This window comes from Haemophilus sp. HMSC066D02 (assembly GCF_001810545.1).
Classification (GTDB): Bacteria; Pseudomonadota; Gammaproteobacteria; order Enterobacterales; family Pasteurellaceae; genus Haemophilus_D.
This window is the reverse complement of the sequence record NZ_KV801824.1, coordinates 167,054-220,022: the sequence shown is the minus strand read 5'-3', so window position 1 is coordinate 220,022 and position 52,969 is coordinate 167,054. Positions and strand designations below refer to the sequence as shown.

General features: G+C 37.7%; 74 protein-coding genes and 1 pseudogene (1 of these 75 only partly in view). 26 read left to right on the top strand and 49 right to left on the bottom strand.

The window, feature by feature from the left end:
* A protein-coding gene (locus tag HMPREF2750_RS08360; RefSeq protein WP_070583405.1) for a phosphoribosyltransferase crosses the window boundary here: on the top strand, positions 1 to 168 show its 3' portion. Its footprint begins 537 nt before the window's first position; the window shows 168 of its 705 coding nt (coding positions 538-705); its start codon lies off the left edge, out of view; its stop codon occupies positions 166 to 168.
* A gap of 276 nt (positions 169 to 444) precedes the next feature.
* Here the strand turns inward: HMPREF2750_RS08360 and HMPREF2750_RS08355 are convergent, their stop codons facing one another.
* Positions 445 to 873, bottom strand: a complete 429-nt coding sequence (locus tag HMPREF2750_RS08355) for a hypothetical protein (protein WP_227411470.1) — start codon at positions 871 to 873, stop codon at positions 445 to 447.
* Between the two features lie 240 nt (positions 874 to 1,113).
* Between HMPREF2750_RS08355 and HMPREF2750_RS09905 the strand changes: the two genes are divergently transcribed.
* The 6 genes and pseudogenes from HMPREF2750_RS09905 (at position 1,114) to HMPREF2750_RS08325 (ending at position 4,772) form a co-directional block, all read left to right on the top strand.
* Positions 1,114 to 1,230 carry a tetracycline resistance determinant leader peptide gene (locus tag HMPREF2750_RS09905; protein WP_001791010.1) on the top strand — a complete coding sequence of 39 codons (117 nt, stop codon included), beginning with the start codon at positions 1,114 to 1,116 and terminating at the stop codon, positions 1,228 to 1,230.
* 15 nt (positions 1,231 to 1,245) lie between these two features.
* Entirely contained in the window at positions 1,246 to 3,165 is a 1,920-nt protein-coding gene (gene tet(M), locus HMPREF2750_RS08350; protein WP_070583403.1) for a tetracycline resistance ribosomal protection protein Tet(M), read from the top strand.
* A 363-nt stretch (positions 3,166 to 3,528) separates the two neighbouring features.
* Positions 3,529 to 3,774 carry a hypothetical protein gene (locus tag HMPREF2750_RS08340; RefSeq protein WP_001813542.1) on the top strand — a complete coding sequence of 82 codons (246 nt, stop codon included), beginning with the start codon at positions 3,529 to 3,531 and terminating at the stop codon, positions 3,772 to 3,774.
* On the top strand, positions 3,771 to 4,106 hold the full coding sequence (locus HMPREF2750_RS08335) for a DinB/UmuC family translesion DNA polymerase (protein ID WP_000806926.1): 336 nt from the start codon (positions 3,771 to 3,773) through the stop codon (positions 4,104 to 4,106). The genes HMPREF2750_RS08340 and HMPREF2750_RS08335 overlap by 4 nt, the downstream gene beginning before the upstream one ends.
* A 12-nt stretch (positions 4,107 to 4,118) precedes the next feature.
* Positions 4,119 to 4,486, top strand: a pseudogene (locus tag HMPREF2750_RS09900) (hypothetical protein).
* On the top strand, positions 4,473 to 4,772 hold the full coding sequence (locus HMPREF2750_RS08325) for a DUF5960 family protein (protein WP_001072467.1): 300 nt from the start codon (positions 4,473 to 4,475) through the stop codon (positions 4,770 to 4,772). The pseudogene HMPREF2750_RS09900 and the gene HMPREF2750_RS08325 overlap by 14 nt, the downstream one beginning before the upstream one ends.
* Positions 4,773 to 4,889: 117 nt before the next feature.
* Here HMPREF2750_RS08325 and msr(D) read toward each other — a convergent pair whose 3' ends face one another.
* From msr(D) to HMPREF2750_RS08310, 3 genes are all read right to left on the bottom strand, one after another.
* A complete protein-coding gene (gene msr(D), locus HMPREF2750_RS08320; RefSeq protein ID WP_000420313.1) occupies positions 4,890 to 6,353 on the bottom strand; it encodes an ABC-F type ribosomal protection protein Msr(D) in 1,464 nt (487 codons plus the stop codon).
* Positions 6,354 to 6,472: 119 nt separating this feature from the next.
* Complete coding sequence (gene mef(A), locus HMPREF2750_RS08315) at positions 6,473 to 7,690, bottom strand: macrolide efflux MFS transporter Mef(A) (protein WP_000417519.1); 1,218 nt, start codon at positions 7,688 to 7,690, stop codon at positions 6,473 to 6,475.
* A 385-nt stretch (positions 7,691 to 8,075) separates the two neighbouring features.
* Entirely contained in the window at positions 8,076 to 8,246 is a 171-nt protein-coding gene (locus tag HMPREF2750_RS08310; protein WP_000873143.1) for a hypothetical protein, read from the bottom strand.
* 521 nt (positions 8,247 to 8,767) lie between these two features.
* On the opposite strand from HMPREF2750_RS08310, the gene HMPREF2750_RS09895 reads away from it, so the two are divergent.
* On the top strand, positions 8,768 to 8,959 hold the full coding sequence (locus tag HMPREF2750_RS09895) for a cysteine-rich KTR domain-containing protein (protein ID WP_001860868.1): 192 nt from the start codon (positions 8,768 to 8,770) through the stop codon (positions 8,957 to 8,959).
* Between the two features lie 59 nt (positions 8,960 to 9,018).
* Here the strand turns inward: HMPREF2750_RS09895 and HMPREF2750_RS08305 are convergent, their stop codons facing one another.
* Entirely contained in the window at positions 9,019 to 9,372 is a 354-nt protein-coding gene (locus tag HMPREF2750_RS08305) for a helix-turn-helix transcriptional regulator (protein WP_001227347.1), read from the bottom strand.
* 504 nt (positions 9,373 to 9,876) lie between these two features.
* Between HMPREF2750_RS08305 and HMPREF2750_RS08300 the strand changes: the two genes are divergently transcribed.
* Complete coding sequence (locus tag HMPREF2750_RS08300) at positions 9,877 to 10,299, top strand: sigma-70 family RNA polymerase sigma factor (RefSeq protein WP_000804885.1); 423 nt, start codon at positions 9,877 to 9,879, stop codon at positions 10,297 to 10,299.
* Positions 10,296 to 10,526: a helix-turn-helix domain-containing protein gene (locus HMPREF2750_RS08295; RefSeq protein WP_000857133.1), complete on the top strand. Its 231-nt coding sequence runs from the start codon at positions 10,296 to 10,298 to the stop codon at positions 10,524 to 10,526. The genes HMPREF2750_RS08300 and HMPREF2750_RS08295 overlap by 4 nt, the downstream gene beginning before the upstream one ends.
* A 225-nt stretch (positions 10,527 to 10,751) precedes the next feature.
* Here HMPREF2750_RS08295 and HMPREF2750_RS10160 read toward each other — a convergent pair whose 3' ends face one another.
* Entirely contained in the window at positions 10,752 to 11,003 is a 252-nt protein-coding gene (locus tag HMPREF2750_RS10160; protein ID WP_001845478.1) for a hypothetical protein, read from the bottom strand.
* Here HMPREF2750_RS10160 and HMPREF2750_RS08290 point away from each other — a divergent pair.
* The gene (locus tag HMPREF2750_RS08290) at positions 10,987 to 11,190 is read left to right on the top strand and encodes an excisionase (protein WP_000814511.1); all 204 of its coding nucleotides are present in this window, start codon (positions 10,987 to 10,989) and stop codon (positions 11,188 to 11,190) included. The two genes, HMPREF2750_RS10160 and HMPREF2750_RS08290, sit on opposite strands and share 17 nt — an antisense overlap.
* A gap of 81 nt (positions 11,191 to 11,271) precedes the next feature.
* Entirely contained in the window at positions 11,272 to 12,489 is a 1,218-nt protein-coding gene (locus HMPREF2750_RS08285; RefSeq protein ID WP_001291561.1) for a tyrosine-type recombinase/integrase, read from the top strand.
* A gap of 172 nt (positions 12,490 to 12,661) precedes the next feature.
* Here HMPREF2750_RS08285 and HMPREF2750_RS08280 read toward each other — a convergent pair whose 3' ends face one another.
* Positions 12,662 to 12,871 (bottom strand): hypothetical protein, encoded by a 210-nt coding sequence (locus HMPREF2750_RS08280; RefSeq protein WP_070583401.1) that lies wholly within the window; start codon positions 12,869 to 12,871, stop codon positions 12,662 to 12,664.
* Positions 12,872 to 13,177: 306 nt separating this feature from the next.
* A complete protein-coding gene (locus tag HMPREF2750_RS08275) occupies positions 13,178 to 13,465 on the bottom strand; it encodes a hypothetical protein (RefSeq protein WP_070583400.1) in 288 nt (95 codons plus the stop codon).
* A gap of 246 nt (positions 13,466 to 13,711) precedes the next feature.
* On the opposite strand from HMPREF2750_RS08275, the gene HMPREF2750_RS08270 reads away from it, so the two are divergent.
* From HMPREF2750_RS08270 to HMPREF2750_RS08235, 8 genes are all read left to right on the top strand, one after another.
* Positions 13,712 to 13,948: a hypothetical protein gene (locus HMPREF2750_RS08270; protein WP_070583398.1), complete on the top strand. Its 237-nt coding sequence runs from the start codon at positions 13,712 to 13,714 to the stop codon at positions 13,946 to 13,948.
* A gap of 25 nt (positions 13,949 to 13,973) precedes the next feature.
* The gene (locus HMPREF2750_RS08265; protein WP_070583396.1) at positions 13,974 to 14,234 is read left to right on the top strand and encodes a hypothetical protein; all 261 of its coding nucleotides are present in this window, start codon (positions 13,974 to 13,976) and stop codon (positions 14,232 to 14,234) included.
* A gap of 24 nt (positions 14,235 to 14,258) precedes the next feature.
* Positions 14,259 to 14,462, top strand: coding sequence for a hypothetical protein (locus HMPREF2750_RS08260; protein ID WP_070583394.1), 204 nt, complete (start codon positions 14,259 to 14,261; stop codon positions 14,460 to 14,462).
* A gap of 26 nt (positions 14,463 to 14,488) precedes the next feature.
* A complete protein-coding gene (locus HMPREF2750_RS08255) occupies positions 14,489 to 14,965 on the top strand; it encodes a hypothetical protein (protein WP_070583392.1) in 477 nt (158 codons plus the stop codon).
* 66 nt (positions 14,966 to 15,031) lie between these two features.
* On the top strand, positions 15,032 to 15,319 hold the full coding sequence (locus tag HMPREF2750_RS08250; RefSeq protein ID WP_015701377.1) for a hypothetical protein: 288 nt from the start codon (positions 15,032 to 15,034) through the stop codon (positions 15,317 to 15,319).
* Between the two features lie 22 nt (positions 15,320 to 15,341).
* Positions 15,342 to 15,629, top strand: coding sequence for a hypothetical protein (locus HMPREF2750_RS08245; RefSeq protein ID WP_070583390.1), 288 nt, complete (start codon positions 15,342 to 15,344; stop codon positions 15,627 to 15,629).
* Between the two features lie 14 nt (positions 15,630 to 15,643).
* On the top strand, positions 15,644 to 15,835 hold the full coding sequence (locus HMPREF2750_RS08240; RefSeq protein ID WP_005653495.1) for a hypothetical protein: 192 nt from the start codon (positions 15,644 to 15,646) through the stop codon (positions 15,833 to 15,835).
* Positions 15,836 to 15,849: 14 nt separating this feature from the next.
* Complete coding sequence (locus tag HMPREF2750_RS08235) at positions 15,850 to 16,449, top strand: recombinase family protein (RefSeq protein ID WP_070583389.1); 600 nt, start codon at positions 15,850 to 15,852, stop codon at positions 16,447 to 16,449.
* A 356-nt stretch (positions 16,450 to 16,805) separates the two neighbouring features.
* Here HMPREF2750_RS08235 and HMPREF2750_RS08225 read toward each other — a convergent pair whose 3' ends face one another.
* The 10 genes from HMPREF2750_RS08225 to HMPREF2750_RS08185 all read right to left on the bottom strand — a co-directional run bounded on the left by HMPREF2750_RS08225 (position 16,806) and on the right by HMPREF2750_RS08185 (position 22,016).
* Positions 16,806 to 17,423 carry a hypothetical protein gene (locus tag HMPREF2750_RS08225; RefSeq protein WP_070583387.1) on the bottom strand — a complete coding sequence of 206 codons (618 nt, stop codon included), beginning with the start codon at positions 17,421 to 17,423 and terminating at the stop codon, positions 16,806 to 16,808.
* A complete protein-coding gene (locus tag HMPREF2750_RS08220) occupies positions 17,401 to 18,078 on the bottom strand; it encodes a flotillin family protein (RefSeq protein WP_070583385.1) in 678 nt (225 codons plus the stop codon). The genes HMPREF2750_RS08225 and HMPREF2750_RS08220 overlap by 23 nt, the downstream gene beginning before the upstream one ends.
* Positions 18,068 to 18,442 (bottom strand): hypothetical protein, encoded by a 375-nt coding sequence (locus HMPREF2750_RS08215; protein WP_070583384.1) that lies wholly within the window; start codon positions 18,440 to 18,442, stop codon positions 18,068 to 18,070. Before HMPREF2750_RS08215 ends, HMPREF2750_RS08220 begins: the two co-directional genes overlap by 11 nt.
* 40 nt (positions 18,443 to 18,482) lie before the next feature.
* A complete protein-coding gene (locus HMPREF2750_RS08210) occupies positions 18,483 to 18,752 on the bottom strand; it encodes a hypothetical protein (protein ID WP_046949694.1) in 270 nt (89 codons plus the stop codon).
* Between the two features lie 226 nt (positions 18,753 to 18,978).
* Positions 18,979 to 19,740 carry an N-6 DNA methylase gene (locus HMPREF2750_RS08205; RefSeq protein WP_070583381.1) on the bottom strand — a complete coding sequence of 254 codons (762 nt, stop codon included), beginning with the start codon at positions 19,738 to 19,740 and terminating at the stop codon, positions 18,979 to 18,981.
* 103 nt (positions 19,741 to 19,843) lie between these two features.
* A complete protein-coding gene (locus tag HMPREF2750_RS08200; protein ID WP_070583380.1) occupies positions 19,844 to 20,797 on the bottom strand; it encodes an ArdC family protein in 954 nt (317 codons plus the stop codon).
* A 131-nt stretch (positions 20,798 to 20,928) separates the two neighbouring features.
* Positions 20,929 to 21,087, bottom strand: coding sequence for a hypothetical protein (locus HMPREF2750_RS10075; RefSeq protein WP_005667862.1), 159 nt, complete (start codon positions 21,085 to 21,087; stop codon positions 20,929 to 20,931).
* Positions 21,088 to 21,090: 3 nt separating this feature from the next.
* A complete protein-coding gene (locus HMPREF2750_RS08195) occupies positions 21,091 to 21,339 on the bottom strand; it encodes a hypothetical protein (RefSeq protein WP_005687602.1) in 249 nt (82 codons plus the stop codon).
* Positions 21,340 to 21,341: 2 nt separating this feature from the next.
* Positions 21,342 to 21,575, bottom strand: coding sequence for a hypothetical protein (locus HMPREF2750_RS08190; protein ID WP_005653503.1), 234 nt, complete (start codon positions 21,573 to 21,575; stop codon positions 21,342 to 21,344).
* Between the two features lie 84 nt (positions 21,576 to 21,659).
* Entirely contained in the window at positions 21,660 to 22,016 is a 357-nt protein-coding gene (locus HMPREF2750_RS08185; protein ID WP_044509376.1) for a hypothetical protein, read from the bottom strand.
* A gap of 380 nt (positions 22,017 to 22,396) precedes the next feature.
* Between HMPREF2750_RS08185 and HMPREF2750_RS08180 the strand changes: the two genes are divergently transcribed.
* The 4 genes from HMPREF2750_RS08180 to HMPREF2750_RS08165 are packed head-to-tail and all read left to right on the top strand — an operon-like array spanning position 22,397 to position 26,210.
* Complete coding sequence (locus HMPREF2750_RS08180; protein WP_186821582.1) at positions 22,397 to 22,834, top strand: TIGR03757 family integrating conjugative element protein; 438 nt, start codon at positions 22,397 to 22,399, stop codon at positions 22,832 to 22,834.
* Entirely contained in the window at positions 22,831 to 23,772 is a 942-nt protein-coding gene (locus HMPREF2750_RS08175; protein WP_005687598.1) for a TIGR03756 family integrating conjugative element protein, read from the top strand. Before HMPREF2750_RS08180 ends, HMPREF2750_RS08175 begins: the two co-directional genes overlap by 4 nt.
* A gap of 14 nt (positions 23,773 to 23,786) precedes the next feature.
* Positions 23,787 to 25,787: an integrating conjugative element protein gene (locus HMPREF2750_RS08170; RefSeq protein ID WP_070583378.1), complete on the top strand. Its 2,001-nt coding sequence runs from the start codon at positions 23,787 to 23,789 to the stop codon at positions 25,785 to 25,787.
* A 15-nt stretch (positions 25,788 to 25,802) separates the two neighbouring features.
* On the top strand, positions 25,803 to 26,210 hold the full coding sequence (locus HMPREF2750_RS08165) for a hypothetical protein (protein WP_005667853.1): 408 nt from the start codon (positions 25,803 to 25,805) through the stop codon (positions 26,208 to 26,210).
* Positions 26,211 to 26,254: 44 nt separating this feature from the next.
* On the opposite strand, the gene HMPREF2750_RS08160 is transcribed toward HMPREF2750_RS08165, so the two are convergent.
* Positions 26,255 to 26,434: a hypothetical protein gene (locus tag HMPREF2750_RS08160; RefSeq protein WP_047922037.1), complete on the bottom strand. Its 180-nt coding sequence runs from the start codon at positions 26,432 to 26,434 to the stop codon at positions 26,255 to 26,257.
* A gap of 194 nt (positions 26,435 to 26,628) precedes the next feature.
* On the opposite strand from HMPREF2750_RS08160, the gene HMPREF2750_RS08155 reads away from it, so the two are divergent.
* On the top strand, positions 26,629 to 26,985 hold the full coding sequence (locus HMPREF2750_RS08155; protein ID WP_047922052.1) for a hypothetical protein: 357 nt from the start codon (positions 26,629 to 26,631) through the stop codon (positions 26,983 to 26,985).
* A gap of 26 nt (positions 26,986 to 27,011) precedes the next feature.
* On the opposite strand, the gene HMPREF2750_RS08150 is transcribed toward HMPREF2750_RS08155, so the two are convergent.
* The 26 genes from HMPREF2750_RS08150 to HMPREF2750_RS08025 all read right to left on the bottom strand — a co-directional run bounded on the left by HMPREF2750_RS08150 (position 27,012) and on the right by HMPREF2750_RS08025 (position 49,549).
* On the bottom strand, positions 27,012 to 28,508 hold the full coding sequence (locus HMPREF2750_RS08150; RefSeq protein WP_040975703.1) for a conjugal transfer protein TraG N-terminal domain-containing protein: 1,497 nt from the start codon (positions 28,506 to 28,508) through the stop codon (positions 27,012 to 27,014).
* Positions 28,509 to 28,516: 8 nt separating this feature from the next.
* The gene (locus HMPREF2750_RS08145; RefSeq protein ID WP_005667837.1) at positions 28,517 to 28,840 is read right to left on the bottom strand and encodes a hypothetical protein; all 324 of its coding nucleotides are present in this window, start codon (positions 28,838 to 28,840) and stop codon (positions 28,517 to 28,519) included.
* Between the two features lie 9 nt (positions 28,841 to 28,849).
* On the bottom strand, positions 28,850 to 29,293 hold the full coding sequence (locus tag HMPREF2750_RS08140; RefSeq protein ID WP_070583376.1) for a hypothetical protein: 444 nt from the start codon (positions 29,291 to 29,293) through the stop codon (positions 28,850 to 28,852).
* The gene (locus HMPREF2750_RS08135; RefSeq protein ID WP_070583374.1) at positions 29,265 to 32,135 is read right to left on the bottom strand and encodes a conjugative transfer ATPase; all 2,871 of its coding nucleotides are present in this window, start codon (positions 32,133 to 32,135) and stop codon (positions 29,265 to 29,267) included. Before HMPREF2750_RS08135 ends, HMPREF2750_RS08140 begins: the two co-directional genes overlap by 29 nt.
* Before the next feature lie 15 nt (positions 32,136 to 32,150).
* Entirely contained in the window at positions 32,151 to 32,558 is a 408-nt protein-coding gene (locus HMPREF2750_RS08130; RefSeq protein WP_070583372.1) for a TIGR03751 family conjugal transfer lipoprotein, read from the bottom strand.
* Between the two features lie 9 nt (positions 32,559 to 32,567).
* Positions 32,568 to 33,968, bottom strand: coding sequence for a TIGR03752 family integrating conjugative element protein (locus HMPREF2750_RS08125; RefSeq protein WP_083304589.1), 1,401 nt, complete (start codon positions 33,966 to 33,968; stop codon positions 32,568 to 32,570).
* Positions 33,969 to 33,978: 10 nt separating this feature from the next.
* The gene (locus HMPREF2750_RS08120) at positions 33,979 to 34,848 is read right to left on the bottom strand and encodes a TIGR03749 family integrating conjugative element protein (RefSeq protein WP_070583370.1); all 870 of its coding nucleotides are present in this window, start codon (positions 34,846 to 34,848) and stop codon (positions 33,979 to 33,981) included.
* Positions 34,848 to 35,492: a PFL_4703 family integrating conjugative element protein gene (locus HMPREF2750_RS08115; protein WP_070583368.1), complete on the bottom strand. Its 645-nt coding sequence runs from the start codon at positions 35,490 to 35,492 to the stop codon at positions 34,848 to 34,850. Before HMPREF2750_RS08115 ends, HMPREF2750_RS08120 begins: the two co-directional genes overlap by 1 nt.
* Positions 35,493 to 35,503: 11 nt before the next feature.
* Positions 35,504 to 35,875: a TIGR03750 family conjugal transfer protein gene (locus HMPREF2750_RS08110; protein WP_070583366.1), complete on the bottom strand. Its 372-nt coding sequence runs from the start codon at positions 35,873 to 35,875 to the stop codon at positions 35,504 to 35,506.
* 19 nt (positions 35,876 to 35,894) lie between these two features.
* Positions 35,895 to 36,296 carry a DUF2976 domain-containing protein gene (locus tag HMPREF2750_RS08105; protein WP_070583364.1) on the bottom strand — a complete coding sequence of 134 codons (402 nt, stop codon included), beginning with the start codon at positions 36,294 to 36,296 and terminating at the stop codon, positions 35,895 to 35,897.
* 19 nt (positions 36,297 to 36,315) lie between these two features.
* Complete coding sequence (locus HMPREF2750_RS08100) at positions 36,316 to 36,561, bottom strand: DUF3262 family protein (protein WP_070583362.1); 246 nt, start codon at positions 36,559 to 36,561, stop codon at positions 36,316 to 36,318.
* A 3-nt stretch (positions 36,562 to 36,564) separates the two neighbouring features.
* Positions 36,565 to 36,885: an integrative conjugative element protein, RAQPRD family gene (locus tag HMPREF2750_RS08095; RefSeq protein WP_041918234.1), complete on the bottom strand. Its 321-nt coding sequence runs from the start codon at positions 36,883 to 36,885 to the stop codon at positions 36,565 to 36,567.
* Positions 36,886 to 37,045: 160 nt separating this feature from the next.
* Positions 37,046 to 37,732, bottom strand: coding sequence for a TIGR03747 family integrating conjugative element membrane protein (locus tag HMPREF2750_RS08090; RefSeq protein ID WP_070583360.1), 687 nt, complete (start codon positions 37,730 to 37,732; stop codon positions 37,046 to 37,048).
* On the bottom strand, positions 37,732 to 38,067 hold the full coding sequence (locus tag HMPREF2750_RS08085) for a hypothetical protein (RefSeq protein ID WP_070583359.1): 336 nt from the start codon (positions 38,065 to 38,067) through the stop codon (positions 37,732 to 37,734). Before HMPREF2750_RS08085 ends, HMPREF2750_RS08090 begins: the two co-directional genes overlap by 1 nt.
* Complete coding sequence (gene traD / locus HMPREF2750_RS08080; protein ID WP_070583357.1) at positions 38,051 to 40,300, bottom strand: type IV conjugative transfer system coupling protein TraD; 2,250 nt, start codon at positions 40,298 to 40,300, stop codon at positions 38,051 to 38,053. Before traD ends, HMPREF2750_RS08085 begins: the two co-directional genes overlap by 17 nt.
* On the bottom strand, positions 40,297 to 40,803 hold the full coding sequence (locus HMPREF2750_RS08075) for an integrating conjugative element protein (protein WP_070583355.1): 507 nt from the start codon (positions 40,801 to 40,803) through the stop codon (positions 40,297 to 40,299). Before HMPREF2750_RS08075 ends, traD begins: the two co-directional genes overlap by 4 nt.
* A 15-nt stretch (positions 40,804 to 40,818) precedes the next feature.
* A complete protein-coding gene (locus tag HMPREF2750_RS08070; RefSeq protein WP_049370068.1) occupies positions 40,819 to 41,577 on the bottom strand; it encodes a transglycosylase SLT domain-containing protein in 759 nt (252 codons plus the stop codon).
* The gene (locus HMPREF2750_RS08065; RefSeq protein ID WP_049370069.1) at positions 41,556 to 42,296 is read right to left on the bottom strand and encodes a TIGR03759 family integrating conjugative element protein; all 741 of its coding nucleotides are present in this window, start codon (positions 42,294 to 42,296) and stop codon (positions 41,556 to 41,558) included. Before HMPREF2750_RS08065 ends, HMPREF2750_RS08070 begins: the two co-directional genes overlap by 22 nt.
* Positions 42,297 to 42,299: 3 nt before the next feature.
* Complete coding sequence (locus tag HMPREF2750_RS08060; protein ID WP_012564935.1) at positions 42,300 to 42,929, bottom strand: PFGI-1 class ICE element type IV pilus protein PilL2; 630 nt, start codon at positions 42,927 to 42,929, stop codon at positions 42,300 to 42,302.
* Between the two features lie 98 nt (positions 42,930 to 43,027).
* Positions 43,028 to 43,759 carry a TraX family protein gene (locus HMPREF2750_RS08055; protein WP_070583353.1) on the bottom strand — a complete coding sequence of 244 codons (732 nt, stop codon included), beginning with the start codon at positions 43,757 to 43,759 and terminating at the stop codon, positions 43,028 to 43,030.
* A gap of 90 nt (positions 43,760 to 43,849) precedes the next feature.
* A complete protein-coding gene (locus HMPREF2750_RS08050; protein WP_070583351.1) occupies positions 43,850 to 44,446 on the bottom strand; it encodes a hypothetical protein in 597 nt (198 codons plus the stop codon).
* 92 nt (positions 44,447 to 44,538) lie between these two features.
* Positions 44,539 to 45,009 (bottom strand): RadC family protein, encoded by a 471-nt coding sequence (gene radC / locus HMPREF2750_RS08045; protein WP_070583350.1) that lies wholly within the window; start codon positions 45,007 to 45,009, stop codon positions 44,539 to 44,541.
* Between the two features lie 84 nt (positions 45,010 to 45,093).
* A complete protein-coding gene (locus HMPREF2750_RS08040) occupies positions 45,094 to 45,432 on the bottom strand; it encodes a hypothetical protein (protein WP_070583348.1) in 339 nt (112 codons plus the stop codon).
* A gap of 2 nt (positions 45,433 to 45,434) precedes the next feature.
* Positions 45,435 to 46,076, bottom strand: coding sequence for a DUF3560 domain-containing protein (locus HMPREF2750_RS08035; RefSeq protein WP_070583346.1), 642 nt, complete (start codon positions 46,074 to 46,076; stop codon positions 45,435 to 45,437).
* 114 nt (positions 46,077 to 46,190) lie between these two features.
* Positions 46,191 to 46,619 carry an STY4534 family ICE replication protein gene (locus HMPREF2750_RS08030; RefSeq protein WP_014326562.1) on the bottom strand — a complete coding sequence of 143 codons (429 nt, stop codon included), beginning with the start codon at positions 46,617 to 46,619 and terminating at the stop codon, positions 46,191 to 46,193.
* Between the two features lie 884 nt (positions 46,620 to 47,503).
* Positions 47,504 to 49,549: a DNA topoisomerase III gene (locus HMPREF2750_RS08025; RefSeq protein ID WP_070583344.1), complete on the bottom strand. Its 2,046-nt coding sequence runs from the start codon at positions 49,547 to 49,549 to the stop codon at positions 47,504 to 47,506.
* 90 nt (positions 49,550 to 49,639) lie between these two features.
* Between HMPREF2750_RS08025 and HMPREF2750_RS08020 the strand changes: the two genes are divergently transcribed.
* Positions 49,640 to 50,197, top strand: a complete 558-nt coding sequence (locus tag HMPREF2750_RS08020; protein ID WP_070583343.1) for a plasmid fertility inhibition factor family protein — start codon at positions 49,640 to 49,642, stop codon at positions 50,195 to 50,197.
* 216 nt (positions 50,198 to 50,413) lie between these two features.
* On the opposite strand, the gene HMPREF2750_RS08015 is transcribed toward HMPREF2750_RS08020, so the two are convergent.
* The 4 genes from HMPREF2750_RS08015 to HMPREF2750_RS08000 form a co-directional block, all read right to left on the bottom strand.
* A complete protein-coding gene (locus HMPREF2750_RS08015; RefSeq protein WP_070583341.1) occupies positions 50,414 to 50,932 on the bottom strand; it encodes a lipoprotein in 519 nt (172 codons plus the stop codon).
* A gap of 29 nt (positions 50,933 to 50,961) precedes the next feature.
* Entirely contained in the window at positions 50,962 to 51,393 is a 432-nt protein-coding gene (ssb, locus tag HMPREF2750_RS08010) for a single-stranded DNA-binding protein (RefSeq protein ID WP_070583339.1), read from the bottom strand.
* 245 nt (positions 51,394 to 51,638) lie between these two features.
* On the bottom strand, positions 51,639 to 52,112 hold the full coding sequence (locus tag HMPREF2750_RS08005; protein ID WP_005653583.1) for a DUF3158 family protein: 474 nt from the start codon (positions 52,110 to 52,112) through the stop codon (positions 51,639 to 51,641).
* A 14-nt stretch (positions 52,113 to 52,126) separates the two neighbouring features.
* Positions 52,127 to 52,882 carry a PFL_4669 family integrating conjugative element protein gene (locus tag HMPREF2750_RS08000; RefSeq protein WP_005667775.1) on the bottom strand — a complete coding sequence of 252 codons (756 nt, stop codon included), beginning with the start codon at positions 52,880 to 52,882 and terminating at the stop codon, positions 52,127 to 52,129.
* Positions 52,883 to 52,969: the final 87 nt, after the last annotated feature.

The window sequence follows — 52,969 nt, the reverse complement described above, 5'->3', positions numbered from 1 at the left end:
TTTTGTGGTGATCATGTAAAATTACCAGCTGATGCTAAACATGTATTACTCGTTGACGATATATCTTCTTCAGGAACAACATTTGAAAGCGCGGCAGCAGTGATTAGACAATATTGCAAACAAGTTGAAATGATCTCAGCAGTTACATTATTTGCACCGATTAAATGAGTTTTAAGTAACGATTAGCTATTGTCATTAATCATAAGAATTAATCATAAGAATTAATCATAAGAGTTAAAATTAGATTGACATTTAATTAGTAAATACTTAACATTAAGCACATCTAAGAGATTAGATTGACAGGGTAAATGTCCCCTCGGTCATAAAACATAGCAGGGACCCGCAGAGTGCAACTTCGGCCAGCTTATAATGAGCAAGTAGAAGGAGTTCTAGGCAGCGGCTAGAAAAATAATGAAACAATGGGGAGCTTGGCTCCCCATCATTTTATCTATTAGGATATACCAGTTCATTATAATCTTTTAGGTAATATTGGTTAGGTAAATTAACCTTCTCTCCATTAACCTTATCGTATCCTCTATCAACTCTGCTGAGTAATTCATTTACCAGCATGAATGATAATGTCTTTTTTATAAACCCTTTTGGAATTCCTGTTTTTTCAGTTATCTTGAGATAAGATGCCATTGAATACTTAAACTTTTTATCTCTTATTGCAGAAAAATAAATGAATAATTTTAGTGCATACAATTCAATTTGTGAACGCAACGAGAAGCTTCTACAAAATATGCCTTCTAGCTCATGAATTGGGACTTTACACCACGTTTTATCTTCATTTTGATTCACTATATATTGGTTTGTTCTTCCAATTCTCTTAATTGAAATAATATTATTGGATTCCAATACTTTTAACCCCATGCTTATAGATTGCCTACTAATACCTAGACTCTCTGAAAATTCTTTGTAATAAAATTGGAGATTCCTTTACAAATATGCTCTTACGTGCTATTATTTAAGTGACTATTTAAAAGGAGTTAATAAATATGCGGCAAGGTATTCTTAAATAAACTGTCAATTTGATAGCGGGAACAAATAATTAGATGTCCTTTTTTAGGAGGGCTTAGTTTTTTGTACCCAGTTTAAGAATACCTTTATCATGTGATTCTAAAGTATCCAGAGAATATCTGTATGCTTTGTATACCTATGGTTATGCATAAAAATCCCAGTGATAAAAGTATTTATCACTGGGATTTTTATGCCCTTTTGGGTTTTTGAATGGAGGAAAAACACATGAAAATTATTAATATTGGAGTTTTAGCTCATGTTGATGCAGGAAAAACTACCTTAACAGAAAGCTTATTATATAACAGTGGAGCGATTACAGAATTAGGAAGCGTGGACAAAGGTACAACGAGGACGGATAATACGCTTTTAGAACGTCAGAGAGGAATTACAATTCAGACAGGAATAACCTCTTTTCAGTGGGAAAATACGAAGGTGAACATCATAGACACGCCAGGACATATGGATTTCTTAGCAGAAGTATATCGTTCATTATCAGTTTTAGATGGGGCAATTCTACTGATTTCTGCAAAAGATGGCGTACAAGCACAAACTCGTATATTATTTCATGCACTTAGGAAAATGGGGATTCCCACAATCTTTTTTATCAATAAGATTGACCAAAATGGAATTGATTTATCAACGGTTTATCAGGATATTAAAGAGAAACTTTCTGCCGAAATTGTAATCAAACAGAAGGTAGAACTGCATCCTAATATGCGTGTAATGAACTTTACCGAATCTGAACAATGGGATATGGTAATAGAAGGAAATGATTACCTTTTGGAGAAATATACGTCTGGGAAATTATTGGAAGCATTAGAACTCGAACAAGAGGAAAGCATAAGATTTCATAATTGTTCCCTGTTCCCTGTTTATCACGGAAGTGCAAAAAACAATATAGGGATTGATAACCTTATAGAAGTGATTACGAATAAATTTTATTCATCAACACATCGAGGTCAGTCTGAACTTTGCGGAAAAGTTTTCAAAATTGAGTATTCGGAAAAAAGACAGCGTCTTGCATATATACGTCTTTATAGTGGCGTACTGCATTTGCGAGATTCGGTTAGAATATCGGAAAAGGAAAAAATAAAAATTACAGAAATGTATACTTCAATAAATGGTGAATTATGTAAGATTGATAGAGCTTATTCTGGAGAAATTGTTATTTTGCAAAATGAGTTTTTGAAGTTAAATAGTGTTCTTGGAGATACAAAACTATTGCCACAGAGAAAAAAGATTGAAAATCCGCACCCTCTACTACAAACAACTGTTGAACCGAGTAAACCTGAACAGAGAGAAATGTTGCTTGATGCCCTTTTGGAAATCTCAGATAGTGATCCGCTTCTACGATATTACGTGGATTCTACGACACATGAAATTATACTTTCTTTCTTAGGGAAAGTACAAATGGAAGTGATTAGTGCACTGTTGCAAGAAAAGTATCATGTGGAGATAGAACTAAAAGAGCCTACAGTCATTTATATGGAGAGACCGTTAAAAAATGCAGAATATACCATTCACATCGAAGTGCCGCCAAATCCTTTCTGGGCTTCCATTGGTTTATCTGTATCACCGCTTCCGTTGGGAAGTGGAATGCAGTATGAGAGCTCGGTTTCTCTTGGATACTTAAATCAATCATTTCAAAATGCAGTTATGGAAGGGATACGCTATGGTTGCGAACAAGGATTATATGGTTGGAATGTGACGGATTGTAAAATCTGTTTTAAGTATGGCTTATACTATAGCCCTGTTAGTACCCCAGCAGATTTTCGGATGCTTGCTCCTATTGTATTGGAACAAGTCTTAAAAAAAGCTGGAACAGAATTGTTAGAGCCATATCTTAGTTTTAAAATTTATGCGCCACAGGAATATCTTTCACGAGCATACAACGATGCTCCTAAATATTGTGCGAACATCGTAGACACTCAATTGAAAAATAATGAGGTCATTCTTAGTGGAGAAATCCCTGCTCGGTGTATTCAAGAATATCGTAGTGATTTAACTTTCTTTACAAATGGACGTAGTGTTTGTTTAACAGAGTTAAAAGGGTACCATGTTACTACCGGTGAACCTGTTTGCCAGCCCCGTCGTCCAAATAGTCGGATAGATAAAGTACGATATATGTTCAATAAAATAACTTAGTGTATTTTATGTTGTTATATAAATATGGTTTCTTGTTAAATAAGATGAAATATTTTTTAATAAAGATTTGAATTAAAGTGTAAAGGAGGAGATAGTTATTATAAACTACAAGTGGATATTGTGTGCTGAGAGCTTTCTTCTATACTAATAGACGAAAGGGTGTGAAAATGATTTTTAAATGATACTGTGGAACGGAACAGTAGCCCTAGTATTGACTACTGTCGTTTCTATTCATATTGGCTATTCTAGGACTGAGATGAAAAAATCTATAAATGCTCAGAATAAAATTGAACCCGCAAATCTCCCCAAAACAATGGTGAGTCATGTACTTGTATTATTCCGAAAAAATACACCTCTGGTGCAGTGAGACAAATTGGTGTATCTTATAGTGGCTTCGTAGATGAAAGCTATACTCTACTATCACTCTTTGATGATGTAGAACAAATTGAAAAAGATAATAGACTTCAGACAGCTATTGATGTTGTCAGAGAACAGTTTGGTTTTTTAGCCATACAAAAAGGAACCGTCCTAACTGAAGGTTCCAGAAATATTGAACGCAGTAAACTTATCGGTGGTCATTCCGCGGGTGGATTGGAGGGATTAAAATGAAACAAGAAAAAAATACAGTACAATTTTCAGAAATCCGTAGCAAAGGATGTAATGATATTGAAATGCTTGAAAGATTTTTACATGGAATCGTTGAAACAGCAACTTCAAAACTTCGTCAGAGAAAACTCAAAACAACTGAAATATCGATACGACTAGTACATGCTAAATCTGAAAACCGATTACCATTGGAATTTACATTTAGCATTAAGCCAACAAGCTCATCTGTGATAATCTATACTGAGGTAATCAATCGCTTTAAAGAATGTTACACAGGTGGGGGAATTCAAGGTTTTACGATTCAATTTGATAAAAATACCCTTGCCTCTGCATAGAAAGGATTTGATATGATTGACCGTTCATATTTACCATTTCAATCAGCAAGAGAGTACCAGGATACAAAGATGCAAAAATGGATGGGCTTTTTCCTATCTGAACATGCATCAGCACTCTCTGATGATACAAACAAAGTAACGTACATGTCTGACTTATCACTAGAGAAGAAATTATTACTCCTCAGTCAAGTATACGCCGGGCAGCTACGCACACGCATTCAAGTGATTGAAAAAACAAGCGTGTTTCCTACACTGGAACAATACCAAGTCTGACCAAAGATTTCATTTTGATAAAAACTACAACAGGTCACATCAATTTGAAATTAAAAGACATTATTAGTATTGAACTTGTCGAGGAGGTGCTCTATGAATCAGCTTGAGTTTCAGCGTAATCACCTACAAATGGACTATTATAGCGAGAGCTACCAAGATTTTGAACGTGACTTCTACCGCTACTCTAACATGAATATTCCATTGACCTTCCTAACTGATGATATCCTAAAAACAATGGCGACTTCACGTAAGAATTACTTTGTCCTCAATAAGGAAAAGTCCAGAGATAACCGCGATCACTTCTTCATATTTGAAGTAAGTACCGTAGATGAGAATCCGCTAATCTATCATTATACATATAAGAAAACTACAATATATTTAGCAGAAAAATAGGAGCAGTTCAATTGACTGTTCCTATTTTTAATATTCATAAAATCTAAAGTCTTTATACTCTTTAACAATGGAGTCGCCAACCAGAACAGACTATACTGACCAGCGACTACCTTAAATTTAATGTTTCAGATTTATTTTCTTATCTCTAATTTCATAAACTACATCTGCTACATTTTCGAGTAATCGTTTATCGTGGGTGATAAACACGATAGTTCCGGTGTACTCCTTCATTAGTATTTCCAAAGCCTCTAAACTTGGTATGTCAAGGAAGTTACTGGGTTCATCCATTATTAGGATGTTATATCTACCCATGAGCATTTTAGCAAGCAACAATTTTATAATTTCTCCACCGCTTAAAACAGATAAACTTTTTCCAATATCGTTCTGTTTGAACCCCATAGATGCTAGCACTGAACGAATTTCTGATATATTGTAGTCACAATCCTTCTGCATAAACTCCATAACATTCTGATTACTGTTGTACTTGTAACCATTCTGTGCAAAGTAACCTATTTTTGCCTTAGGCGAAATAGAAATTCCTTCTTCATGGTTTAAGATCATTTGGATTAAAGTTGTTTTTCCGATTCCATTACCACCAGTTAACGCCACTTTTGCTCCTAACGGAATTTGAAAAGATGCATTTTCAAACAGAGCCTTATCCCCAAATACTTTATTAATTTCTGCACCGACTATAGGGTATGGATTATGGAGCTCCAATGCTTTACTTTGCCTGAAACGAATTCTGCGAATGCCTTCCGGAGCTTCTACTTTTCCTAAGGCCGCAATCCTGTGCTCTAGGGTTTTAGCAGCATTATACATCTTTTTTTCCTTACTTCCTATTGATTTTTGATGAGCTAAACGCCCTCCGTCTTCAGTACTTTTTTTCTTTGAAGAACCTTTTGCCTTCTGTTCTATTTTACGAGCCTGTTTTCGCTTTTCCTCCGCAGCCCTTTCCAATCGGGCACGTTCCGCAATAAATTGTTCGTATTCTGCAGCTTGGCTCTTACGTTCTTCCTCTTTCTGACGAAGATAATCAGAATAGTTTCCCCAATACTCAGTGATTTTGCCATCTTTCAGTTCCCATATTTTATCTACTATTTCATCAAGAAAATAGCGGTCATGGCTAATAACTAACAGTGCACCTGTAAAATATTTTAGCTGTCCTATTAGAAAATCAATTCCTTCACGGTCTAAATGGCTCGTAGGTTCATCCGCTAAAATACCATGAACCTGTGCCGATAAGGCCTGTGCTATTTTAAGCCTTGTTTCTTCACCACCGCTCATAGTCTGTATATTTAATTGCTCAACACCTAGCTTGCCTACAAGTGCAAAATCTTTTTCCTCCTGCAGAGTTACTTCGTCCAACTGGGGAATATAGGCAAGTTCACCCAGACGATTCATTTTACATCCTGGGGGAGTTAATTCTCCTAAAAGTACCCTGAGTAAAGTGCTTTTTCCAGCACCATTTGCTCCTACTAAACCAATACGGTCATAATCATATACTTCTAATTCATTTATATCTAAAACATCGCGTCCTTTGAATTCCACACGAATGTCTTTTGCTTTTAATATTAATTCCATAACATTTCCTCCTGTCTATAATCGCATGCTTTCATTTGCTTGTATGCAGGGAAAACCCTGCGATTTTAGCAGGAAGAGTTACATGAAAATAAGATACATAAATATTCCTCCAATATTGTTTATTTTAAATCTAATTTTCTAACCTCAGTTATCATTTGGCAAACTATAGCAATGCCAATAATTAAAATACCTGATAGTAAAAACCAATGATTTACACCGATTTTATCAGCAAAGAATCCAGAAAGAATTAACCCAATTGGCATAGCAAGTGACATGATACTTCCGATCAAAGAAAATACACGTCCTAAATATTCAGGCTTAATTTTCTCCTGAAAAAGAGCTGTTTGCACACCGCTATAAAATGGCACCGAAAGCCCCATTATTGCACAGCAAACTACGAATATTACAAATCCATTTGGAGGAAGTATTCCCGAAACGGCTAAACTGGTCCCCATTATAAAAAATGAACTTGTTATTAGTAATACATGCTTTTCGAAGCCCCCTAATCTTCCTAATAATAAGCCTCCTGCTAGCATCCCAAATGCAAAGGAAATTTCCGTAATAGAAATATGCACAGGTGTTCCATTAAAGTGTTCCATGCTTATTAAAGGAAATAGTGCATTGATTGGCATATAAACAAAAGTATATAGTGTTCCTAAGAGTAATAAGGCAAACAATCCTTTGTTTTGTCTCAGAACCACAACTCCTTCTTTCATCTCCCTTATGAAATTTGGTTCTAAACTTTGCACTTGATTACCCAGCTTAGGTATACGTACAATTGCTACCGTAATAGATGCAATCACAGCACCCAATACGTCGATGGCAATAATAGCATTTAAATCCCAAACGGAGTATAAGAGTGCTGCAACTGCCGGACTAACAATATAGCTTATAGACTGCAAAGACTGACTATAGCCTGCGCATTTCGTTAGCTGTTCTTCTGGTACTAAAAGTGGTGTAACCGCATTGAGTGCTGGGGTATGAAAAGCTGTTCCAATGCTACGGATAAACAATACTATCATAATCATCCAGACAGGTAGCTCCATACAGAATGCAACAATAGCAAGCACTGCACCAGCTGCTGCGATAATTAAATCGGCACCAATCATTATCTTCTTCCTATCATGACGATCCACTAGCACACCAATGGCAGGTCCCAAAATCGCATAGGGTAAAAAACCTACTAATGAAGCCATAGACAAGACCATCGCAGATCCTGTTTTTTCTGTAAGGTAAAAAATAATCGCCATTTGCAGGATGGCACTAGTGATTAATGATACTGCTTGCCCTGCCCATATTGCATAAAATTTTCGTTTCCAATTGTTGTATTTTTCCATTTATATTATCTCCTGCATATTATTTTGCTTGAATTTCTATTTTGAATAGCATTCTAGGCAATAAAAAATGCAGGCCAAACCCCACAATGTGGCTTTTGGTCTGCATACATACAATTTGGAAACATTCATATTAAAGACATAGTTAAATAAAGGTATAGTTAAATAACCAATATCCTCACCGTAACTAATGAATGCTCAATATCGTATAAATAAGCACAACAAAAAAGCCTATCATCGGGTATAGATTCTGCTTTTTTTATTGCCAGCTTATCTTAAACGCATTGAGGCTGTCATAGTTTCGGTTCCTCCTACATCTTTGTTTATATCAATTTATAGTATAACACAACAAGATGATATGTTCAATATAAAAGTTATGGAATGAGACTCATACTTCCAATTCGATGCCAGATTTAAAGGATATGACGAAGTTTTCTTCATAGACTGTAACGCTCTGGATTATCTTCCTTAGTAGCAAGCGATTAGCTTTCACAAAATCTTCTGTTTGTAGTTTTAAAAATTCATCAGGATTTTCTAACTCAACCTCAAAATATTTCATTTTACATTCCCTCATTTCATTTATTGATAAATTGAGTTTGCAAAAAAGAGTGGACAATTTTTGTCTACTCTTAACCTTTAAAATAGTTTTTTTTAATCGATTTGAAGTTGCCTAAATTATTACTTATTCGGTAAAATGAAGTATTGCTTTCAACAGATTTCCTTCAACTACACTTCACTTGATTCAAACAAGGTGGGTACATTTCTATTCCCACAAACTCCTTGTCAATGGAAACAAACACGTACCCACAGGGTAAATGGAAATAGAAACTGATAATTTCTAGCTATCACTTCTACTCATTCCAAAAATTTTCTCACTCTGATACTTACCCACCATAAAGCAAAAAGCCTTGCAATCAAGGCTTTCATTATCCCTTTCGTTCAAAGGTTTCTAAGCTTTTACGAGCAGAGCGACACACTCAGCGGTTCGCTATCTCCGTTCTGTCTGCGTGCTAGCACTTGTCAATCACGGACAGCTATCGCATGGGCGGAAGTAAATGCTAATCTTCGTCGTTTTACTCCTTGACTAGCAAACTTACCGCCTCAACATGTCCTGTATGTGGAAATAAAACACGATTAAAGATAAGGGAAGATACTGAATTAAAAAAATTCCCCCTCTATTGTCCGAAATGCAGACAAGAAAATTTAATTGAAATAAAGCAGTTCAAAGTAACTGTGATTACAGAGCCAGACGCAAAGACGCAGAGCCGATAAAATGAGATTAATACAATCTCATTTTATCGGCTCTTTCCGTTATGTATGGATTCTTTTAATTAGTCTTCGATGTTTCTTGCTTCGTTGATACCGCTGGCTAAAGATTCCATTAAGGATAGTTCTTTGTCTGTAAAGCTATCCATGTATTTCTCTATCTGTAATCGTCGGGTGCTTTTTACCAAGTTATTAGCAGGTAAGAAAAATTCATCAACGGAAACATGAAGTAACGATACAAGGTCATAAAGAACTTGTATGCTGGGGTGTTGCCCTTTATTTTCAATATTAGTTAAGTACCGTGGGTCAATTTCAATCAATGCTCCCACTTGTTCACGAGTTAAACCTCGTTTCAATCGAGCTTCTTTAATGGCTAAACCAAAGGCTCTAAAATCATATTTATCTTCTTTTTTACGCATAGTAGACCACCTCTATACATTTTATTGTTCCTACTGAATTAAAAACAGGTATAGAAAAACGTGTTATATGGTTTATAGGTTTATATTTAATAAAAAGCACTACTAAACGCCAATAAAAAAAACCGTTATATGGTAGTGCTATTTACGCTGTTAAAATATTGTATATTACTTCCAAATGGCGGTTTGTTGGAGGTCAACGTCGCCATGAAGTACATCATATACAATAAATTTCCTTACATTGGGTTCTTGTCAAAAAAAGTCGTCTATCTGCAATAGATAAGTACGTCCACCAATGTGGTTTTATAAATCATATAGATAGAATAACAGAAGCATGTAAACAGAGAAATAAATCTGTTTATATGCTTTTTTGGCTATTCAGAACTTTTTTACAAAGTTTATTTATCAGTAATGCAACAAATCCCCCTTTCACATTGGGACTAAGAGTGAAAGGAGATAAACGAGCAAGGCTCACTTCCTTTCCTAGACAGAAAGGGGGTGAGAAACATGAAACCATCTTCTTTTCAGACCACAATAGAAAATCAGTTTGACTATATCTGTAAACGTGCTATGGAAGACGAGCGAAAGAATTATATGCTTTATCTTTCAAGGATTGCAAAGCGTGAGGTGTCCTTTTCGGATGTTGGCGATTATCTTGTTAGCCAGTTTGCGACAACAGATAACTATTCAACTGACTTTCAGATTTTTACACTCAATGGGTTATCAGTAGGCGTTGAAAATGATTTGTTGAGTGAAGCATTACGTGAGTTGCCAGACAAGAAACGTGAAATTCTACTGCTGTTTTACTTTATGGACATGAGCGATTCAGAAATTGCAGACCTGTTGAAATTGAACCGTTCTACTGTCTATCGGCATAGAACCAGTGGACTAGCCTTAATTAAAAAGTTTATGGAGGAATTTGAAGAATGAAAACACAATATCCTATGATTCCCTTTCCTCTCATTGTAAAGGCAACAGATGGCGATACCGAAGCGATTAACCAGATTCTACATCATTACAGAGGGTACATAACGAAGCGTTCCCTACGACTTATGAAAGATGAATATGGCAATCAAAGTATGGTCGTTGATGAAGTCTTACGTGGAAGAATGGAAACCAGACTGATTACAAAGATTTTGTCATTTGAAATTAAGTAATATCCTCTCTCCTTTCGTGGAAGCGTGCTAAACCATTCCACGCTTCCCGAACAGGGAGGTTTGTTATTCCACCAAAGCATATTGAGCTTTCAATGTGTTTTGATAGGCTAACGAGCCATTGTTCTTTGAAAACTGAATAAAAGTAATCGAATACGTTTCGATAAGAAAAGAGCCAACGGAACTAACCGCCATGACCTATCTTATAAAGATAGCGAGCGATTCATGTTAGTGATCCGAGAAGCAATCTTTAGCAGGATTGCCTGCAACGACATTCTTATCGTGATAATGATACTCCCATACAGTCAATAGTCCGAGCGTGATAAAACCGTCGCAGGCAATGAGTATGGCTACATGAGAACCATGCAGGGGTGGAACTCCCGTGAGCTTTGCTAAAGCTGTTCGATTGCTGGTAAAACAACTTTTATGAAATCCAAATAAGTGATTTGGAAAGGAGGATTTTATGAAGCAGACTGACATTCCTATTTGGGAACGTTATACCCTAACCATTGAAGAAGCGTCAAAATATTTTCGTATTGGCGAAAACAAGCTACGACGCTTGGCAGAGGAAAATAAAAATGCAAATTGGCTGATTATGAATGGCAATCGTATTCAGATTAAACGAAAACAATTTGAAAAAATTATAGATACATTGGACGCAATCTAGCGTCGCCAAAGGGTCTTGTATATGATAAAATAGTATTAAGTCGTATCAAGGCTCTTTCCATAAAGGAAAGGAGCAAATGCCATGTCAGAAAAAAGACGTGACAATAAAGGTCGAATCTTAAAGACTGGAGAGAGCCAACGAAAAGACGGAAGATACTTATACAAATATATAGATTCATTTGGAGAACCGCAATTTGTTTACTCGTGGAAACTTGTGGCTACAGACCGAGTACCAGCAGGAAAGCGTGATTGTATCTCACTTAGAGAGAAAATCGCAGAGTTACAGAAAGACATTCATGATGGTATTGATGTTGTAGGAAAGAAAATGACACTCTGCCAGCTTTACGCAAAACAGAACGCTCAAAGACCAAAGGTTAGAAAAAACACTGAAACTGGACGCAAATATCTTATGGATATTTTGAAGAAAGACAAGTTAGGTGTAAGAAGTATTGACAGTATTAAGCCATCAGACGCTAAAGAATGGGCTATTAGAATGAGTGAAAATGGTTATGCTTATCAAACCATCAATAACTACAAACGTTCTTTAAAGGCTTCATTCTATATTGCTATACAAGATGATTGTGTTCGGAAGAATCCATTTGACTTTCAACTGAAAGCAGTTCTTGATGATGATACTGTCCCTAAGACCGTACTAACAGAAGAACAGGAAGAAAAACTGTTAGCCTTTGCAAAAGCTGATAAAACCTACAGCAAAAATTATGATGAAATTCTGATACTCTTAAAAACAGGTCTTCGTATTTCAGAGTTTGGTGGTTTGACACTTCCAGATTTAGATTTTGAGAATCGTCTTGTCAATATAGACCATCAGCTATTGAGAGATACTGAAATTGGGTACTACATTGAAACACCAAAGACCAAAAGTGGCGAACGTCAAGTTCCTATGGTTGAAGAAGCCTATCAAGCATTTAAGCGAGTGTTAGCGAATCGAAAGAATGATAAGCGTGTTGAGATTGATGGATATAGTGATTTCCTCTTTCTTAATAGAAAGAACTATCCAAAAGTGGCAAGTGATTACAACGGCATGATGAAAGGTCTTGTTAAGAAATACAATAAGTATAACGAGGATAAATTGCCACACATCACTCCACATAGTTTGCGACATACATTCTGTACCAACTATGCAAATGCAGGAATGAATCCAAAGGCATTACAGTACATTATGGGACATGCTAATATAGCCATGACGCTGAACTATTACGCACATGCAACATTCGATTCTGCAATGGCAGAAATGAAACGCTTGAATAAAGAGAAGCAACAGGAGCGTCTTGTTGCTTAGTAGTACAAATGAATTTACTACTTATTTACCACTTCTGACAGCTAAGACATGAGGAAATATGCAAAGAAACGTGAAGTATCTTCCTACAGTAAAAATACTCGAAAGCACATAGAATAAGGCTTTACGAGCATTTAAGAAAATATAAAAAGATAATTAGAAATTTATACTTTGTTTAAGAATAAAAATTTGTTATCAACTCATCATTAAATTCATCTTTTTGTGCCTTACTTACGATAATTAAAAATATCATTAATGCAGCAATGTTTGCTGCATTCATTTGATTTTGGTTATTAGATGAGTATCTAAATTTTTTTAGACCACCGTCAATAACCCATCTACTCGGCATTTTGGACCAATATTTCATTTTTTTTTGTACACCCATAAAAATAGACTCATACATAAGAACATAAATCCAATACCAATTGAAAGATCGGTTAATTCAGTTACAAAGGTAGATAAATGATCTAAATTGAAGTTTGATAAAACGGTCATGATTAATGATAAAAATCTCTGTATTTGCATATTGATAAACTCCTATATAAATTTTTATACGGTATATTTATCTTTATACGACCCTAATATCTAGATATAGTTTTTATAAAATCCCCATAGAAACGTAATAAAATCAAATTGTTACTTATTAAAAATCAGTCTTTATTTTAAACTAATTAGTTCATAATGGATAGATTTATTCACTATACATTTCATCCAGGCTATCATAATCGCTATATTCATTCTCTGATTCAGTTGTATCTTCGTTTAATTCTGATTCTAATGTTCTTCGGTCTTCATCACCTAAAAATTTCCAGTAGTTACAAATCAACTCCTTTTCGCCATATTTTTCCCATACTCCTGGATAAAAGTATTCTGCTTCAACGTGACAAATCCCTCCTTCGTGAGGGTCTCTTATATTAGCTATAGATTCAAGACTTTGAGTTGCAATAATACACGTGATATAGAGTAGATGGCGTTTCATAGTTGGGTCAGTATTTTAAAAATGACTAATTCTAAACATCCTATCCAATACTAAGTAGCTTTATTTAGAAACTCTCCTGAAGATAAAAATAAATTATCAATGATGATACAGGGCTAAATCTATATTATTTGTCTAGAAACTTTGATTTTGGTTTTTAGACGGTCTAAAAACTAGAGAAGGGTAAGATTTTAGACTGGCAATATTAGGTAGTCTAAAAAGTATTGAATTTTGAACAAAGGAGTATTTATGAAAGGCTATGAAATTGAACTTGAGGACAAAGGACAGGATTTCACAAAGTTAAGAACGGATGAACAAGGTATAGTGATAGCAGCCGAACCATATCAAACAGATGTATGGAAAGGGGCTTTAATTCCTATTTCTCAACAAAAAATAGGTGATTTATGTATGATTCATCACTTACCGCATATTGAATATGGTTATCTGAAATACAAAGTGTTATCCATTAAAGAGATTAACTATTAAGTTTTGCACATACAAGGAGAGAAAAATGGATACATCATTTTTAACTGACGGGGGCCTATTAAAAGGGGGGCTTGCAACAATGTTATTTGGAATTGTTAATTTAATCTATGTTAAATATATGGAGAAAAATAATCCTAATCCGTCAAGGAAAGAAGTATTAAGAGATTTTGCAGGGTATAGTTATCGAGAATACACGTTTATTTCACAAGTGATTATCGGTTTAGGTTGGTTAGCTGTCTTGAGTTCTATCGTTGGCTATTTGCTTGAATGGTTAGGTTGGATTTAGTTAAGTTTTGATAAGGATATAACAATGAAAGACAAGAAATTTGTTGAGGTAGTAGATATAAGTTCTAATCATACTTTTGTCGTGGGTTCGGTAGGAAAAGGAAAAAGAAGTGAGATTTTTAAACAGTTATTGAGAGAAAAAGAGAACAATGAAATGCCTGAACCTCTTATTGGTGATCGTGTAATTCCTGCTGATGAGTTACTTCATTCAGATAAAACAAAGTATTAAGTTTTGCACATACAAGGAGAGATCAAATGAGCTTTAAAGAACAAGAAAAAATGCTATCCGACATAAAAAATTTAAGAAAAGCAAGAAGAGAATTATTTTCTACAAAAATTTACTTATTTTGCTGTGCAAATATCTTCTTTTACTTTTTTGTTGTTTTTAATTTATATAATAGTTTCTATAAAGATGGAGTAAAAATTCTATTCATTCTTCTTGCGATAATTCCATTATTATTTTCAATTACCATATACAGCTTTAATACATTAAAGGTGTCAGCTAAAAAACTATTATCTCACGATGCAATATCTATGTTATCTAGTAATTCATTAAATGAATTAAAAAATTTTGTCTCAACAAAACTTTTAAAGAATAAAGTTCTTTTTATTAGAAAATATGAATTGGATTCATTTATATTAAAAATGGAAAAAAAGTTAAATAAAATGAAAAAGGAAAAAGCCGATAATGAATTTAAAAGTAAAGTTAATTTAATTTTGAATGAAAAATAGATTAAATTGAGAAAATAAATGAAATTTGGAAGTGTTTCTTTTGAATTTTGAACAAAGGAGCAAAAAATGGAAAAAATCACAGTTCGCCTAAATTATTGTCTAGCAGACAATGAAATTCGATTAGCAAACATAGATAAATTAAAGCTAATCATTTATTTATGTGAAATGAAATTGGAAAAAGGTATTGATTTACCTTTTAAAGAGGTAACAGTAATAGGTACAGATTACATATCTGATGATTACACTCTAACAAAATCGTTGGGGCAGGTTGTAAATCGATCAAGAAAAATAGGGGTCGTTTTCACTCTATGGGAAAAATGGGAACAAAAAGAATCTGATTTTTCTAAGTGTTGAAATTTGAACAACGGAGTAAAAAATGCAGTTTAAAAGTTTTTCTTTCAAGGTTTTTTTGTATGCCAACGTACTTATGTTGGGGTTATTTGCTTTTTTTCTTGTTCCTGCAATTTTACTTAAACAGCTTGAATTTAATGGAGTTGAAATAGTTGAACTTTTAAGTATTTATATGGGAATGACCGCTGTTATATCTACCGTTTGTTTTCTTACACAGAAGAGCGGTATTGCAAAGTATTTTTTAGTGGAATTTATATTGCTAGCGATAATTTTTGCATATTTAGGATATAAATTTAATGTTTTGAATTTTTAATAAAGGAGTTAATTATGGACTATGATTATCAAAAAGGCTTTGAAGAAGGTTATAGAATGATTATGGGGGCATCTGCATTGCTACCTTTAGCACCTATTCAACCATTGACACCGCTTGGAAGTACTCCATTTAGAGAGGGATTAAAAGCTGGTATAAATTTAGCTAAAAGAAATAACCAACAGTCATTTAATAACATTTTTAAATAATTTTAAGAGAGAAGATGGCATTAATAGGATTTGCTCGAGTATCAACTCAACAGCAGGATCTAAGTGAACAGATTCAAGTATTAAAAGAATACGGCTGTAAGAAAATTTTTTCAGGGAAGCATTCCGGTAAAGCTGAGAAAAATAAAGCACAATTGGATGAACTACTGGATTATATCCGAGAGGGTGATGTTGTTGCAGTAACTAAGCTTGATCGCTTAGGAAGGAGTCTTGCTCAGTGTTTGAATACACTTGAACTATTTAAGAATAAAAATATTGGTTTTGTTGCAATACAACAAGGAATAGATACCCGAACCCAAAACAATCCTATGGGGATGGCCTTAATTCAATTGTTAGGTATTTTTGCTGAATTGGAAAGAAGTTTTATTGTCGAGCGTACTCAGGAAGGGAAGCGAACAAAACTTGCTTCAGGTCATAAAAATGCATTAGGTGGCCGTCCACCTAAAGTGACAGATAAAATACGTAAAAAGATTTATGCGGATTTTAGAGCTGGTGATTCTATTTCAACAGTAATGAAACGATATGATTTATCTAAATCAACGGTGGCGAGACTAAAAGGTATTTATAATAGGGAAAATTTAATGTCTGAAGAGTAGAAAAAAACAGTTAAGTATAAGCTTCCTGGTTTTTTATTCGTTACAATGTATCTACGATGTAGTTCATTTAGCTATTAACCCCCTAGTTATTTTCTGACTCAGAGTTCTTATTTCTGAGAATTATAAACAAAAATGGCAGGGCTCAACTCTGCCATTTTTGTTTGTTTTGTTATATTGAATAAGTTTCTAGAAGTTTTTTTAGCATTTCCGCCCTTGATAATTTTTCCTTTTCACAGATTGAATCAAACATATCTGCTACATCTGGCTTTAGGCGTAAAAGTATCTGTCTATAGTTATCCTTGGTGTATTTATTAGCATTAACACTGATAGTCTTTTTCCTGGTGTTGCTTAACTTGCTATAGCTCATTGTTATCCTCTAAATATTTTTTCAAAATCTCAATGGATACCGCATGTTTTCCGGCAATCACTAAATTTTTACCATCTATTTTTAAATTTTGCGTTAGTCGGTAAGTCTTTTTCGGCTTTGATTTTGACCGCACTTTATTGCGGACTAACAGGATTTGATACTGCTGTTCTGGTGTTTTTATTTTGCCATCACCGATAGTTTGATAAATTTGGGCTGCTGTGAGGTCGGATATTTTAACCTCTTTAATTAGCTGTTGATTATCGTCACCCAAAATAACAACATCCAAAGTGCCTTTTTCGGCCAGTTTTTGTTGCTCTCTTAATGGTAATTTTGCCATGCTGGATAACAGCGTTTTTTGCCCGGCATAATTGACAACAAGCCGCGCGTCAAGTTGATTTGTAGCGATTAACGGGATATAAGTCATCACACCATGGCGTAACTCGCTCAAGTCCTCTCCACGCGACTCTAACTCCCGCCATATTGCCGCAATATACATGAGATATTCCGCCGTAATGCTTAGTGTTTTGGCTAATTCCGCTTTTAAATCTTGGATTGTCATGCTTTTAACGGCGACAATATCAAAACTATTTGTCTTTGTTGGTAACATTTAATAACTCCTTTGTGCCGGTCATTAATTCATTTAACGCCTTTCTCTGTCTATGTTCGCGCTGCTTTGTGCGTTGATACTCTTGATATTCCGCCCACTTTTGCGGATCTAATTTCAACTCTTCCCGCTTTTTGGCTTTGTGCTTTCGCTGTATCGCTTGATTTCGCTCAAGTCGCTCCGCTTTCTCTATATCGCTTAAACTATCCCAAAATTTGCGCCGTTGAGCCTGTATCTCATCTTTTTTATCTTGCCATCTATTAGCTTGATAAGTTTTCCTAACTGCCTGATAGGTCGGATCTTGCATACGTCTATAATGTCTTTCCCTCTGCGCCTCTAGGTGTTCGCGCATTCGTTCTGGATCAGCTTTTCGGTTTTCGCGGGCTTTGGCGTGGTTGCGGATATTTATCTCTGGGTTTTCGGCGATCCGCTTGGCGTAGTGCGCATTTTGGATATTGTGTATCTTCAATTTTTCGCACTCCGCACAGCAAGTATTTTTCCGCCCACGTTCCGGCGGTACTTTTTTACCACAAACTACGCAATCAAGATTGCGACAATATTCGCAAAGCTCAAAAGTACGCCCACTTGCCCGCCGATATTGATAATTTCTACCGCACTGCGGGCATGGTCTTGTTATCGGCTTGTTTTTAATTCCCATCTTCGCCGCTCGCCCAATACACTCGGACGGCATCAAGCACAGCAAATTGTTGCGCCTGTGTCATCCCCGCTAATTTGTTGTAAAGTGCGGTCAAATCTTGCGCTAAAGCGCCGTAGTGAGTGCGCAAGTCATCAGCCAAATCAAACGGCATTACAAGTCGAGTTAAATCACTACCTGCATAGATATTATACAACTCAATCCACTCAGATTTTGATAGTTCGGGTTTTTCCACTCGAGCTAAATGAGCTAACTGCTCAAACGCGTTATTAATGTGTGCCGATAGTCCTTTTTGCTCACCCTGAGGCGTGCGATCTGTCACATATTGCAATGCGCCTTTTGATAGGTGTACTGCTGTTTTTGCCATTTTAAAAGCTCCAATTAAAGCCCCAGAAGGGGCTTTTGAATTAATCTAATCTTACTAGCTCATCATAATTTGATGCGTATCTGTTTCCGTCCGCATCGATGATTGTAAAGCTATCTTCGATTTTTCTTGCCGCTTTTGCGCAAGCCTCGGCTGTTTTAAATGTTTTGTAGATGTCGCCGTAAAAACTCGCCCAAACAATCGCATATTCACAACCTTTTCTAAATTTGATCTCGCGGTCGTAGTGTTGGCTTGCGATGTCATGGATAGTGCCGGTACCGCTCATTTTCTGTGGGATAGTGTAAGTTTTCATAATTTGTTTCCTTTTTCTGCCCCTGCCGATTGGTGGGGTCTGGTTAAAGTTTTTGATGGTATAGCCTTATATCTTGGCTATAGGGTGTATATTATATAATATACGTCTTGTTTACAAGCACTATTTTGTCAGTTTTGTGTAAATGTTTAAAAGCCTCTTATTTACGCCAATGCGTACATTGTTAAATATGTAAATGCCCTTATCTGTTTAGATAAAGGCATTTATGTTAGTAAAACATAGGTTCATTTTCCCAATCAATGTCAAGCGGGGGTTCTTCTACTGGTTCAGGTTCAATAACTTGATATTCTGCTTCAGTATAGGAATCTGCACTCTCCAATTTTTTGTTCCAATTTCCTAATATGTGAGCTGGTGTGTATAAATGGTAATTCACCTCATCTTTAAGGGTGTTACCAATAATGACTTCTCCCGGTATATGTAAGAGTGTCATTTGTATATAACACATTAATGCAGCAGTAAAATCCAAATCTCTTGCTTGAGCCCACATTTGTTGCTGAGGGTTAAAGTCCTCTTCGCGCAAATAATTATAAGCCTCAATAATCATTACGCCCGATCCACAAGTTGGCTCTTGCAATGTCAAAAAGCCACGTTTTTTAATTAAACTATGACAATCTGATAGAGTTACTGCTGCCATTAAGTGTGCAATGTGACTAGGTGTGAAATATTGAGCTTTATATTCATCACCTAAATCTAACGCCATGAACACAGAGCCTAGGAAATCATAGGTTTTATGCTCCAAAGCCTCAACAATAATGTTGAAAAGGCGACTGAGAGCTTGTTTTTCATCTTCATTATAATGCCCGCCAGCTGTCTGATAACGTTGTCTCAACGATTCATCTGCTTGTGCACCATATATAATGAGATAGAATTCCAGGGCAAAGATTGTAATAAAGTCGTAAAACACTTCTGAGCGTCGATATTGTGGTGCAATCGATTTAAAAAGTGCGGTAAATTTTTTCTCGAAATCCATAGATTACTCCTAAAATAACGGGAGCAATCCCCTTTGAGGATTACTCCCCAAAGGGTGGTTTATGAGAACTCTAACAAAAAACGTTAGAATAGTTTAATAGAAGCTAAGCCGCTAATTTTGCTTCTTCATTCGATGTTAATTCGAGAGCATTTAACAAGAATTGTGTTGCTTCACGTGCTTGAGAAGATGCTCGGAAAATAGCTTTTTTATCGGCTTTTAATGCGTTAATCCAATGTTCAATATACGCTGCATTTTGTGAAATTTTATTGCAAACATTCACGTGCGCACAGGTAAAGGCGCTTGTGAGTTCAGCTATTAATTCTTCAAATGCATATTGTTCAGAGCCAAATTTATCAAATTTAGCTACACCGTCACGATTTAACCGGTCTTTATGTCCGGTGGCGTGACCGCATTCATGCAGTAGAGTTGCATAGTAGTCGTCAGCTGTATTGAATTTTTTAAAATCCGGCATCACAATGCAATCTTTTCTCGGCATATAACAAGCACGATCTTGTGCTTTGTTATACAGCTGCATACCCATTTTATTGGGTAATACATCTAAATCCGGACGAGCTTGCATTTCAGAAGATTTTTCTGGTTCAGGATATTCTTCATAGTATTTTTCTAAGCCTTCACACTGTTCAATATTAAACACGTGATGACCACGAATAAATACAGATGACTTCATTTTCGGATCACCGTTTTCATCAAGTACAATGTTTCCGCTATCGTCTTTTTCTTCAAACATATTTTGTTTATAGAAAATAATAACTGTACTTTTCTCACCTGTTCGGACTTGGCCACCTAGATGATTTGCTCCTTGAAAAGTTACCCACTTGCGTTGAGTAAAGTTTTTTCTAATAGCGCTCATCCAAAGCAGAAGTACGTTGATCCCGGAGTATTGACGACCACTTTCACCGTTGCATGGAATAGCCATTTGTGGCCATCCACTATCCCAAGGTTTTTGCCATGGCATCACACCTTGTTCTAATGCTTCGAGAATTTGGTCTGTAATTTGTTGGTATAAATCTTTGGCAGGTTGAGTTCTTTTTTTCATGGTTGTTCTCCAATAAAAAAAGGGAACAACCCCCCCGAATGGGAAATTGCTCCCAGTCGGGTAAAAGAAAACCTTGAACACGCCAATGGCATGATCAAGGTTTGTTGTAAAGGTTGCAGGTATTAATTCAGTTATGAATTAACACCAAGGGAATGTGTTTTCTTGCTTTGTGCTTTTTGCTCTTGTTGGCGTTTTAATGATCGCACGCCAATAAAAGCAACTGTTCCCATAAAAAACAGTACAAAGACAATTGCAAAGAGGAACCCATTCCAGTTTAACGTAATATTCATACGTTACGCTCCGTCTGTCTCCATTAAGTTGTTGCAATATTTAGCTAACAACACACCACAGAACCAAGCTATTCCGCCAAATATCATAATGATAATGGCAAGAAGTAGCGGAATATTGTCATTCTGAACAAACATTGCGACAAACGCAATACCTAAGATGTAAGTGCCGATTTTACGAAAATCTTCAGAAACCAGCAGCATTGTTTTTTTGTCCCAATTGGAACTAACAAGCTTGAGTAAACGCTTAATCATGTTTACCCCCTTACACTTAACAAATCTTTACGGTTTGCGTATGGCGAAACTGTAAAGAAGTGATATTTCTGTCCGTATTGACTAGGGATATTCACCATAATACGAGTAGAAGATACATCTTTTCCTCGATTTTCCCAGGCATTTAATGCTTGAGTGCGAACTTCCTCTATTAGAGATTCTGAGTCATTATGTTTGGCTAGATAAGCTAAACAACTGTTATGTAATGTCACTTTCATAAGTTTTCTCCTACAGCAAGGGAAACCTTTACCTCTAAGGGTAAAAATTCCCCTTAGGGTTGAAAATGAATAGCTTATGCAATGTTAATGCATAAGGTAGTAAAGAGTACCCACTGTACCAACAATACCGACAATCAAAAATAAAATGCTAAATAACGTTGTTCGTTTTAACCACGTTCTTTGCACATCATCAATAATTGCCTCATATTCTTCCGCTTGGCTATCTAGCATCATTTGTAATTCGCAAAGCCGACGAGCTTCTTCGTCTTCAATGCTTTGATTGATACCAGATGTCACTTGTTTGTATTTATCGGTTGCTTTGTTTTTAGCTGCAACGAAAAAACGGCCCAAGTGTTTTCCCACACGAAATGATAATGTTGGAGTTTCAAGAGGGTTACTTGATGGAACATCATAGTGTTCCAATTGAGTGGATGAGGACATAGTCATTCTCCTAATGTGAAATAAAAAATTCCTTGGAAAAATGACATGCCCGAAGGGAATCATTTTCCCTCGGAAGGTCTTTAAGGTGGCATTCCTACGATTTCGTAGAGTATCCTTTCAGAATGCTGGATAACATTTTGGCTATGATTCTACTTGCACTAAGGCAAGGCGTTGCTTCTCAAGAATCGTGCAACTTATAAGAGCTGTTTGCACAGCGACTTATCAAGTCCAATCATACTTAATAAGGCTGTCGAATCTCTATTAAAAATTGTTTTTTGGAAATGGAGAATTTATCTCAAAATCAAAAAGAATTTTTTATATATTCCCCCCTGTCATTTCGTTAATGTTTCAACTATCCAATTTCATCGTAAGGGATGGTTATGTCTATAAAAAAATCACTGTTTCTTTTCGGTTTGTTACCACTATCAGTGTTCGCCCAGGGGCCTAATCCCATAATTACTGTTTATTCAACACAAGATTATCCAATTCTTCACGCAGAGCTTGCAAGCCAGGTGTATTTACTTGATCAAGTTGAGCAATGGGAAAATTTGATTAGTCAGCGATTGAGTGCGAATCCTAGTGTAGCAGCTCAGCAAGCATCTCAGTTTTTTCAGTCTGCTGAATGGAAACAATCTGAAGAGCAATTAAAGCGTTCTTATCAGGGCCTTATAAGTGGTTGGCAAAATGGAATCAAGAAGGTGCCTGCAATTTTATTTCAATATCCGGGAAAAGAGGATAGCGTCATATATGGCGAAACCAATATTGCTCAGGCATTAAGTTTATGGCAACGAGAGATTACAAAAGAGGGGACAAGATGAAATTGAAAAAAATGACATTATCCGGGCTTTGTATTGCAATTGCGTTGACCAGTATTTCAGGGCAAGCTTCGGAGTCCGGTCAATCTTCTTTAAATACTGCATCGATTATGGCATCAAGTGCTTCGACAAGTTGTTTAGATTATAAGGTCGTTGGCACCTGTTTTTGGTTATTTTGTACAAAATTCGGCTGTAAAATCCGGACATCTACGAAAATAAAACACTATATTCCCGAGGTAGTGGTTTCAAGTTATAACCATCAGGCTCAAAATCCTTGGGTGGAAATGAATTTCCTTAGTAATGGGGTAAAAGGTGGAGATTATCAATCACCACATAAAGACTACACGCAAGCAACATTTAAAAATGTTGATGTAATCGGCCATCCGCAGGGGGCGATTAGTCAAATGCTTAATAGTACAGGGTATTACTGCAAAAGTCAGACAACGCCTTTTGTGCCTTATTACTTGAGTGGTTTGGACTTTTTAGCGTGGCGATTTGGTGTTCCGGAAATGGTTTATCCTGAAGCGCTTATTCCAGGTATGAGAGAAATTAGAGCAAATGGAGACACTTGGGGAAATATTTATCCACGAGCGGGTACAGTAACACAAGTTCATGACTATAAAGCTTCAGCTGTAACAGCGCATCGAGTAGCGGATGTTGTGACAAATACTTTCCAACCACATGTCTATATACCGATTGCGAAAAAAGATAATCAATCGAATGGTGAGTGGTTTCCCCCTCCAGTGAAAGAAGGGGATGCTAAGACACATAAATGGCAACAGCTTCACCCGGTTACTTCACAGTCTTGTGCTATTTTTCCTGATAACCCGCCAAGCATGCTATCTGAAAATGGTAGTTATGCCTGGGCATTATGGCGTCCTTACAAGTGCTGTAAAAAACGCGGACAAACATTTTTGTATAGTATTGATTGGTCTAACTAATAAAGGAATTGAGTATGAAATTACATTACGCGCTGAAGGCATCCTATATTGCTATATCATGCGCAATCTTATCCTCAACCATGCCTGTATCAGCCTCGAATAGCAATCCGTTTGGATTTAATAAAGCCGATTCTATTTTGTCTGATAAGGTGTTTTATCAGATCGGGGGCGGTGTAGGTTATATGGCTCCCCCAAGTCGAGGTACAATTCCCGCAGCTGAATTTGGGATTGGCTGGAAAGCCAATTTGATGTGCGGTAATTTTGATATTAAAACGAGTATTAAAAATCAGTTAAATGGTTTAACTGAAGGTTTTAAAGACCTTTATAGTAACGTAATAGAATCAGCCACTGGGGCGGTTGCTAGTTTACCTGCAATGGTTATTCAACGAGCAAACCCTCAGCTGTACGATATTCTTACGAATGGTTTATATCAAGGTAAAATTGATTTTAATAGCTTAAAAACCAGCTGTGAAGAAATGTCTAAGAAGCTTGCAGACGCAACTTTAAATGGTCGTTGGTCTCAAAGTTCGGATATGGAATCCTATAAAGATATTACTTCAACAGAGCCAGATGCGACTCGAGCTAAAAAGAGACTTGAGGAATCTCAAGGTAAGGAAGGTAAAGAGTGGGTCGGGGGTAAAAAACGCGGTGGCCAAGGGCAAGAACCAATCAAAATTGTTGAGGATGTTGCAAAAGCTGGCTACAACATGCAAAACAAGCGTAATGTATTAGAATCAGGTCGAATCTCCGGTAGTAGTTGTAGCGGATTACTTTGTCAAACTTGGGATAATCCTAAAGATATGACAGATTGGTTAACGAATGTGATCGGTGAGAAGCAATTAACTACTTGTAAAACAGATTGTGGTACGGCAAGCAGTTCTCGAGCTGGAGTGGGCCTAACACCTGAAATTGAAAAAGAAAATATTAAGACGGTAACTCAATTACAAAAAGCACTTAACATGAGCACTCCTTCCGTTGAAGTACTTGCAGAATTAAGTTCTACAACAGTTCCTGTAACTCGTGGCTTAATTGAGTCTTTACGAGAAGATCCCGATGCTCAAGTATTAGGACAGCGTTTAGCCAGTGAAATTGCTGTAGCTAAAACAATGGAGAAAATGCTTCTTGCACGTCGAGCTGTTTTAACGGGTATGCGTGAGCCAAATGTGGCCAACAATAAAGATGCTCAAGAAGAGTTAGAAAAGATCCTCACTTTAATTGACCGAGAAATTGGTCAAATTAGAATGGAGATTGATCTACAAAAATCACTTACCGGGAATTCCGCAGTTGCAATCCTACAAAATAAAGAGCTACGTGAATATAACACTGGAACCGGAAATGTTACACGTGACAGTGTAGATAAACGGATTAGCGATTTAGCTAATGGTACGAATAGCAATGCTGCTGAATTGGCAGATGCTGACAATATCAATATTCCTCGTAACAATGTCACTTTAGAAGTGCCTCAGATGTCAAACTCCCTGTCTTACACCGGGACTGGCGGTACATCCGGAAATAGTAGAGGTAACACTTCTTATTCATCAGTTCCAGCAATTAAAGGGACTGCACTTGATCAAGCTACAGGGTTGTTGAAAAAATTTGAAGGGTTTAGTGATAAAGCATATTGGGATGTCAATGCTTATCGCACTGGATATGGTTCAGATACTATCACAAAAGCAGATGGTACAATTGTCAAAGTAACGAAAGATACTGTAGTTAGTCGTGCTGACGCAGAGCGTGATTTAGCACGTCGAACACAAGAATTTGCAAATAGAGCGAGAAATAACGTATCATCTTCAACATGGGATAAGTTACCGCCAAATGCCCAAGCCGCATTAACATCTTATGCCTATAACTATGGCTCATTAACAAAAGATGTGATTGCTGCAGCCCAGGCATCTGCGCAATCAGGCGATATGAACGCACTAGCAAATGCAGTAAGAAATCGTCAAAACAATAATAATGGTGTAAATGCTAAACGTCGTAACCAAGAAGCAGATTACATTTTAGGAAAATAAATAAAGGATATTTTTATGAAAAAATTACTCACTATTGGAGCGGTAGCTATGTTTGCAACGCCAGCTTTTGCAGCTAATAATATTTTTTCTTGTACAGCAGAGAACGGAAGCCCGGTGTCTGTAACAAAAAATGGTTCAGATTATGAATTCACTTATGGCCAGGTTTCTTTTAAAAATCCAGTAAAACAAGTTTTTGCTAATCAAGATTCTTATGTAGCTACTGGTTCAGGATTTATTACTAGCTCATTAGAAATGAGAAATAATGGCACAAGTTACACGATTCAATTTGTGCAACCACACAATAGTAACAGTATTGAAGAGCCAATGCTTTATATCACCAATGGCAGTAAAATGGATACGGTGAGCTGTAAAGCGGGTAGTGCAACTCAAAACTTTGAACGTCGCAGTATGAAAGCTTCATAAGCGTAAATAGAGATAAAATAAGCGGGATTTTCCCGCTTATTTTTTTAGTGGTATTCACTATTTTTAAAGATTTGTATTAAATTATTTAAAATCTCCTGTTCACATTCATTTCCGTTAATGATGTTCAGTTCATCATCAAGATGAGTAAGCATTTCATCAATTCCTAATTCATTAAGCGCTACTTCGTTTAAACTGACCAGCCATTTTTTAAAACTAACTTTCATACCCCCCCTATTGAGCTATTTATTTGCGTTGTGTTATCAAGATACATTGAAGAAATAGATAAATCAGTAAAATGAGTAAAATTTGCGACGTGGATCGCAAAAATCACATTTTTCCTGCTTAAAACGAGGTTTTAATAAAAGAATAATAAGAGTACAATGAGAGTAAGTCAGAGTATTTTAATAGGAGAGAGAATATGGACGCTCAAAAGTTTGGCCATACTGTCGGACAATTTTTTAAGAAAATTGACCGCACTTTGTCATTTCTCCCAGGAAAGCCTCGTAAAGCTGTTGTGACAGCTGCTGCTCTTGCTGCGAGTCCAATTTTGGCTGGAGTTGTAATTTCTAAAGCTAAATCCTTTAAAGAGACTGATTATGGCAGTGGCGCTGAGAATAAATCCATAATGAATACGCTGTTAGAATTTGAAGAACATGAGGATGGCTATCGAGATGGCCCTGAGGGGGTTGGTTTTTATTCTTTTGGAACAAGAATTGATGTTGAGGATGACGTAGATACATTTGAACACATGGATGAGTTTTATGAGATAAAATAAAAGGGGAATATAAATTCCCCTTTTTATTATTTTAACTTGCTTTGAATTAACTCTCCGCCTTTTCCCCCTGCTGAACTAGCATGATTTGAACCTTGTTTTAATGCTTGAGACATAGCCCCGCCCATATTAATACCTGCCCAAGACATAGCGCCAAACCATAATGTTGGTAAAAATATAAACATACTTCCCATCACAAAATTAGAGATAATATCGTCTTGCGCATTCTCTAAAAAATTAATATTAAATGAGTTATGAGACGGTGAGCTGTACATAATCTCAATCATATATGAGTCTAACCATCGAGCTAATTCCCACCAAAATGTGGTTGTAATAAGTGCAAAATATACAAAGCTTAGTGTCACTACAGCTTTAATTGAAAAACCACTTAAAATCGTAATGACTGGAATTAAAACTATCAGGGCCATAATCATAAAGGATTGAACCATTGGTAAGGCTTGTCGCATTGCATCGAGGCCAGGGAATATCGCTAAACTTCCTACTGCAGTTCCTACAGTTGAGGTGAGTCGAGTGATGGCATTCCAAAATCCAAATTCAACACTACCACCGTAACCTTGGTACATTTTCCCTTTTGAAACATCTATGTTTTCAGAGCGTAAAAGTGTTCTCAATAAAGCTTCATCTTGGTTGTCGATAGAGTTAAAGAAATCACTCACCTGGGCAGATAAGTTTTGACGCATATCTGTAAGTAAGCGAGATTTTAATCCAGCTCCACTTTCATCCCACCATTGATCACAACTTGGGAAACCACCTTTTCCCGAATTAGGTAATGCCGCATCTCGATTTGCATCATAAGGGAACGTGCTAATAGGTTGCTGAGCCCTAAAACGAGGGTAGAGCTCGCTGTTATTAATAAGCAATTTACCACCTAACCAGGATGTTTCGCGGATTTGTGCCGGACTCAAGGCAATTTGGCTTGTTTGTAATTTTTGACGAGCCGGGATATAGCATTGTTGCACAAATTGCTGTACTTCAGTTAATAATGCTGGGTTAGTGATTTTTTGATGTTGCACTTCAAATCTAACTTGACGTAAATCACGCTGGCAAGGCAATACTGCAGTCATACCATAAGTTAGACCTTTATCCACTTTGTGCATCAACATCCACCAAATAGGAATTCGGGCTTGTCTGTCTCCAAATGTTGTCGTAAATGGCGCATAGCCTGATTTATCCGGGGAAGCAGGAACTTTATAGCCACATTGAATAGATGAACGTTCATTGTATTCAAGGTTATTCAATGATACCGGGATAAGAGGGGCTAATGTCAAAACAACGATAAGCATTGCTGGAAGGAGTTCGATTGTGAGCCAGCGGATTAATAAATCCCCTTTCTCACCTTCATCATCCCCTTGTTTAGCTACGTCACGCCAAATTTTAAAGATCATTCCGATAAGCGGAAGAAGCCATAACCCTGTTCCAACAAATAACGCAAAAACTCCGTTATTAAGCAACCAACCAAGTAGAGTCAGGAAATATTCAAGATAACTGTCAACTGAGAATGTCATATTTCCCCCTAAGCTAAAGTAATCTGTGTAATCGCTTCAGCAAAAATTAAAATCATCGCAATTAACCATTTTGCTTTTGCCGGCATAGAAGATGGTTGGCGACGAGAAATGGAATAGACCATCAACATAATCGCACCATATAGTAATAATCGTACTGCAAACCATATCCACTGCGTTTTAATAAACCAAGCACGAATATCAACATTCTGAAGATATTGAGTTGCAAAGATGCCAATTGCAGTAAGGGCTAAAAATAAAAATAAAAGGATAGCGATAAAACGGAGTACATTTTTAAGCCATCCTCTTGATTGTGGCTTTTCACCTTGAGACATCAGGGCTCCTTATTCATTACCCACAGTCTTATCCCCAAAAACTGGGGATAAGTCTGCAGGAGATTCCCAAATTGCAGCTAATTTCCAAAGCAAATATTGAATTAACCAATATGCATCAACGTGATCGGTTAATTCTACATTAAGTCTAGCTGGCCAGTTTTCTGTAGAAAATGCGGGTAATTGAAACCGCCCAGAGATATTAAATAATAAATGCACTTCACCTTTATCTCCTTTAGCGTGTACTTTCCAACTTGATTGAGTGAATACACGCTGAGGAAATGCGCTTAATTGGCAGTTTGAACCAATTTTTGTCTTAATTTTAGCAATGAAATGCAGCACGTAGGCTTTCACCTCATCAGAGGTAAAAGCAAGTGATTGGATGCGAGGCCCAATGTCAAAAATACGATGAAAAGTCATATTAGGATTAGGCTGCGATTGAGTTAAGTTCGTCATTGACTGCAATCCCCCGTTTTTTGTCTAAGTCTTTAGCAACCATCAATGCCGCATCTAACTCAGTACAGTTATGTTCCATCATTAATTGTTTACGTTGTGCTTTCTCGTGTTTTTCGGTCATCCCTAGTGCTAAGTAAAGACTAGGTGGAACAACACGGAATAAGGCTTCCATATTGGTTGCAAGCACCACACCTTCAGTATATTTCTTATCTGCTTTTTTCGCAGATAACAACATCATTTTCTGAGCTTCGGATAAACGACGGAAACGGTTTACCTGTTCGACTTCATCATTAGAAAGGTTAAGTAATTCCCACCATTCAACCATGCTGAGTAATTTATCAGATTCATCAGGGAAGTCAGCCATATTCTGTGTGGCCAACCATAACCAAATACCCAATTTACGCCACATTTTAGAACCTTTAACCAGGAACTTCGCTAGAAGTGGATTTACGGTAATGATATGCGACTCATCCGTAATGTTCACGATAGGGCGGAAACTGTGTTGATATTTTTCACCTAATGAGTTGATATGGTTAATTAGGGAAATATACGAAATCGCTAATTCAGCTTCATAGCCATCACGTGCAAACATCGCCAAATCGACAAGTGTAATATCAGCTTCAGGCCAAATTTCCCCTTCACGGTTAAAGAATCGACCATTTACCCCAGTGCAGAAAATACCCATTGCTTCGGCCATATCTGCAAGACGAGATGCACGTTCCGGGCGAATATCTTGGCGACGACTTAACTCCTCAAGTGCGGCTTTTACATCCCCGGTTAAAACTTGACGAGGTGTGGTCTCTTGTGAAGTTTTCTCTGCAGCTAATAAAATAGCCTGGCGAATAGCCGAGCGGTCAGCACGGCTCATTTTCTCATCTTCCTTCGCTTCTCCCCCGGTGATCATTAAGCGAGCGGTTAATTCCATTTCCGCAAGTAAGTCTCGTTGTTCCTCGCCTTCATCTTCATTATCGTCATCATCTTGAACTTCAAGATCGATATCCATTTCCAATAAACGATGCGCTTCAGAGAAGAGCGGTAAAGCGATGTTACTACTTGGCTCAAGAGATACCCGGTTAACCGTTAAACCGTAACGCTCCGCATAATCTGAAAACAATCCAAAAGAGTTACCCGCTTCTACAATAAACAAGCGAGGACGGTGCACAGCCATCAGTTGCGCCATTTGTGCGGTTAATGTTGCCGATTTACCTGAACCTGTAGGGCCTAAAATGAGCTTATGCGCATTTTTAGTCCGGTCTTTAGGGTTTAGTGGGTCAAAATCTAATGGGCTTCCACCGCGGTTAAAATAGGTGATTCCTGGGTGTCCCGTTCCTGTCTCACGACCAAATACAGGTAACATATTCGCAATGTGTTGCACCCAATAATATTTGGTATAAAAACGAGATTTTGCATCTAATTGAGGATTAAAATTCATCGGTAGCCAGCGTAAATAGCTATTAAGAGGCGCAACTTCGTTGCCTTCTTTTACCGGCACTAAATTATTACTGAGTAAAACCGTTCTTAATTCTCTTGAGCGAATGCGTAGCTCTTGATCGTCTTTCCCTCTTACATAGAAAACCATGCCAGCTTGATAAAGCTTGTGTCCGTCTTTTAAATATTCAGTTACTGTGAGGGCATCTTGTTTTAAATAGATAGACTCATAGTTATTACCGACAGCTCGACTACTTAATTTGTCTAAATGCGCCTGTAATTTATCTTGAGGATGAATGACTACAGTGATAGCCATAATGGTTGATTCCGGCAATAAATCAAATAGTGCATTAATATTACGACCTCGAGTGACTTCGCCTGTCATGTGGCCAACATCCGGCTGCTTACGAATATTATCAACTACAATGACTTCGTGAGGTTGCTCATTAAAATACCAATAGCCATTTTTACTTTCCGGTGGCGTAAAAAAGAGATTTTCACTAAAATCTTGGTCTTGTAATGGTAGAGCAGACTCATCCTTAGAGAGTGATAAAAGATCATAGCAAGCTTTATCATCGAGTCCGTTAAAATAGCGTGATGGATTTGGATTAAACCATTCTAATAACCAACGATGAATTTGTGTTTCATTTTGGCGTTCCATGGTTAATCCAGCTGTGATAAAAGCACTTTGAACACGATCACAAGCTGTATTTAATTTCTCGATTGTATCTGTCTCATTATTTCCAGCATAACGATAAATAACCATGCGTGTTTTACGCACTTTTCCAGCCCATGCCGTATTTGTTACCCGGTCATCAACAAAAAGCCCACCTGGTTTACCTACTGCTTTTAAGTGACGCTCCATTTCACCAAGCCACTGTTCTGTAAAGTCACTACCGCTCGCTTCAGGTGAAGTGGTTTTAATGTACTGTCTCAGATTCTCAACATAACCGCTTAAATCCTTGTCATCCTGGAAATAGAATTGTACAACGTAAGGATTGGTATCAAGTTCATCGAAACTATCCTGTAAGGCATCTTTAACCAATGTGCGAACGCGATTAAGATAGTCGCTGCTTCTTCCCTCAGTTCCTATAGGCTTAATATCAAATACCGCACCTGCACTTTTAGCATCATCAAAAAGCATTACGCCTTCTTCTTCCAAATATTCCGCATAAGGAAGATTGGAGATAAAAGAGGGATCGCGCCCATAAAGCATTTTAACATGTTGCTCTCTGGTCATTTTTCTATTACGCATAACAGGAGTGATTTCAATCGTCTCTTCTAGGTTATTGGTATCATCCTGCTGTGCTTCTTCCGGTGCAATGGATGTTAGGATAGGTTCCTTTTTAGGTTGAGGCTTATCACCCTTTTTAGCAGGGAAGAAAGCCTCTAACACGTCTTGGAATAATGCCATCGTTTCTTACCTCATCTAGTACATTCTTGTACGCTCACCCGGTTGGGCATATTGCACACGTCCATAAAATGGAATTACTGAAGAATAACCTGGTACAGGCATTTGCTCTGAGGAATCAGTTAAGTGCGGATAAACATACATCACTAAATCAGGGTTTGGTAAACGAGGGAAAAGGTTTTTCACCTCGTTTTCTGCTGTACGGGTATAATTTTGTTGTTCACGAGATGAAACGTAATTTGGTGCATCAATAAGACGGCCATTCGGTGTCCGATAAGATGTAATATTGCTATCATTACCACCTTTATTCCAAATATCTTTCATTGTTGCATCACCAGTTGGCAATAAATCACCTTGAGAAGTTGAGCAGCCAGTCAAAACACTGCTTGCGGCTAAAATCACGCCCATCATCATTAAAACTTTCATTATTGCTCCTTAATCCAAGTTAGATTGTCTTGAGGCTTGTCCGTATTTCACTTTTCGAGACATGCGGTCATAATCAATATCAATTTGTTTTTCGATGTGTACAGCCACTTCTTTACCCGGTGGAACATATACCGCATCAAACATTTGGCCATAACGCTGACGGAACCAGTCTGCTGTTTCTCTCAAACCGCCACCTAACGCTTGACCAAGAATATACTTACCGTTATTACCTGTTACCGCACCAATCACTGCACCGCCATCAACCACTGTTGTTGATTGAGAAGATGATAAGCCTTGTGCAGCTGCTGAAGCCCCCGTTAAGAAGAAGTTGGTCGTTAGATATTCCGGAGCATTCGTTCTGCGTTCTCCAGGAATGCAAGGCACACCATGTGGATCAGATAACCAGCCAATTTTATTGTTAGAATCATCCGTTGAAACAATGCGCCCATCGCTAAACACAAAAGTTAAGCTTTTCACATCACCACGAACACAAGATAGCGTCCAGTCACCGCTTGCTGTTCCTGAGACAATTGCGCCTTCAATATCCGGCAGTTCAATACCATTTGCAATTAAGTTATCTCGACCAATAAGCAATTTAAACGGATAAGGCTCGGTCACATTATTATCAATCGGCACACGCCCAACAAGCGCAGTCATAGCAACCGAATTGGTTAAAGTAGAGTTAGCTGCAATTGTGAAAAATGGTGTAGCGGTATTAAATATTGCATTATTACCTGTACTAGATTGCAACCCATCATTCGATTTTCGGATGTCATTCACATTGTTATCGAAGGTTTTGGGAAAACCGATTCCCGCACCATTTACACCAATACCTTGTAGAGCATTCCCTTGGCTGTCTGTAGTTGGCATATCACTAGGGTTCACCCAATTAATTCCCCCTCGAGTTTCAACCTGAGGGCCAGTTGTTGCTCCGTTTATTGGTAGAGGAGCATTGGGATTTACCTGAGCATTTCCATTCCCTACAACTTGATTGCCAGCTTGTACAACCTGATCTTTTAACGCATTAATCTCATTAACTAATGCACCAGTTTCTGCTTGTACCGCCTGTTGAATTTGATAATCCGTATTGTTTGCTTGATTTTTTAACTGCTCATTCTCTTTTACCAAGCGTTCATTTTGTAAAATCACTTCATCAAATCGCTTGTTATGCTCTTTCACTTTACCTATAAGTGTTCTTACCGTATCTTTAGATGTATCACCCTCAATCCCCATTGCTCGTAATTCTTCCGGTGATAAATCTTTAAAAGAGATATCTAAAGTATCTTCTTTCTTGGTTTCTGCTGTACTTGTTGAGCTACTACCAGAGAAAAGAAATCCGACCATCATAGTCACGACAAGCGCGGTAATCCCACCAATAACATAGAACGCTTTATTTGCTTTCATTTGCATTATTCGCTCCTTATTTTGTTTGAGTTGTCACTGTTGTGGTGACTTTTTTCAATTTTTTCGGTTTGTATGAATTTGACTGAGGGATTACAGAGTGGTTAGGTGCTCCTTCTGTCACGAGATATAATGTTGTGGTATCTTCAGGTGAACCACGTCCCCCAAGCCAATTATGCTGAAATGTTGCTGCATAGAATCGACCTTGAAGCTCTCGAGGATCTAAATCAATGCGAGATTGTCCCTGATTTTGCAAACGCACCGCAGTAACAACATATCCATCCAATTGCCAGCTGAGCAACGGTGTAGCTCTAACTGGTAATGCAGGTAAGAGCGTTTTAAGCGGTGTAGGAAGTCGATGTGAAACTTGGCGAACACCTTCTAATGGCTCGACTGTACGTAAAGGTGCATAAAACATTTGTGCGGCATAACGTGTTAATGCAGCGGGAGCGGGGAGTGCTGGACGCGCATTTGGCATTGGCTCGTTATATGCATTAGCATCTTGGCTATAAGCCGTTGTTTGTTTTTCAACTTTATTTTCATAAACAAAGCGAATTGGCTCGCTTGCGTTGGCAACAGAATGCTTCGCTTGCACATCAAGCAAAATGATTTCCCCGGTTGCAACATCCATAAGCTGTAAGCGTGTTTTTGGGAAATCTGAAGTTGCTTTTAAATAAACCGCACCGCCAGTTGATTGAATGCGAAGCTTGCTATCTAATTCAGGTGGATAACCTACTTTTACATTTTTATCTACGAATAGAATACGTTCTTTTTCGATTTGTAAATCAATCGGTAATGGTTTACGCGCCCATTTCATTAACACATCGGCTGATGCTGTCATTGGTGAAAAGATAAAAGCCGCGCTCAGTAACAAAGTGAATTTTTTCATTATTGGTTATCCCCTTCTTTAAATTCTTTGGCTTCTAAACGTAATGGAATTGAGCTGTAGCAGTTAAATCCCAATCCCCAAGGGTTGTGTTGTAAATCTGTTTCCATGCGCACGATATTGATAGGGAAGCGGGTTAAAACACGTTTTACTGGTTCATCTTTGAAATACTCATCTACACTTAAATCAAGATTAACCGTCCAGCTATCGGGGCTATGAACAATCACACTACTGTCTTTAAATCCACGTCCCACAATTTCATAAACACCACGTGCACGTTCCCGTAATTCACCGTTAGATAAACGGTCATAGTAGTCTTTCTTCAAAAATTCTTGGCAACTTGGCGTAATAAAGGCTTTATTTCTTTCAATATTTAATTTGTATTCTTCCTCGCCATTCTCCATCCAGCGGTTTAACTGTTGGAAGGTTTGATAAGCAAAGGCATAAACGGTTGATTTTGGCACTTCCCACCAAGGGCGTTGACTTCCCGCACGTAAATCCGGTGGGTTATAAATCATTAATCGACTTGGTGCGGTAAAAATAATGGCACATAGCACCAAACAAATCACAAGCAATGCACCGATAGCAATTCGCCCGGTCATGATTTCGCGATTTTTTTGATGAACAATCCCTTTTAAGTTATTCATAATAAACTCTCTTATCTTTTAACTCGGCGAATAGACCAAGTACCTTGACGGGAGATAAAGCGATTTCCCCCTAATAATCCATCTAACTTAACCTCGATCATTCGATTTAAGTAAGCTTCCGGCTTACCTCGTTTAAGGCGCGCAATAATCACTTTGCCAATCACCACAGAAAGAATGCAAAACAACATGGCAAGAGACGGAATTAACAACCAAAAATCAAAGCCTAAGGCAAAACAACAAAGGAGGCCAAGCACTGCACCTAAGATAAATCCCATTGCTGCAGCCAACATAAATTCACTTACAGATAACCCGCCATACACACTCGATTCACGATTTAATCGAGTAGGAAGAAAGGGGATCGTTTGCTCTTTATCATTTGACATCTTGACCTCACAGAGATAATTAAAACAGACCGATAGCCAATTTCACCAACCAGAGGCTGAAGAAAATTAAAATGAAACCAAGAATAAGAGCGATAATAAATGGGCCCCATCCTTTTTTGTCATTTTCGTCAGTCGCTGCGTTATAGGTTTTAATTAATGCTTTAACCACTGTCATGATTGACCATGCTGCAAATAAAACTGCAAACAAGGTTGCCAATGATTTAGCAACAAGATAGATAATTTCCATCGGGTCTTTGGTATTGCTATCTACGCCTGGAATTTTAAAATCAGGGATTTTAGAGGCATTGATACCATTACCACCGCCTGTAGCAAACGCATTTTCAACGGATAACCAAAGTAAAGTTACTACCGCAAGAAAACGACTTGAAACATTCTGAAAGAAGGATTTAATCAACTTCATGAGATGTCCTTATGGTTTGTTAAATAAAAAAGCTGGCAACACATATAATTAATGCTGCGCCCCATAGAATCAGTTTAAAGAATGACCAAATATCACCGTCGTTCACCATGCCTTTGTAGCCATGATTAGTTGCCCACATATACGCAAGCAGTAATACGACAACCAAAATAATGGCCAGCATGATTTTCAGTTTTAGCGGGTCTAAACCACTTACAGTATAAAAACTGTCTAATGGTGAAACAGAAGGGAAATTAGCGTTACTCATCTGCTATTGACTCCGAAGATTGAGATAATCTTCTTTTAAGTTACGAATAGCTTTAGGATTTCTAGGGATTGCCCGGGAAGGGTTAATATATTGCTTAATCCCTGCCTGTACCGTAGCAATATCTTGATGTGCTGAAGCGTAATCAAAATATTCACGACTTTTCGCAGAAACCTTTGCACTTGCAGCTGCTCGCTGTAATGAGAGTTTTGCTGCATCCAACTGTTTAATTGCTTGCGCTAAATGCTCTTGCTCTGTTGCTTGAGCACTTATAGCGCCAAACAATACCCCTATTGCTAGAGATAAACTGAAAATATTTTTAGTCACGGAGAACTCCTTACTTGAAACAGATTCCAAGCAAAGAGTGCCAAAGAAGAGAGGGAAATTTAATGAGAAACTCTTTTTAAATTCAAAACAGTTTTTAGTGATAAAAAAGGGCGCTTATTCTTGGAAAAATAAGCACCCATAATGACAACATAGAGGAATATTAAAGGTATTTTTTAAAGCTCGCTGCCGTTACACAGATGGATAGGCCAAATAGAAATGCAGCTGGCACCAAAATTATATTCGGGTAAATAGAAATTGGGATAGAAAGATACAATACCCATGCCGACAACATAATCGGGCCAATTAATCGACGTGCATGATGATAAAGAAAACTAGACTCTCTGCCCGCACCAAATTTACGACGGTCACGCATCATTAACCCTTCAGTAAAGCCTGCAAATGCGGCTAACAAAAAGAGTGGGGAAGTAAAAACAATCACTACAAGTCGAATAACAAAGGTGATAAAAACATAAATCACTGACTCAATATACGCTCGCCCATAATGATACACCCACAAACCTACGCCACTATGCTCACGAGGGTTGGCTAACCAATCTTTTACACCTGTTTTCACAAAAAGCCATTCATGTAATGACAAAATAAGACCTTCAGCCAGCTCTTTTGGAGAATGATAGAAAAGACCTCTCGTTAGACTATCAGAAAGCCATCCAAGCTCAGTTAGCATCATTTTTTGACTGTGTAAATGACCTTGTTCAGGCCATAAAAATGCAATACCTAACCATTCAAGAATAATGCTCAAAATCAGGGAACCAAATAAGGCGGCTAATACCGCATTAATGTAGTAGAAAAGACCCTTTTTCTTTTTTTTGACTTGTTGTTCTGCCATTACTGTAATGTTCCCACTGGAGATAATTTACAGTGAAAGAAAAGATAACCTTTTACTTCACCGTCTAAAAAAATTTGAATTGCCTGGATGCCATTTTCAGATTTTTTTACATCATTAGCCGTCCAAAGTGAGATGCCTTTATTCGCATACTTTTTCGCAAATTCATGTGTGGTATAACGCTGATTATTCCAATCTTCCAAATAAGGTAAAAAGTAATTAAGTAATTCATCAGCGTTTTCCAGCCCACAAGAACAGCTAGTGACTGAATTGAAATCTACGCTCATATCCGGAATATCAAGCAAGTTCATGTCCGGCTGATTAATTATCTGTGTCATCAAAATCATCCTCATCTGTATCATCATTCTGTTCAATATCTTCATCTTCCATATCTTCAGCAACTGGAGTTTCAACATCCCCGAAAAGCATTTCTTCTCCTGCGTGTGAAGGTGCTCGATTTAATGACATTGACTGAAAAGCGGTTGCTATATCTTGACTTGGCGCATAATCAGAAAATGCAGATTGCCACCAATTTGGTGAAATATGGTAGTTTTTGCGCATATAAGCCGTCAATTCTTGAAGTGATTCCGGCATAACATCATCTTTATCAACCGCAGGTAAAGGCATTCTTAATTTATAAAGTGTACTTCCCTCAAGAAGGGCAAATGCCTGACCTTTTGGTAGATTTGTAATATGCGCTGGCGATAACATTGGCACCATTTTTTCAGAAATACGTTCACCAGTATTAGAAGTAAACGCCTTGCCATCATCTGGATTGCTATTATCCGTCGTACTTGATGTCACCATGCTTTGATAAATTGTGACATCGTTGAGCTGACGCGTTAAAAACTCTGCAGTGGCCGGCTCTTTTACCCGGAACATTAAAAGTGTATTGAAGTTACCTGTTGTTTGTCCCGTTTTCGCTTTACTTCCAATACGAGCTTCAATATCTGAAAGTGTTTGAGTATAGGCTGTTACCTGCATTCCCGCACCACGACCTTTATTGATTAGCGGGATAAATTCATCACCCATTAATTCATTGAACTCATCGCAATGAAGGTTGATTTTAGGCGGTTTGCTTTTAGTTTTAAATGCCTCCGGCAACCCCTCATCTACGCCAAATTTATAAATATGACCAGCCATTGATACCAAATCAGCAAACATACTATTACCCACAGCTGCAGCTACGGTCGCATCGGATAATGCGTCTAATCCAACGTAAACAATCCCTCTTTTCCGAATAATAGATTCCCAATCAAAGATAGGGCGCTCATCATGAATATCAGTGTAATCAGGCGAGAGAAGCTCTGCAGTTTTACCTGTTGTGAGTTTTTCAAGTAACGGTAAAAGCGATGCCACAATTTTATCAAAATAGGTTTTATCGTAACGTACCGCACTTGACAATCCTTCAAGTACCGGGTCAAAAATCTTATTCTCTAAAATATATTGGTTAATAACAGCAATAAGCGGTCTATCTTTCATCGAGAACGGTAAATTTTTTACATCTAAGTTAGCCGCAACCGAAGCCAAAGTTGGCCATATTTTCTTATCGACGGCATCAAAATGAAGTTTGGCGTAGTCTAAGAAAAGTGCATCAATATTTTGCACAAAACGCGAGATTTGCACATAGTCCGGGCGTTTTCCCATTTCAACCAATGCACGGGAGACAATATTCACAAAACGCCACGCAAACTCTTTAAATGCTGCACTATTTCCCGCGCCACTTAATTGCCCGGAAATACGTCCTGCCACCTCTGAAATTCGACCAAATCGACCAACCGGGTTATATCGAGCAGAAATTTCCGGATGCCCTAAATGGAATACATAAAATTCATTTTCACGCCCCGCACGTTTTGCTTCGGCATACATTCGCTTTAACATATCTGGGTCGCCTTTCGGATCGAAAAAGACAACAACTTCACGCTCTTCAGGCGTTTTACCTCGATGTATATCTTGTGTAACAAGCACTTCAGCAAAACGCGTTTTCCCTACGCCAGTCGTACCAAATACTAAGGTGTGACCGCCACGGTCGCCTAATGGAAGCATAATATCGCGTTCATTCGGCTCTACACCATGCATCACCGGAATGCCGCCAACTGGCGGTAGCGGTCTGACTGGATTTAATGGAGAGTCCATTGAAGTGAGTCTAGATAACCAATTATCATGCACTTTTTCATAATCACGAGCGGCTTTAAACCACTTTCCATTTTTCCAATAAATTTGCCCATTTGCAGAGAAACAGTCATAAAGACGTTGCGTATGCTTTGGCTCCCATTCAAAGCCTCGTCCTAAGAACAAGGCTTTTTTACTTACTGGAATTTGACGACTGGTCAAAGCATAGTGAGGGAGTCTGCGTAAATTTCGGTGATAGCGTACAATTTCCATACCTTGACGAAAACGCATAACCCCCATACCTGCGAAAGCGGCCCCTAATCCATATCCAATAAGAGGATTTAATGCGAGCGACCAAGGCGCACCGCAACAAACAAAAGCACAAGTACCATGGACGGCAGCTGGAAAAAACTCAACAGGCGGTCTAAGTAAACCTTCTAATACATGTTTTTGACTCATTGCGACAATCCTTCTGAAGTCAATAAAGCAGGGTAGTGAGCAAGATTCAATCTTGAAGCTAAGTCATCCCCTGGCGTTGGCATTAAGGTTAAATCAGGTGCTAATTGGCGTAACTCGCTTAATTCGTTTGTTGTTTTAACACTTACCACAAGCCCCATTGCACCAATTTTTTTAAGGTAATTATAATTAGCGTGTAGCCAATTTTTAGATAAGTTATCTGTTCCAATAAGAAAAATAGGCAACATTCCAGGAAGATTCATTCTGACTGGTTGTATTTGGCCCGGTGTCATTCTATGTGAGACAACAGGCAAAATATCCGCTTCGGTTAATGTTGAAGGAACACTGTTAGGGTTGGCTTGAACCATTGATTCGTCCGGTTGTAATGCTTCATAAAAACGGACTGCGCTTTCCCCGCCAAAATCACCAATAACTTTTAATTCAGCTTGCGCCTGAGCTACTGCACCTAAGCAGATCAAAGAGAGGAAAAAGGATTTGTACTGCATAATTCTGTTCTCGTATTAATTGGTTGGATTTTGCCAACGAATAGCTTGTTGATTTGTTTGATTTGACGCTGGCTCAACCCAACGCATAGCGGTTTCTGTTGGAGAAACCCAATGTAAATTGGCTGGTAATGGTTTATTCTCAATTTGATAACGTGGTGATACTGAAGGGCGCTGGAAGTTAGCTATTTGTTTACTGACATTAAAACGCTCACTTTGATAAACAAGAAAGCCTTGTACCGACATTCCTTTTTTCATCCCGTTACGCTTCATATTTAGAATATCTTCACGTGTTGCTCTACCTTGTAGCGCTCGATGTAAACCATCTATACCGATATTATGAGCAAGATATAAATTTTCATGGGATGGTTTTATGCCTCGCTCAAAAAACTGATTAATATGCCATCTCGCATAAAGTGCGGTTGCTAAAGTGTTTATCCGATTATTTTTGCGCGGGTCAAAAGGTGTATCTCGATTATAACGGGTGATCAGCGTCATCCCTAAAGCACGTCCCTCATCTGTTGTGGCAAGCCAATTCCAGGTGCCCCGGGTAAATTGCCCCACACCGGTTGCCCCGGTTGGGGAAACATTTCCATACCACCCATCTTCAATTTTAACTAACCCACGTAACATCGCTTCATCGACCTGGTAGCGATTAGATGCATCTTTAATATAGCCATCAATATCAGTTCCAAAGCCATTAAATGCAACGGAGTGAGTCGCAACTCCAAGACCGATTAAGCTAAATACGATTTTTAATAGACGATTTGTTGCCATTGCCCATCCTGTTGAATTTGGAATGCAGCAGGCATTTTGCCATCTGCATACTGTAACCAGGCTCCATTATCATGATTAAGGGTAATTAATTTTCTATTCACTTTATTTGGGTCGATGTTATGTTTTTTCGCCCAATTATAGATTTGCTCATTATTCTTCACGCCAACAAAATAAATATCTATAGGCGTTTTATCATTCACATATTGCAATACACGATCAGCATTCGCTTCACATTTGTCACAATTTTCTAGGCGAGTAAAATAAATCACCCGTCCAAACCGCTCTGAAATATGAGGTTCAACCTTAAATGGTTGCTCATTTGGATACATTTCAGCAAATACGCGATCATAAGTGCGTTGGAACTGCAGCTCTCGCTCCATGCGGTCGTGCATTTTTTTTGCCAGTAGTCGAGCATAACGCTCTCTCTCCTGCTCATTTCGAGACTCCACGCCAAGCGAGGTTAAAGGGTCAAGACCTGGCGACCATATACCACGAGCACCTTGATTAAGCTCTTGATAGCGCTGCCATTCTTGCTCAGTTAAACCCCACTCTTGAGACTTAGCTAATAACTCTTGTTGATTTAATTTATTTGTCACCAAGTTTTGTTGATTGAGGGATTGAGTAGCAAGTGTATTAGCCGCAGTGACCTCAGCAAATACAGCAGTAGAAAACATCCCTAATATCATCGCCACATAGGATATTTTTTTGACATGATTCATTGCTTATTCCTCGATGATTTCTGTTGTGGTTGTTGTCGTTGTTGTGGTTTCTACTTTCGGCTTTTCCCCTGTAGCACGTTCCGGTACAGCTGGGCGTAATTTAAAACAAACGGTACGAGAAACGTCATTGATGGTAATTTCATAAGCCGGCCCGGCTAACATTTGAAGGGCATCACGTAAAGCCATCGGGCCAAATTGATAATGTACTTTTGGTAATGGACGGGAATAAAGCGTAGATAGTGTTGGTTCATTCTGACCAAAGCCATGACAAAGTGAGAGGCCCGTATCTTTTAATGTAGTACGTAATCCTTGTTCAACTGTTGCGGTCAAGGCACGTTTCTTTTTACCTAACATGTTGACAGTGACACTTTGGTCAAGAAGGTATTTTTGACCTTCTTCCGGAGAGAAATTAATTAAAGTGTATCGACCTTCACGTAACACTTCTGTACGCTCAGGCTGATAGTCTGTGTAAATATCCGGACGAACAATTCGATCTTCCGGTTGTAAAACTTGATGCTGACCTTGTTGAATATTTGGATTTTCTAGGGCTTGTTGCTCATCGGCTGTTTGTTGTTTATGTGCACAACCTGAAAGCACAACCAATGCAAAAGTGGTTAATAGAATTTTTTTCATGATGAGGCTCCAATTAAGGTATTTAAATAATGCCTTAATATGGATAACTCTCACCTGAATTTGAATAATTTATTCTTCTTGAAGTAAAGATAGAAAAATTAGCTGAGAAAAATATATTTAATGCCAACAATAATTGTTAAGTGCACCGGGTAAAAAAGATAAAAGAAAAGCTTAGGCATGCGAGAGATTGAGATATTACATTGGCGAAGGCCTTTAGGGTGAAGAATAAATATCATTGTGCCAATTACAACAGCGACGACACTGATTGTTTCAACAATAGTTTCCCCGAAATTATCAATAAAACTGTGATTGACGAAAAGTGCGAGCAATACACAGGTTAGCATCGTAATAAGACGAAATTGAGTATATTTTGTTTGCAAAAATAGGTAACAACCAATGCAATATAAAAGCCCAGGTAAGCCATAATCAGAGAGTGCGGAAAGAATAATAAAAAAGCCCAATCCAAAAAACATGACCCAGCTATTTAAGTGTTGGCGATTTTTATATACCCATATTACCCCTATTACTGACAGAAACTGAAATAGGACATTCAAGCGATCATAATTAGGCTCAAAAAGTGTAAAACTGATTTCAGATAAAAATGCGGTAGCTATCATCCAGGTGAAATAGCTTTTAAAGTTTACTTTATCTCGAGATAAATTAAGCGCGATGATAAATCCAAACGCCACGTAGGAAAATCGACCTATCACACGGCACCAGGATAGGGCAGGGTAAGCATTTGAAAAAGCTACACCAATATGATCAATAATCATTGTAATGAGTGCTAACCATTTTAGACATTCAGTTTGAGAAGAGGTTAAATAAGGCATCGTTATACTGTTAAAAAGAGTTTTATTTATCATATCCTAAAAAGGAAAAGCCTATCTACATAAAGTAGATAGGCTTTCAAGGTAAATAGATTAATATTCATATTCGAGCATAATGGTCGTAGAACTACGATCTGCTTCAGTGATGATAAAAACATTTTCTCCATCAATAAAATGCTGGCTCACAATGCGTTTATCCTTCTCTACGGCATGATCGTTTTCAATCCAATCTTCAACGCTGGTAGCACCCCAATCATAACTTAATTGTTTTTCAATTAAGCGATGAATGGTTGGCATTCCCAATAACTGTTTAGCGCAGATAGTACACGAAACATCCCCTAACTTAAGTGGTGTTCTTTTTGATTGACATATATCCCAATCAAAGTGTCCTCTTTGCTCATCTTCACTTTCATCAGAAAAAGAAATCTTAGTTGTTCGATTCCCGTCATCATCTACTGAAGTAGAGAGTTGAATGGTGTCTTTACCATTATCTGCTTGATAGAAATTCATGACAATTTCTGAAAGCGGATGTGGCGGTTTTTCAATCCAATCTTTATTCCCCAGCATGATAATGCAGCCATTTTGATGCCACGAGATGACCTCATTGATCTTTTCGGTAGTTAATTCCGCTAAGATACGACGAGAGACGAAGATTTTTCCAAGTTCTAAAATACGATTTTCCTTACACATAAGTGTTTCTCCTAAATTTTTAAAATGTAAAAAGTAAAGGGGATAACACTGCCATTGAGGGTGTTATCCCCCAATGGGTGAAAGGTTGTTAGCTAAATAAGATGATTATCAGTAAAGCAAAAAGATGCTGAACCAGAAACGATAAAGTGATCAAGTAATTTAATATCCATTAATTCACAAGCTTCCTTTAATCTCTTGGTTACATATTTATCAGCATCACTAGGCTCAACATTTCCAGTTGGATGATTGTGCCCAATGATAATTGCTGACGCATTTAGCTTTAATGCCTGTCGAATAATCTCCCGAATCGACACAGAAATTTCTGAAACAGATCCTTGAAACATTACCTCAGATTTAATCAATCTGTGCATTCTATCCAAGAAAAGTACCACGAAATTTTCTCTTTCTTCATTACCTATAATGGTTTGAAAATAGAGTTTAGCTATTGATGGCTCAGTAAATTCCTGTGCACCTTGGTAAAAGGGCTTTTCTTCCATCACTTTAGTTAAAATAACCTGTGCCTGTTCTAAAATAGCTTGTTGTTGCTCGTTTAATTCAAACATTCGATATTCCTTCTAAAATAGGGAATATCGCCCATAAGGGATATATCCCCTATGGGTGAAAGTGCGGTCAAATTAACACACACTTTAATGGTACATGGTTTTAATAGAGTCCACTTTATTTAAAAAGTCTGACTTGCTACAAATAAAATCACCTTCGATATAAAAATGAGTAGAAATGGCATTAATATCATAGCTGATATTAATATCTATCTCTCCTTCGTCTAACTCAACCAAACGCCAAAACAGCTGTTTAAGCGCTTCAAGTATAAGTTCTTGATAGATATTGCCAAAATGAGGCACATCATTGTATTGACGTGCAACTTCCCAAACTTTATCTTCAGTGATATTACAATTAAAAGCATTCAAAATACTCTCCCAATCAGCGAGTGTAGGGGAAGTATCTTCAGTATAGTTAAAAGACATATTTACGCCCAAAGCACTTCGGCTAATTTTACTTTTTTCTCAAGCTCATTGACTGCTTTTTTAGCATAAGTGAGAGAAAAAGCATGTGTTCGCAATTCAGGTTTATCTTTAAGCTCTTGGTGTTTTTCTTTGGCTTTTTCCAATTCAAACTTAAAGAACTCAAGACTTTCCGGCATGGATAAATCAATTTTCCCAGCCATCTGTTCCCAATAAGCGATTTTACCGTCATAACTTTCTGCTTTACGCATTTCTTCAATAGACTTATCCATGCGTCTTGCATTACGTTCAATCAAGGCTCTATGACGTTTTTCGCTATGATGACCGATTTTAATCGGTTCCCCCAAGCGAAGAAATTCACGGCCTTCATTAGCAGCTTCACAATATTGTTCACTGCGTTTTAATGCATTATTAGCTGCGTTTTGATAACGCTCAGCTTTTTGTTCTGCACGAACTTGACTATTCACTCCATCACAACGGGTGAAGGAATAAAAATACGCATCCTCAGAGGTTTTTACGAGATTATGAATCTCCACTTCAGTCTCTTTACCGTATTTACTGGTTAAGATGATAACGTCACCTTTTTGGTGAGCATCCGGACATTTAGCAACAAAAACATTAGGGCAAAATTTAGCGTAAGTATTCATAGGTTTCTCCTCAAATAGAAATAAAAAAGGAGAAACCACCCATAAGGGGAGTTTCCCCTTCAGGGTAAAGAAAAAGCCAACAAATCTTGTTGTTGGCTTTCATCAGTTTATAGGTTAGTCATTCCCTTGCTCATCTTGGCGTTTTGCTTGATATTTCAACTCACCATCAACTTTAATAAAGTTAATACGATAGAGTCGTCCTTTAATCGACACGCCAGTATCACCTTTTTTGTGATATTCGCTATCTTTTGAATAAGTGAATGTGTCATACCACAAATCACTCATTACAAAGGAAACCAAGACTTTTTTCTTCGCCTCAACCGCGTCTTGACAGCGTTTAATCAAGTTAGTGGTTTCTTCACCGGATACGTTCATATCAAAAAAACGATATTCCGGAGAATCGGAAGAGCCTGTAAGAGCAGCAATTCGACAAGCCCAAAATGCATCTCCTTTTTTCGGCTTGATTTCGCGAATATCGCTTAAATAACCAATGCCAGAAGTATGAAGATTGAAATATTTTGGTTGTGCGTTTTGAGTAGACATAATGTTTCTCCTAAGTAGTAAAAAAGCGGAGAAACATCCTTACCCAACACGGGAAAAATGTTTCCCGCCAAGGGTTAAATTGTGATTAAACTAGAATAAGTAATCTTATTTTAGGTTAAGGGTAGTTTAAGGTGGCACACCTACGAATTATTCGTAGATTCTCCTTTCAGTGTGCTGGAAAAAATTTTGGCTATGATTCTACTTGCACTAAGGCAAGGCGTTGCTTCTCAAGAATCGTGCAACTTCTTAAAGGCTGTTTTCACAGCACCTTAAAAACTGTTGTTATTAAAATCTAAAGCAAACCTTAAATGTATAAAAAATTAAAAATTCTATTTGGAGATATTTTAGTCAAAAGAAAAGGTCACCCAGTTTCCTGAATGACCTTATAGTTTTGACTATAGATTGATTAAATAAAAATTAAGTAGGCCAAACTAATTTGATTCATAAAAATACTGATACGTTCGTTACCATATACGGATTTTTACGGCTCGCCTTATCCGATTACTTTGTGGCCATCAATCGGTTATATCTGTGGCATCAAATTGACACAAAGGGCACCCATTGTTTCACCGGTGGGCTCCGGTAAGGAGAAAGTAGCAAGCCATTGCGAATTTTCAAAATGCACTTTGCAATACACTTTAAAAATCCGCAATGGCCAGCGATTTGAAAAGTCGAGAGTAAATTGGGGCGTTACTCCATCATTACTCTGATTAACTAGGTGGCACACCTCACAAGGAGCGTTAATCAATGTGAGAAATTCCTTTCAGCGTGCTGGAATCATTTTTGGCTAGTGTGAATTGATAACCGACAATTCACGAACGGTCTTACGAAGGCTTTAGTATAGCACTATTTTTGAGGGCTCGCCATTCACAGGCGCTTAAATCCTAGTTCAATAAGCTTCGTAAAGATGAAATTTGCTCACTCACACTTTTACTCGACTTTTTCTTTAAATTTTTTGTACTTTTCGTATTCTTCTTGCTATCAATATTTTCAATATGTTGGCAATTTGGATAAGCAGAACACCCAAAAAAAGCCCCATTTTTACCATTTCTTTTAATCATTGGTGCACCGCACTTAGGGCATTTACGAATTTCAATATTCCCCAAGCTCATTCCCTTTTTAAGGCAATCAGCCATCAAATGCCGCACAAAGACTTCTTGTTTTTGCATAAACACGTCTAGCGAAAGCGTTCTTTCAGCAATTTGATTGAGCGCTTGCTCCCAAAGTGCGGTTAAACCAGGATCTTTTAACATCTGAGGTAAATTATCAATTAGTGTCATTGCTTCATCTGTCGCTAATAGTGATTTACCTTTCTTTTTCAAGAAACCTTTATCAATCAAACCTTGAATCGTTCCCGCCCGAGTGGCTTCTGTACCAAGTCCTTCAGTTTCTCGTAAGCGTTGTTTTAAACGCTCATCAGTTACAAAGCGAGCTGCATTTTTCATTGCGGTGAGCAATGTGCCTTCCGTGAAGTGATTAGGTGGTGATGTTTGTAAGGTTTTTATTTCTGAATCAGAAATCTGACAGACTTGTCCTTGCTTTAAAGTTGGTAAGGCCTGAGGTGCATCATCATCTTCATCAAGTGATTTGCCAAATAGAATTTTCCAACCTGGAGCAATAAGCACATTCCCACGTGCACTTAATATATGTTGACCGCACTTCAAAATAATTTGTGTCTTATCTGTTTCAGAAACAGGTAAGAATTGAGCTAAATAACGACGACGTATGAGATCATAGAGCTTTAATTCTTCATCAGACATTTTGCTAATATCAGCTTTAATCATAGTCGGAATAATGCCATGGTGAGCAGTAATCTTTTTATCATTCCAAACTCGTGATTTTTGATTAAGATTCAACATACCAGCAAGGGGTTGTAATCGATTATCGGATTGCAACAAACATTGGATAATTTGAGGCGCTTCTGCAAACTGAGACTCCGGTAAATAACCACAATCTGTTCTAGGATAGGTTGTCGCTTTGTGAGTCTCATAAAGTGATTGAGCTATATCCAATACTCTTTGCGCACCCAGTCCATAAAGGCGGTTAGCTTCTGATTGTAAGTCACTTAATGCAAAGCAAAGTGGGGCATTTTGTCTTTCACGTTTAGTTTCAACTGATTCCACTTTCGCTTGGCCCAATTGGCGAATTTGCTGATTTGCTGCTTGTATAACTTGGGCAGACAAACAAAGTCCATCAGGATCACAATATTGCTCCGGAATAACATATTGCGTAGCAAAATGCTGATTCCCATCAGAAAGCATTACTTGCAAAGCAAAATGTTGCTTAGGAATGAAGTTTTTTATCTCACGGTCGCGATTAACAACCAGGCTTAATGTTGGAGTTTGTACCCGACCAACACTTAAAGGTTTCCCTTGATACCCTTGTTGTTGCGCTAATAAGGTATAGAGACGAGAGAAATTCATACCAATAAGCCAATCTGCTCGACTACGTGCAAGTCCTGCATAGTAAAGAGGGAGCGTCTCCTCATTATCTTTAAGCGCACCCAAGGCTTTACGAATACTGGCATCATCTAGTGCGGACAACCAAAGGCGTTTTATTTGCCCTCGAAATCCTGCTAAATCCAGCAATTCTCTTGCTATAGTTTCGCCCTCTCTATCAATATCGGTTGCAATGACAACAAGTTTAGCTTGTTTGATAAGTTTCATTACAACGTTGAACTGTTTTTTTGTTTCTTTTTTAGGTGAAAGCCCCCATTTACCTGGGATAATTGGCAAGGTCTCAAAAGCCCACTTTTTAAAGGCAGGATCATATTCTTCAGGATTAAACTGTTCTACTAGATGACCAATTCCCCAGGTAACTGTAAGCTGACCGTCAGGTGTTGATAAACAACCCTCACCACGCTTTGTCGCACCTAATACTTTTGCAATATCATTGCCTTGTGATGGTTTTTCGCATAAAAATAATTTCATGATGTTTTCTCTCATTGATATTTGAGAGATATTTTCGATGTAATAAGATAAACCACAATTAGGAATTCTTTTTAAATTGAGGAGTAAATCATGATAAAACTGACCCCTTCATCAATTGGAGTGATGGTTGATACGCTTAGATATTCAGGTCGAGATAGATATATTATTTTTAGAATGAAAACGAGAGAGCAGAAAGTCGTGTATATGCGTTATCCACAGCATTTTGAAAATATGGCTAATCAAGAGAACATGATTGTCATCGTAGATGCTCAAAAGTTTCTTCCTTTATGGCAGCGATCACCGTATGAGGTAGATAAAAATACATGTGCGGGCGATGAGTCAACATGGAGAAAAGATTATAAGTTTCATCATGCTGAAAACGGATTTGCTAAAAGTATGGATTCTCCAGTTCCACTTGCAGATGTAAATGTTCATATTAAAGATGGAGAAATAAGCTGTAGTCTTAATGATGGTATGACAAGAACGCTTTGGTTGCTTGCAAATGGTGTAAAGGAGTTTCCTATTTTGGTTAGAAACCATAAAGAGAAAGCTAAAATTCTGTCAAAGTATGCAAGCCCATTATCTTCACTTCATTTTGAGCCACTTAATTTATATTTTGCTATTACAGGAGAAAAATACCCCTTGTAACCAAGGGGTAAACGTTTGAGATATTAAACAATATGAGGAAAAGGAAAAGTTTGGATAGATCTCAAAAAACAAATTTGTTTCGTTATCTATCATATAAAATAATCGTTATTATCGGTATCGAAATTTAAAAATAGCTTAAATAAAAAAAGCCCCACTAAGGTTGGGGCAAAGGAGAATGAGGTATTGATTACCTACACTATGTTTATTGTTATCGTATTATTTTATTGCTTTTATCACTTCTGATTTAACAAATTGAGCAAAATCAGACTCGTTTGAGGATGCAATCCAGGAAATTCTAACCTTGCCATCCTCTTTTGCAAGCGTTATGTCAATTTTTCGACCGCCAACATAGCTATTTGCCATGTGATAATAGACCCCAGGAGTCGCTTCATGAGCATGTCCTTCTTCATCTAAAAGCGATTCGTAACGTTGACGCTCATACCCGGATAGCCCACTTAATGCTTCCTCCCGAGTTTTGAATTTTAAATTACGTTTAATTTTTACGTAAAGAGAGTCAATATTTTTAGATGATGTAATTGAATCCTCTACGTTATAGCGATGAGAACGAGAACTTTGGGTGTAAGCCACTCCGGAAGAACTCGATGAATTATTTCCCCCGCCAAGAACACTGCTAAGTTGACCTGCAGCATGACCAACCGCATCATTCAATGAATTTAATTCAGCACAACCACTCAAAGCCGTCACTGCAGATAAAACAAAAATTATTTTTTTCATCACAATTAACCTCAATTAAATTATATAACTCAGAATGGAATTTGATCATCAAAACCATTCATCTGAGGTTCTTGCTGAGGTATTGAGCGAGGATTATTGGCTTTACCTTCTTCCTCAGTAGCTTGCGGGCGAGTACCCAACATTTGCATTACATCCCCTTGGATTTCTGTAGTATAACGATCTTGACCGTTTTGATCTTGCCATTTACGAGTACGTAAGCGACCTTCAATATAGACTTGAGCTCCCTTCTTGAGGTATTGACCGCAAATTTCAGCTAATTTGCGATAAAAAACGATTCGATGCCATTCAGTCACTTCACGACGTTCACCTGTGTTTTTATCCGTCCAAGCTTCGCTAGTTGCTACACTGATATTTGCAACAGCCTCACCATTCGGCATGCTTCGCATTTCAGGATCATTACCTAAATGTCCCACGATAATTACTTTATTAATTCCAGCCATATTGATTTCTCCTAAATCACAAAATTAACTGTCAAGATTGTGCATTTTTTACATCTAATCCTTAAGGGTAAATTCAGTAAAAAACACAGAGATTTTTTAACACAACCACGAAAGGCAAAGGCTTTTTTTCGTTAAGGTAAGGGGCTTGTCCCCTTACCTTTAAAAGGCCTTTTAGTGAGCCGATCACAAACTATATAAATTAGCCGATTACAAACTAGAAGATCCAACGTTCACAAATGTGAATGTTATAAATGATCTTCTATCTCTTTAATTTTATCTACCGCACTTGATACCTGTCTCATCATAAAATTTAGTACGGAGACCTGCAGATTAATCAAAATGCGTTCTTTCTCAGCTGAGACAAGTTTTTGTCGTAAGTCTGAAGATAACTGAGGATTATTAAATACCGGATTTAACACAGCATCACCAGTCTTAGAGGCTTGAAAACTGCGCCAGCGTAAAAACGTCCCACCGGATGATGAAGCCTTATCTCGGATCATGTGAATAGGTAATACACTAAGTTCACTTTTACGAACGTTCTGCAACATTTCATTCTGCTGCAACATTAAAGCTTCACGGACTGTAGCAAGGGATTCAGCTAGTAATTCATACTGTTGCACTGAGTCTAACTCACTGAATAACTGTTTCAGCGAGTCATTAAGTGGGGTTGTGCGTCCTAATTGTTTATACATATCAGAAGGAATGAGCACGTTATCCATAATCCCAATCTCCATTATTCAGTTTTATTTGCTGTAATTTGGACTTCAACAGAGCCATTATCATCTGATTCAGCAAGTGATGATTTTTTAATTGTTGGAGCAAATGTTGCACGTGTTGTACCGGAAAGCACGTCAGGCGTTAAGGTATATTTCATACGTTTTACAGCAGCTTGATAGCGAGCGTTATTTTCAAGCGCATCTTGGCGTGTAATACCGGAATTTCGGTAATTCTCAAGCACACCAAATGCACGACGAATTAATTTAGCACCGGATTCTAACCAATCATACGCATCATCTTTTGTAAGTAATGCAATATGTGAAGCGGTCATCACTGTACGAGCTAACGAATCAAAATCAGCCAAAAGATACAATAATTGATAACCCAGCTGAGTATTCACAAAAATAGGGTATTGAATCGGAGCAATATTGGCGCAACGCTCAATTTGAAAGTTTTCAGGGATTTTCTCACTGTAGAGATTAACCATTCTCCAGGTCATATCTTGCATCTCTTTTCTAAACCCTAAGACTTTTTGTTCAAAACGAAGTAGATAATCATCAGCATAAGGATCATCTTGTTCGGCAGCTTGCTGAATTTGACTCAATAGAGATAGAGCATTAGGAATACTGAGAATTGATGATGTAACGACTTCACCTGCTTCATTTTTAACTAAGTCACGACCATTCCAAAGACGTGTTGCATACTGAGTATGAAGCGTAAATGTAATTTCACTACGTAACGGCCCAAGCTGTTGGTTGTATGTTGTTGTCATGTTATGTCACCTTTTATCATTTGGTTAAAATTTGTACTTTGTAAAGTCCCTTTACACTGGTTAAATTTTGTTCACTGTGCAGTCCCC

Excerpts from the sequence above, each read along its gene's own strand:
- HMPREF2750_RS08355 (WP_227411470.1), bottom strand. The coding sequence starts at position 873 with ATGGGGTTAAAAGTATTGGAATCCAATAATATTATTTCAATTAAGAGA.
- HMPREF2750_RS08335 (WP_000806926.1), top strand. The coding sequence starts at position 3,771 with ATGAAACAAGAAAAAAATACAGTACAATTTTCAGAAATCCGTAGCAAA.
- HMPREF2750_RS08325 (WP_001072467.1), top strand. The coding sequence starts at position 4,473 with ATGAATCAGCTTGAGTTTCAGCGTAATCACCTACAAATGGACTATTAT.
- HMPREF2750_RS08310 (WP_000873143.1), bottom strand. The coding sequence starts at position 8,246 with ATGAAATATTTTGAGGTTGAGTTAGAAAATCCTGATGAATTTTTAAAA.
- HMPREF2750_RS08305 (WP_001227347.1), bottom strand. The coding sequence starts at position 9,372 with ATGCGTAAAAAAGAAGATAAATATGATTTTAGAGCCTTTGGTTTAGCC.
- HMPREF2750_RS08300 (WP_000804885.1), top strand. The coding sequence starts at position 9,877 with ATGAAACCATCTTCTTTTCAGACCACAATAGAAAATCAGTTTGACTAT.
- HMPREF2750_RS08295 (WP_000857133.1), top strand. The coding sequence starts at position 10,296 with ATGAAAACACAATATCCTATGATTCCCTTTCCTCTCATTGTAAAGGCA.
- HMPREF2750_RS08290 (WP_000814511.1), top strand. The coding sequence starts at position 10,987 with ATGAAGCAGACTGACATTCCTATTTGGGAACGTTATACCCTAACCATT.
- HMPREF2750_RS10160 (WP_001845478.1), bottom strand. The coding sequence starts at position 11,003 with ATGTCAGTCTGCTTCATAAAATCCTCCTTTCCAAATCACTTATTTGGA.
- HMPREF2750_RS08285 (WP_001291561.1), top strand. The coding sequence starts at position 11,272 with ATGTCAGAAAAAAGACGTGACAATAAAGGTCGAATCTTAAAGACTGGA.
- HMPREF2750_RS08280 (WP_070583401.1), bottom strand. The coding sequence starts at position 12,871 with ATGGGTGTACAAAAAAAAATGAAATATTGGTCCAAAATGCCGAGTAGA.
- HMPREF2750_RS08275 (WP_070583400.1), bottom strand. The coding sequence starts at position 13,465 with ATGAAACGCCATCTACTCTATATCACGTGTATTATTGCAACTCAAAGT.
- HMPREF2750_RS08270 (WP_070583398.1), top strand. The coding sequence starts at position 13,712 with ATGAAAGGCTATGAAATTGAACTTGAGGACAAAGGACAGGATTTCACA.
- HMPREF2750_RS08265 (WP_070583396.1), top strand. The coding sequence starts at position 13,974 with ATGGATACATCATTTTTAACTGACGGGGGCCTATTAAAAGGGGGGCTT.
- HMPREF2750_RS08260 (WP_070583394.1), top strand. The coding sequence starts at position 14,259 with ATGAAAGACAAGAAATTTGTTGAGGTAGTAGATATAAGTTCTAATCAT.
- HMPREF2750_RS08255 (WP_070583392.1), top strand. The coding sequence starts at position 14,489 with ATGAGCTTTAAAGAACAAGAAAAAATGCTATCCGACATAAAAAATTTA.
- HMPREF2750_RS08250 (WP_015701377.1), top strand. The coding sequence starts at position 15,032 with ATGGAAAAAATCACAGTTCGCCTAAATTATTGTCTAGCAGACAATGAA.
- HMPREF2750_RS08245 (WP_070583390.1), top strand. The coding sequence starts at position 15,342 with ATGCAGTTTAAAAGTTTTTCTTTCAAGGTTTTTTTGTATGCCAACGTA.
- HMPREF2750_RS08240 (WP_005653495.1), top strand. The coding sequence starts at position 15,644 with ATGGACTATGATTATCAAAAAGGCTTTGAAGAAGGTTATAGAATGATT.
- HMPREF2750_RS08235 (WP_070583389.1), top strand. The coding sequence starts at position 15,850 with ATGGCATTAATAGGATTTGCTCGAGTATCAACTCAACAGCAGGATCTA.
- HMPREF2750_RS08225 (WP_070583387.1), bottom strand. The coding sequence starts at position 17,423 with ATGTTACCAACAAAGACAAATAGTTTTGATATTGTCGCCGTTAAAAGC.
- HMPREF2750_RS08220 (WP_070583385.1), bottom strand. The coding sequence starts at position 18,078 with ATGGGAATTAAAAACAAGCCGATAACAAGACCATGCCCGCAGTGCGGT.
- HMPREF2750_RS08215 (WP_070583384.1), bottom strand. The coding sequence starts at position 18,442 with ATGGCAAAAACAGCAGTACACCTATCAAAAGGCGCATTGCAATATGTG.
- HMPREF2750_RS08210 (WP_046949694.1), bottom strand. The coding sequence starts at position 18,752 with ATGAAAACTTACACTATCCCACAGAAAATGAGCGGTACCGGCACTATC.
- HMPREF2750_RS08205 (WP_070583381.1), bottom strand. The coding sequence starts at position 19,740 with ATGGATTTCGAGAAAAAATTTACCGCACTTTTTAAATCGATTGCACCA.
- HMPREF2750_RS08200 (WP_070583380.1), bottom strand. The coding sequence starts at position 20,797 with ATGAAAAAAAGAACTCAACCTGCCAAAGATTTATACCAACAAATTACA.
- HMPREF2750_RS10075 (WP_005667862.1), bottom strand. The coding sequence starts at position 21,087 with ATGAATATTACGTTAAACTGGAATGGGTTCCTCTTTGCAATTGTCTTT.
- HMPREF2750_RS08195 (WP_005687602.1), bottom strand. The coding sequence starts at position 21,339 with ATGATTAAGCGTTTACTCAAGCTTGTTAGTTCCAATTGGGACAAAAAA.
- HMPREF2750_RS08190 (WP_005653503.1), bottom strand. The coding sequence starts at position 21,575 with ATGAAAGTGACATTACATAACAGTTGTTTAGCTTATCTAGCCAAACAT.
- HMPREF2750_RS08185 (WP_044509376.1), bottom strand. The coding sequence starts at position 22,016 with ATGTCCTCATCCACTCAATTGGAACACTATGATGTTCCATCAAGTAAC.
- HMPREF2750_RS08180 (WP_186821582.1), top strand. The coding sequence starts at position 22,397 with ATGTCTATAAAAAAATCACTGTTTCTTTTCGGTTTGTTACCACTATCA.
- HMPREF2750_RS08175 (WP_005687598.1), top strand. The coding sequence starts at position 22,831 with ATGAAATTGAAAAAAATGACATTATCCGGGCTTTGTATTGCAATTGCG.
- HMPREF2750_RS08170 (WP_070583378.1), top strand. The coding sequence starts at position 23,787 with ATGAAATTACATTACGCGCTGAAGGCATCCTATATTGCTATATCATGC.
- HMPREF2750_RS08165 (WP_005667853.1), top strand. The coding sequence starts at position 25,803 with ATGAAAAAATTACTCACTATTGGAGCGGTAGCTATGTTTGCAACGCCA.
- HMPREF2750_RS08160 (WP_047922037.1), bottom strand. The coding sequence starts at position 26,434 with ATGAAAGTTAGTTTTAAAAAATGGCTGGTCAGTTTAAACGAAGTAGCG.
- HMPREF2750_RS08155 (WP_047922052.1), top strand. The coding sequence starts at position 26,629 with ATGGACGCTCAAAAGTTTGGCCATACTGTCGGACAATTTTTTAAGAAA.
- HMPREF2750_RS08150 (WP_040975703.1), bottom strand. The coding sequence starts at position 28,508 with ATGACATTCTCAGTTGACAGTTATCTTGAATATTTCCTGACTCTACTT.
- HMPREF2750_RS08145 (WP_005667837.1), bottom strand. The coding sequence starts at position 28,840 with ATGTCTCAAGGTGAAAAGCCACAATCAAGAGGATGGCTTAAAAATGTA.
- HMPREF2750_RS08140 (WP_070583376.1), bottom strand. The coding sequence starts at position 29,293 with ATGACGAACTTAACTCAATCGCAGCCTAATCCTAATATGACTTTTCAT.
- HMPREF2750_RS08135 (WP_070583374.1), bottom strand. The coding sequence starts at position 32,135 with ATGGCATTATTCCAAGACGTGTTAGAGGCTTTCTTCCCTGCTAAAAAG.
- HMPREF2750_RS08130 (WP_070583372.1), bottom strand. The coding sequence starts at position 32,558 with ATGAAAGTTTTAATGATGATGGGCGTGATTTTAGCCGCAAGCAGTGTT.
- HMPREF2750_RS08125 (WP_083304589.1), bottom strand. The coding sequence starts at position 33,968 with ATGCAAATGAAAGCAAATAAAGCGTTCTATGTTATTGGTGGGATTACC.
- HMPREF2750_RS08120 (WP_070583370.1), bottom strand. The coding sequence starts at position 34,848 with ATGAAAAAATTCACTTTGTTACTGAGCGCGGCTTTTATCTTTTCACCA.
- HMPREF2750_RS08115 (WP_070583368.1), bottom strand. The coding sequence starts at position 35,492 with ATGAATAACTTAAAAGGGATTGTTCATCAAAAAAATCGCGAAATCATG.
- HMPREF2750_RS08110 (WP_070583366.1), bottom strand. The coding sequence starts at position 35,875 with ATGTCAAATGATAAAGAGCAAACGATCCCCTTTCTTCCTACTCGATTA.
- HMPREF2750_RS08105 (WP_070583364.1), bottom strand. The coding sequence starts at position 36,296 with ATGAAGTTGATTAAATCCTTCTTTCAGAATGTTTCAAGTCGTTTTCTT.
- HMPREF2750_RS08100 (WP_070583362.1), bottom strand. The coding sequence starts at position 36,561 with ATGAGTAACGCTAATTTCCCTTCTGTTTCACCATTAGACAGTTTTTAT.
- HMPREF2750_RS08090 (WP_070583360.1), bottom strand. The coding sequence starts at position 37,732 with ATGGCAGAACAACAAGTCAAAAAAAAGAAAAAGGGTCTTTTCTACTAC.
- HMPREF2750_RS08085 (WP_070583359.1), bottom strand. The coding sequence starts at position 38,067 with ATGACACAGATAATTAATCAGCCGGACATGAACTTGCTTGATATTCCG.
- traD (WP_070583357.1), bottom strand. The coding sequence starts at position 40,300 with ATGAGTCAAAAACATGTATTAGAAGGTTTACTTAGACCGCCTGTTGAG.
- HMPREF2750_RS08075 (WP_070583355.1), bottom strand. The coding sequence starts at position 40,803 with ATGCAGTACAAATCCTTTTTCCTCTCTTTGATCTGCTTAGGTGCAGTA.
- HMPREF2750_RS08070 (WP_049370068.1), bottom strand. The coding sequence starts at position 41,577 with ATGGCAACAAATCGTCTATTAAAAATCGTATTTAGCTTAATCGGTCTT.
- HMPREF2750_RS08065 (WP_049370069.1), bottom strand. The coding sequence starts at position 42,296 with ATGAATCATGTCAAAAAAATATCCTATGTGGCGATGATATTAGGGATG.
- HMPREF2750_RS08060 (WP_012564935.1), bottom strand. The coding sequence starts at position 42,929 with ATGAAAAAAATTCTATTAACCACTTTTGCATTGGTTGTGCTTTCAGGT.
- HMPREF2750_RS08055 (WP_070583353.1), bottom strand. The coding sequence starts at position 43,759 with ATGCCTTATTTAACCTCTTCTCAAACTGAATGTCTAAAATGGTTAGCA.
- HMPREF2750_RS08050 (WP_070583351.1), bottom strand. The coding sequence starts at position 44,446 with ATGTGTAAGGAAAATCGTATTTTAGAACTTGGAAAAATCTTCGTCTCT.
- radC (WP_070583350.1), bottom strand. The coding sequence starts at position 45,009 with ATGTTTGAATTAAACGAGCAACAACAAGCTATTTTAGAACAGGCACAG.
- HMPREF2750_RS08040 (WP_070583348.1), bottom strand. The coding sequence starts at position 45,432 with ATGTCTTTTAACTATACTGAAGATACTTCCCCTACACTCGCTGATTGG.
- HMPREF2750_RS08035 (WP_070583346.1), bottom strand. The coding sequence starts at position 46,076 with ATGAATACTTACGCTAAATTTTGCCCTAATGTTTTTGTTGCTAAATGT.
- HMPREF2750_RS08030 (WP_014326562.1), bottom strand. The coding sequence starts at position 46,619 with ATGTCTACTCAAAACGCACAACCAAAATATTTCAATCTTCATACTTCT.
- HMPREF2750_RS08025 (WP_070583344.1), bottom strand. The coding sequence starts at position 49,549 with ATGAAATTATTTTTATGCGAAAAACCATCACAAGGCAATGATATTGCA.
- HMPREF2750_RS08020 (WP_070583343.1), top strand. The coding sequence starts at position 49,640 with ATGATAAAACTGACCCCTTCATCAATTGGAGTGATGGTTGATACGCTT.
- HMPREF2750_RS08015 (WP_070583341.1), bottom strand. The coding sequence starts at position 50,932 with ATGAAAAAAATAATTTTTGTTTTATCTGCAGTGACGGCTTTGAGTGGT.
- ssb (WP_070583339.1), bottom strand. The coding sequence starts at position 51,393 with ATGGCTGGAATTAATAAAGTAATTATCGTGGGACATTTAGGTAATGAT.
- HMPREF2750_RS08005 (WP_005653583.1), bottom strand. The coding sequence starts at position 52,112 with ATGGATAACGTGCTCATTCCTTCTGATATGTATAAACAATTAGGACGC.
- HMPREF2750_RS08000 (WP_005667775.1), bottom strand. The coding sequence starts at position 52,882 with ATGACAACAACATACAACCAACAGCTTGGGCCGTTACGTAGTGAAATT.